Origin of the sequence: Rhodococcus sp. AH-ZY2 (assembly GCF_030916465.1) — a bacterium.
GTDB classification, from domain to species: domain Bacteria; phylum Actinomycetota; class Actinomycetes; order Mycobacteriales; family Mycobacteriaceae; genus Rhodococcus; species Rhodococcus ruber.
Map to the genome: position 1 here is coordinate 2,913,233 of NZ_CP126458.1, position 57,049 is coordinate 2,970,281.

General features: G+C 71.7%; 53 protein-coding genes and 1 tRNA gene. 23 read left to right on the forward strand and 31 right to left on the reverse strand.

The features are described 5' to 3' along the window. Window positions 1-27: 27 nt before the first annotated feature. A complete protein-coding gene (locus tag QNA09_RS14455) occupies window positions 28-1,236 on the forward strand; it encodes an acyl-CoA dehydrogenase family protein (RefSeq protein ID WP_017680858.1) in 1,209 nt (402 codons plus the stop codon). 149 nt (window positions 1,237-1,385) lie between these two features. Here QNA09_RS14455 and QNA09_RS14460 read toward each other — a convergent pair whose 3' ends face one another. Further along, a complete protein-coding gene (locus QNA09_RS14460; RefSeq protein WP_237210792.1) occupies window positions 1,386-1,631 on the reverse strand; it encodes an ion transport protein in 246 nt (81 codons plus the stop codon). A 50-nt stretch (window positions 1,632-1,681) separates the two neighbouring features. Between QNA09_RS14460 and QNA09_RS14465 the strand changes: the two genes are divergently transcribed. Then, the gene (locus tag QNA09_RS14465) at window positions 1,682-3,325 is read left to right on the forward strand and encodes an acyl-CoA synthetase (RefSeq protein WP_048770764.1); all 1,644 of its coding nucleotides are present in this window, start codon (window positions 1,682-1,684) and stop codon (window positions 3,323-3,325) included. A 52-nt stretch (window positions 3,326-3,377) separates the two neighbouring features. Here QNA09_RS14465 and QNA09_RS14470 read toward each other — a convergent pair. Then, window positions 3,378-3,454 (reverse strand) — tRNA-Met (locus QNA09_RS14470). A 434-nt stretch (window positions 3,455-3,888) separates the two neighbouring features. On the opposite strand from QNA09_RS14470, the gene QNA09_RS14475 reads away from it, so the two are divergent. Beyond that, window positions 3,889-4,452, forward strand: coding sequence for a transglycosylase family protein (locus QNA09_RS14475; RefSeq protein WP_010594680.1), 564 nt, complete (start codon window positions 3,889-3,891; stop codon window positions 4,450-4,452). A gap of 68 nt (window positions 4,453-4,520) precedes the next feature. Here QNA09_RS14475 and QNA09_RS14480 read toward each other — a convergent pair whose 3' ends face one another. Further along, window positions 4,521-7,517 (reverse strand): UPF0182 family protein, encoded by a 2,997-nt coding sequence (locus tag QNA09_RS14480; protein ID WP_029540056.1) that lies wholly within the window; start codon window positions 7,515-7,517, stop codon window positions 4,521-4,523. 156 nt (window positions 7,518-7,673) lie between these two features. On the opposite strand from QNA09_RS14480, the gene QNA09_RS14485 reads away from it, so the two are divergent. Beyond that, the gene (locus QNA09_RS14485) at window positions 7,674-8,279 is read left to right on the forward strand and encodes a PPA1309 family protein (protein ID WP_010594682.1); all 606 of its coding nucleotides are present in this window, start codon (window positions 7,674-7,676) and stop codon (window positions 8,277-8,279) included. 14 nt (window positions 8,280-8,293) lie between these two features. Here the strand turns inward: QNA09_RS14485 and QNA09_RS14490 are convergent, their stop codons facing one another. Then, entirely contained in the window at window positions 8,294-9,319 is a 1,026-nt protein-coding gene (locus tag QNA09_RS14490) for a PDZ domain-containing protein (protein WP_017680863.1), read from the reverse strand. Window positions 9,320-9,407: 88 nt separating this feature from the next. On the opposite strand from QNA09_RS14490, the gene QNA09_RS14495 reads away from it, so the two are divergent. From QNA09_RS14495 to QNA09_RS14505, 3 genes are all read left to right on the forward strand, one after another. Further along, a complete protein-coding gene (locus tag QNA09_RS14495) occupies window positions 9,408-10,904 on the forward strand; it encodes a zinc-dependent metalloprotease (RefSeq protein WP_119699874.1) in 1,497 nt (498 codons plus the stop codon). Between the two features lie 94 nt (window positions 10,905-10,998). Continuing rightward, window positions 10,999-11,847, forward strand: coding sequence for a hypothetical protein (locus QNA09_RS14500; RefSeq protein WP_010594686.1), 849 nt, complete (start codon window positions 10,999-11,001; stop codon window positions 11,845-11,847). A gap of 47 nt (window positions 11,848-11,894) precedes the next feature. Next, a complete protein-coding gene (locus QNA09_RS14505; RefSeq protein WP_010594687.1) occupies window positions 11,895-13,226 on the forward strand; it encodes an AarF/ABC1/UbiB kinase family protein in 1,332 nt (443 codons plus the stop codon). Window positions 13,227-13,242: 16 nt separating this feature from the next. Here QNA09_RS14505 and QNA09_RS14510 read toward each other — a convergent pair whose 3' ends face one another. Together QNA09_RS14510 and QNA09_RS14515 are read right to left on the reverse strand one after the other, a co-directional pair. After that, window positions 13,243-13,521, reverse strand: coding sequence for a WhiB family transcriptional regulator (locus QNA09_RS14510; protein WP_010594688.1), 279 nt, complete (start codon window positions 13,519-13,521; stop codon window positions 13,243-13,245). A gap of 385 nt (window positions 13,522-13,906) precedes the next feature. Continuing rightward, entirely contained in the window at window positions 13,907-16,039 is a 2,133-nt protein-coding gene (locus QNA09_RS14515) for an ATP-dependent DNA helicase UvrD2 (protein WP_308071960.1), read from the reverse strand. 114 nt (window positions 16,040-16,153) lie between these two features. On the opposite strand from QNA09_RS14515, the gene QNA09_RS14520 reads away from it, so the two are divergent. Then, a complete protein-coding gene (locus QNA09_RS14520; protein WP_026137488.1) occupies window positions 16,154-16,408 on the forward strand; it encodes a mycoredoxin in 255 nt (84 codons plus the stop codon). Here QNA09_RS14520 and QNA09_RS14525 read toward each other — a convergent pair. Then, window positions 16,386-17,315: an SDR family NAD(P)-dependent oxidoreductase gene (locus QNA09_RS14525; RefSeq protein ID WP_308071961.1), complete on the reverse strand. Its 930-nt coding sequence runs from the start codon at window positions 17,313-17,315 to the stop codon at window positions 16,386-16,388. The genes QNA09_RS14520 and QNA09_RS14525 overlap by 23 nt on opposite strands. Window positions 17,316-17,420: 105 nt before the next feature. Between QNA09_RS14525 and QNA09_RS14530 the strand changes: the two genes are divergently transcribed. Next, the gene (locus QNA09_RS14530) at window positions 17,421-18,032 is read left to right on the forward strand and encodes a TetR/AcrR family transcriptional regulator (RefSeq protein WP_017679543.1); all 612 of its coding nucleotides are present in this window, start codon (window positions 17,421-17,423) and stop codon (window positions 18,030-18,032) included. A 5-nt stretch (window positions 18,033-18,037) separates the two neighbouring features. Here the strand turns inward: QNA09_RS14530 and nudC are convergent, their stop codons facing one another. Next, entirely contained in the window at window positions 18,038-18,940 is a 903-nt protein-coding gene (nudC, locus tag QNA09_RS14535) for an NAD(+) diphosphatase (RefSeq protein ID WP_017679544.1), read from the reverse strand. 26 nt (window positions 18,941-18,966) lie between these two features. Then, the gene (locus tag QNA09_RS14540; protein WP_010594695.1) at window positions 18,967-20,034 is read right to left on the reverse strand and encodes a TrkA family potassium uptake protein; all 1,068 of its coding nucleotides are present in this window, start codon (window positions 20,032-20,034) and stop codon (window positions 18,967-18,969) included. A gap of 103 nt (window positions 20,035-20,137) precedes the next feature. Between QNA09_RS14540 and QNA09_RS14545 the strand changes: the two genes are divergently transcribed. Beyond that, window positions 20,138-20,530, forward strand: coding sequence for a MauE/DoxX family redox-associated membrane protein (locus tag QNA09_RS14545; RefSeq protein WP_064066110.1), 393 nt, complete (start codon window positions 20,138-20,140; stop codon window positions 20,528-20,530). Here QNA09_RS14545 and QNA09_RS14550 read toward each other — a convergent pair. The 3 genes from QNA09_RS14550 to QNA09_RS14560 all read right to left on the reverse strand — a co-directional run bounded on the left by QNA09_RS14550 (window position 20,477) and on the right by QNA09_RS14560 (window position 27,780). Next, a complete protein-coding gene (locus tag QNA09_RS14550) occupies window positions 20,477-23,905 on the reverse strand; it encodes an ATP-dependent DNA helicase (RefSeq protein WP_237210791.1) in 3,429 nt (1,142 codons plus the stop codon). The two genes, QNA09_RS14545 and QNA09_RS14550, sit on opposite strands and share 54 nt — an antisense overlap. Further along, window positions 23,902-27,228 carry an ATP-dependent DNA helicase gene (locus QNA09_RS14555; RefSeq protein WP_119699875.1) on the reverse strand — a complete coding sequence of 1,109 codons (3,327 nt, stop codon included), beginning with the start codon at window positions 27,226-27,228 and terminating at the stop codon, window positions 23,902-23,904. Before QNA09_RS14555 ends, QNA09_RS14550 begins: the two co-directional genes overlap by 4 nt. Before the next feature lie 141 nt (window positions 27,229-27,369). Further along, complete coding sequence (locus QNA09_RS14560; protein WP_119699876.1) at window positions 27,370-27,780, reverse strand: PaaI family thioesterase; 411 nt, start codon at window positions 27,778-27,780, stop codon at window positions 27,370-27,372. A 52-nt stretch (window positions 27,781-27,832) separates the two neighbouring features. On the opposite strand from QNA09_RS14560, the gene QNA09_RS14565 reads away from it, so the two are divergent. The 3 genes from QNA09_RS14565 to QNA09_RS14575 are packed head-to-tail and all read left to right on the forward strand — an operon-like array spanning window position 27,833 to window position 29,454. Beyond that, the gene (locus QNA09_RS14565; protein WP_208643848.1) at window positions 27,833-28,384 is read left to right on the forward strand and encodes a helix-turn-helix domain-containing protein; all 552 of its coding nucleotides are present in this window, start codon (window positions 27,833-27,835) and stop codon (window positions 28,382-28,384) included. Beyond that, a complete protein-coding gene (locus QNA09_RS14570) occupies window positions 28,381-29,157 on the forward strand; it encodes an alpha/beta fold hydrolase (RefSeq protein WP_010594704.1) in 777 nt (258 codons plus the stop codon). The genes QNA09_RS14565 and QNA09_RS14570 overlap by 4 nt, the downstream gene beginning before the upstream one ends. Continuing rightward, window positions 29,158-29,454, forward strand: coding sequence for an MGMT family protein (locus QNA09_RS14575; protein ID WP_010594705.1), 297 nt, complete (start codon window positions 29,158-29,160; stop codon window positions 29,452-29,454). It abuts the gene before it with no gap. 6 nt (window positions 29,455-29,460) lie between these two features. Here the strand turns inward: QNA09_RS14575 and QNA09_RS14580 are convergent, their stop codons facing one another. Next, window positions 29,461-29,880, reverse strand: coding sequence for a hypothetical protein (locus QNA09_RS14580; RefSeq protein WP_048770756.1), 420 nt, complete (start codon window positions 29,878-29,880; stop codon window positions 29,461-29,463). Window positions 29,881-29,886: 6 nt separating this feature from the next. Here QNA09_RS14580 and QNA09_RS14585 point away from each other — a divergent pair, with 6 nt between their 5' ends. Beyond that, on the forward strand, window positions 29,887-31,623 hold the full coding sequence (locus QNA09_RS14585) for an NTP transferase domain-containing protein (RefSeq protein ID WP_048771110.1): 1,737 nt from the start codon (window positions 29,887-29,889) through the stop codon (window positions 31,621-31,623). Between the two features lie 10 nt (window positions 31,624-31,633). On the opposite strand, the gene QNA09_RS14590 is transcribed toward QNA09_RS14585, so the two are convergent. The 7 genes from QNA09_RS14590 to QNA09_RS14620 all read right to left on the reverse strand — a co-directional run bounded on the left by QNA09_RS14590 (window position 31,634) and on the right by QNA09_RS14620 (window position 41,139). Further along, the gene (locus QNA09_RS14590) at window positions 31,634-33,223 is read right to left on the reverse strand and encodes an FUSC family protein (protein ID WP_119700318.1); all 1,590 of its coding nucleotides are present in this window, start codon (window positions 33,221-33,223) and stop codon (window positions 31,634-31,636) included. Between the two features lie 65 nt (window positions 33,224-33,288). Continuing rightward, entirely contained in the window at window positions 33,289-33,993 is a 705-nt protein-coding gene (locus tag QNA09_RS14595; RefSeq protein WP_010594709.1) for a sirohydrochlorin chelatase, read from the reverse strand. Between the two features lie 45 nt (window positions 33,994-34,038). Beyond that, the gene (locus QNA09_RS14600) at window positions 34,039-35,250 is read right to left on the reverse strand and encodes a uroporphyrinogen-III synthase (protein ID WP_119699878.1); all 1,212 of its coding nucleotides are present in this window, start codon (window positions 35,248-35,250) and stop codon (window positions 34,039-34,041) included. Beyond that, window positions 35,247-35,669, reverse strand: a complete 423-nt coding sequence (gene nirD / locus QNA09_RS14605) for a nitrite reductase small subunit NirD (RefSeq protein WP_017679554.1) — start codon at window positions 35,667-35,669, stop codon at window positions 35,247-35,249. Before nirD ends, QNA09_RS14600 begins: the two co-directional genes overlap by 4 nt. Before the next feature lie 56 nt (window positions 35,670-35,725). After that, window positions 35,726-38,239, reverse strand: a complete 2,514-nt coding sequence (nirB, locus tag QNA09_RS14610; protein WP_119699879.1) for a nitrite reductase large subunit NirB — start codon at window positions 38,237-38,239, stop codon at window positions 35,726-35,728. A 44-nt stretch (window positions 38,240-38,283) separates the two neighbouring features. After that, window positions 38,284-39,747, reverse strand: coding sequence for an MFS transporter (locus tag QNA09_RS14615; protein ID WP_010594713.1), 1,464 nt, complete (start codon window positions 39,745-39,747; stop codon window positions 38,284-38,286). A gap of 96 nt (window positions 39,748-39,843) precedes the next feature. After that, entirely contained in the window at window positions 39,844-41,139 is a 1,296-nt protein-coding gene (locus QNA09_RS14620) for an MFS transporter (RefSeq protein WP_119699880.1), read from the reverse strand. Window positions 41,140-41,194: 55 nt separating this feature from the next. Between QNA09_RS14620 and QNA09_RS14625 the strand changes: the two genes are divergently transcribed. Continuing rightward, window positions 41,195-41,860, forward strand: coding sequence for a FadR/GntR family transcriptional regulator (locus tag QNA09_RS14625; RefSeq protein ID WP_059174414.1), 666 nt, complete (start codon window positions 41,195-41,197; stop codon window positions 41,858-41,860). Window positions 41,861-41,872: 12 nt separating this feature from the next. Here QNA09_RS14625 and QNA09_RS14630 read toward each other — a convergent pair whose 3' ends face one another. The 3 genes from QNA09_RS14630 to QNA09_RS14640 form a co-directional block, all read right to left on the reverse strand. Continuing rightward, window positions 41,873-42,727, reverse strand: coding sequence for a TIGR02569 family protein (locus tag QNA09_RS14630; RefSeq protein ID WP_010594716.1), 855 nt, complete (start codon window positions 42,725-42,727; stop codon window positions 41,873-41,875). Between the two features lie 93 nt (window positions 42,728-42,820). Next, a complete protein-coding gene (gene moeZ / locus QNA09_RS14635) occupies window positions 42,821-44,023 on the reverse strand; it encodes an adenylyltransferase/sulfurtransferase MoeZ (protein WP_372446878.1) in 1,203 nt (400 codons plus the stop codon). A gap of 49 nt (window positions 44,024-44,072) precedes the next feature. Beyond that, window positions 44,073-45,071 carry a DUF3152 domain-containing protein gene (locus QNA09_RS14640; RefSeq protein WP_372446902.1) on the reverse strand — a complete coding sequence of 333 codons (999 nt, stop codon included), beginning with the start codon at window positions 45,069-45,071 and terminating at the stop codon, window positions 44,073-44,075. A gap of 274 nt (window positions 45,072-45,345) precedes the next feature. Between QNA09_RS14640 and QNA09_RS14645 the strand changes: the two genes are divergently transcribed. Continuing rightward, window positions 45,346-46,023, forward strand: coding sequence for a TetR/AcrR family transcriptional regulator (locus QNA09_RS14645; protein ID WP_017679558.1), 678 nt, complete (start codon window positions 45,346-45,348; stop codon window positions 46,021-46,023). 85 nt (window positions 46,024-46,108) lie between these two features. Here the strand turns inward: QNA09_RS14645 and QNA09_RS14650 are convergent, their stop codons facing one another. Continuing rightward, window positions 46,109-46,339 carry a DUF3107 domain-containing protein gene (locus tag QNA09_RS14650; protein ID WP_003939138.1) on the reverse strand — a complete coding sequence of 77 codons (231 nt, stop codon included), beginning with the start codon at window positions 46,337-46,339 and terminating at the stop codon, window positions 46,109-46,111. A 46-nt stretch (window positions 46,340-46,385) separates the two neighbouring features. Further along, window positions 46,386-47,084 (reverse strand): ferritin-like fold-containing protein, encoded by a 699-nt coding sequence (locus QNA09_RS14655; RefSeq protein WP_026137492.1) that lies wholly within the window; start codon window positions 47,082-47,084, stop codon window positions 46,386-46,388. Window positions 47,085-47,296: 212 nt separating this feature from the next. Between QNA09_RS14655 and QNA09_RS14660 the strand changes: the two genes are divergently transcribed. Further along, window positions 47,297-48,913 (forward strand): DEAD/DEAH box helicase, encoded by a 1,617-nt coding sequence (locus QNA09_RS14660; protein WP_017679560.1) that lies wholly within the window; start codon window positions 47,297-47,299, stop codon window positions 48,911-48,913. 9 nt (window positions 48,914-48,922) lie between these two features. Continuing rightward, on the forward strand, window positions 48,923-50,140 hold the full coding sequence (locus QNA09_RS14665) for a hypothetical protein (RefSeq protein ID WP_010594722.1): 1,218 nt from the start codon (window positions 48,923-48,925) through the stop codon (window positions 50,138-50,140). A gap of 18 nt (window positions 50,141-50,158) precedes the next feature. On the opposite strand, the gene QNA09_RS14670 is transcribed toward QNA09_RS14665, so the two are convergent. After that, on the reverse strand, window positions 50,159-50,947 hold the full coding sequence (locus QNA09_RS14670; protein WP_102031961.1) for a ParA family protein: 789 nt from the start codon (window positions 50,945-50,947) through the stop codon (window positions 50,159-50,161). A gap of 93 nt (window positions 50,948-51,040) precedes the next feature. Between QNA09_RS14670 and QNA09_RS14675 the strand changes: the two genes are divergently transcribed. Next, window positions 51,041-51,541 carry a GNAT family N-acetyltransferase gene (locus QNA09_RS14675; RefSeq protein ID WP_010594724.1) on the forward strand — a complete coding sequence of 167 codons (501 nt, stop codon included), beginning with the start codon at window positions 51,041-51,043 and terminating at the stop codon, window positions 51,539-51,541. On the opposite strand, the gene QNA09_RS14680 is transcribed toward QNA09_RS14675, so the two are convergent. Further along, a complete protein-coding gene (locus QNA09_RS14680) occupies window positions 51,511-51,939 on the reverse strand; it encodes a hypothetical protein (protein WP_010594725.1) in 429 nt (142 codons plus the stop codon). The genes QNA09_RS14675 and QNA09_RS14680 overlap by 31 nt on opposite strands. 47 nt (window positions 51,940-51,986) lie before the next feature. On the opposite strand from QNA09_RS14680, the gene QNA09_RS14685 reads away from it, so the two are divergent. Together QNA09_RS14685 and QNA09_RS14690 are read left to right on the forward strand one after the other, a co-directional pair. Then, window positions 51,987-52,937 (forward strand): diacylglycerol kinase family protein, encoded by a 951-nt coding sequence (locus QNA09_RS14685; RefSeq protein ID WP_010594726.1) that lies wholly within the window; start codon window positions 51,987-51,989, stop codon window positions 52,935-52,937. Between the two features lie 224 nt (window positions 52,938-53,161). Then, a complete protein-coding gene (locus tag QNA09_RS14690; protein WP_003939130.1) occupies window positions 53,162-53,416 on the forward strand; it encodes a WhiB family transcriptional regulator in 255 nt (84 codons plus the stop codon). A 102-nt stretch (window positions 53,417-53,518) separates the two neighbouring features. Here the strand turns inward: QNA09_RS14690 and QNA09_RS14695 are convergent, their stop codons facing one another. Together QNA09_RS14695 and QNA09_RS14700 are read right to left on the reverse strand one after the other, a co-directional pair. Continuing rightward, entirely contained in the window at window positions 53,519-54,997 is a 1,479-nt protein-coding gene (locus tag QNA09_RS14695) for a sensor histidine kinase (RefSeq protein WP_040272462.1), read from the reverse strand. A gap of 17 nt (window positions 54,998-55,014) precedes the next feature. Next, window positions 55,015-55,230 (reverse strand): biotin/lipoyl-binding carrier protein, encoded by a 216-nt coding sequence (locus QNA09_RS14700; protein ID WP_003939128.1) that lies wholly within the window; start codon window positions 55,228-55,230, stop codon window positions 55,015-55,017. Window positions 55,231-55,326: 96 nt separating this feature from the next. On the opposite strand from QNA09_RS14700, the gene QNA09_RS29190 reads away from it, so the two are divergent. Beyond that, a complete protein-coding gene (locus QNA09_RS29190; RefSeq protein ID WP_022597109.1) occupies window positions 55,327-55,401 on the forward strand; it encodes a 50S ribosomal protein bL37 in 75 nt (24 codons plus the stop codon). A 66-nt stretch (window positions 55,402-55,467) separates the two neighbouring features. Here QNA09_RS29190 and rsrA read toward each other — a convergent pair whose 3' ends face one another. Continuing rightward, on the reverse strand, window positions 55,468-55,749 hold the full coding sequence (rsrA, locus tag QNA09_RS14705; protein WP_010594728.1) for a mycothiol system anti-sigma-R factor: 282 nt from the start codon (window positions 55,747-55,749) through the stop codon (window positions 55,468-55,470). After that, window positions 55,746-56,375, reverse strand: a complete 630-nt coding sequence (locus QNA09_RS14710; RefSeq protein WP_010594729.1) for a sigma-70 family RNA polymerase sigma factor — start codon at window positions 56,373-56,375, stop codon at window positions 55,746-55,748. The genes rsrA and QNA09_RS14710 overlap by 4 nt, the downstream gene beginning before the upstream one ends. Before the next feature lie 160 nt (window positions 56,376-56,535). On the opposite strand from QNA09_RS14710, the gene ybaK reads away from it, so the two are divergent. Beyond that, a complete protein-coding gene (gene ybaK, locus QNA09_RS14715) occupies window positions 56,536-57,033 on the forward strand; it encodes a Cys-tRNA(Pro) deacylase (protein ID WP_010594730.1) in 498 nt (165 codons plus the stop codon). Window positions 57,034-57,049: the final 16 nt, after the last annotated feature.

Below are 57,049 nucleotides of genomic sequence, written 5' to 3' on the forward strand. Positions count from 1 at the left end.
GCGTCCCCTCACACCTAGGAACCCGCGATGATCAATCTCGAACTTCCCAAGAGGCTCAAGGCGTCGGCGAACCAGGCCCACCAGGTCGCCGCGCAGATCTTCCGTCCCGTCTCACGCAAGTACGACCTCGCCGAGCACGTGTACCCCGTCGAACTGGACACGATGGCGGCGATGGTCGAGGGCCTCAACGACTCCGGCCAGGGCGCCTCGGGCGCGGCGCTCGGCCGCGGCGACGAGCCCAAGAAGCAGGCCGGCAACGTCAACGGCGGCAACATGGCGTCGCTGCTCAACGTGATCGAAACCTGCTGGGGCGACGTCGGTCTGACTCTCTCGATCCCCTATCAGGGCCTCGGCAACTCGGCGATCGCCGCCGTCGCCACCGACGAACAGCTCGAGCGCTTCGGCAAGGTGTGGGCGTCGATGGCCATCACCGAGCCCAGCTTCGGCTCCGACTCCGCCGCCGTGACCACCACCGCCGTCCTCGACGGCGACGAGTGGGTCCTCAACGGCGAGAAGATCTTCGTCACCGCCGGCGAACGCTCCACCCACGTGGTCGTGTGGGCGAGCGTCGACCGGTCGAAGGGGCGCGCGGCGATCAAGTCGTTCGTCGTCCCGCGGGACGCCCCCGGCCTCAGCGTGGCCCGCCTCGAGCACAAGCTCGGCATCAAGGCCTCCGACACGGCCGTCCTCGTGCTCGACAACTGCCGGATTCCGAAGGACAACCTGCTCGGCAGCCCCGAGGTGAACGTCGAGAAGGGGTTCGCGGGGGTCATGCAGACCTTCGACAACACCCGTCCGATCGTCGCCGGCATGGCCATCGGCGTCGCCCGCGCGGCGCTCGAGGAATTGCGCGGCATCCTCGCCGAGGCCGGTGTCGAGGTGTCCTACGACGTCCCGGCCTGCAACCAGCACGCTGCGGCCGCCGAATTCCTCGCGCTCGAGGCCGACTGGGAGGCGGCCTACCTGCAGGCGCTGCGGGCCGCGTGGATGGCCGACAACAAGCAACCCAACTCGCTGGAGGCGTCGATCTCCAAGGCCAAGGCCGGCCGCACCGGCACCGCGGTCACCCTCAAGGCAGTCGAGCTGGCGGGTACCTACGGCTACTCCGAACGTCCACTGCTCGAGAAGTGGGCGCGCGACTCGAAGATCCTCGACATCTTCGAGGGCACGCAGCAGATCCAGCAGCTCATCATCGCGCGACGGCTGCTGGGCCTGTCGAGCGCCGAACTGAAGTAGCCGGTCACAGACCACTTCTCCGAGGGGTCGGGCCCCCGCCGTACTCACCGACGGCGGGGGCCCTCTCACGCTCCGGACCGGACCGCTACCCGCGCGGCCGGGCGGGATCACCCTCGCGCGCGACGGAGCTCGTCGCGGAGCGCGACCACCTAGGCCGTCGGCGCGGCCACCTGTGCCCGAGTCGCCGCCTGGCTCGCCTCGTCCTGCTCCCCCACCCGCTCGACCAGCCAGGACGCCGGCGTGGCCGCCACGACACCGAGCAGGGCGATGACCGCGATCACCGGGGTGGCCGCGATCAGCCGTCCGACGGCTGCGACCGGCACTGCTCGGGCGGGAATCCCCCGGCCCTGACACCCCCGGTAGATCGGACGAATGTCCACTTCTGTGAAGTGCATCACCACTAGGGTTGCGGTGACGAATCCGGCACGAGCTCGAAGGGGACAGCATGCCCGGGCAGGACATCAAGGACAGGATCACCGGGGCCGTCGGGGAGGTGACCGACACACTGGGTGCCGTGCGGGTACTCGCGCGCTCCGGCCTGCTGCACTTCCCCCGGGTCGACCACGGAATCGGCACCCTCGTCGCCGTGAGCCGCTACGGCCCGTTCGCCGGACCGGTGCATGCCCACGCCGCGCGCGGCTACGACGCCGTCGCCCTCGTCGACGAGCGTGGCCGGTTGAGCTACGAGGAGCTCGAGGGACAGTCGAATGCGCTCGTACGGGCGCTGCAGGCCGACGGGGTCGCGGCGGGGGACGTGATGGGCCTGATGGCCCGCAATCACCGTGGACTCGTTCTCACCATGCTCGCGGCCGCCAAACTCGGCGCGAAGCTGGTCATGATGAATACCGGGTTCGCTCCGCGCCAGCTCGCGGACGTCGCGGAACGTGAAGGTGTCGGCACGTTCGTCTACGACGCCGAGTTCGCGGCGGTGGCCGCAGCCCTGCCGCCGGATGTGCGGACGTACAGCTCGTGGCCCGAGGGTGAGGAGCCGGGACCACCCGGCATCGAGTCCGTGCTCGCACAGTTCGATCGGTCCGCCGTTCCCGCGCCGAGCACACTCGGTGGTTTCGTGCTGCTCACCAGCGGCACGACCGGCACGCCCAAGGGTGCCCCGCGCGAGCGCACGTCGCCGCTCGCCTCGGCGCAGTTCCTGGACCGGGTACCGCTACGGCCGGGACAGACGATGCTGATGGCGGCGCCGGCGTTCCACGGGACCGGCATCTCACAGTTCGGACTCGCGCTGGCGCTGGGTCAGACCGTGGTGATGGAGCGGCGGTTCGACCCGCTCGAGACGGTTCGCCTGATCGAACGGCACCGGGCGAACGTGCTCGTCGTCGTGCCGACGATGCTGCAGCGGATCCTGGACCTCGGGGGCGAGGCGATCGGCCGGTTCGACACGTCGAGCCTGCAGATCATCTTCTCCGCCGGCTCGGCGCTGTCGCCGGACGTGTGCCGGCGCACCCGCGAGTACTTCGGCGACGTCCTGCACAACCTGTACGGGTCGACCGAATGCGCGGTGGCCACCGTCGCCACGCCCGAGGACATCCGCCGGGCACCGGGCACGGCCGGACGGCCCCCGGTGACGTGCCGGGTGGAGCTGTACGACGAGGAAGGCAACCGCATCACCGAGCCCGGCAAGGTGGGCCGGATCTTCGTCGCGAGCGGGCTGAGCTTCGACGGTTACACGGACGGCCGGGACAAGGAGCGCATCAACGGACTGCTCTCGACGGGCGACGTCGGGCACTTCGACGAGGAGGGACTGCTGTTCGTCGACGGCCGGGACGACGACATGATCGTCTCCGGTGGCGAGAACGTGTACCCGCTGGAGGTGGAGAACCTTCTCGTCGAAAGGGACGACGTGTTCGACGCCGCGGTGGTCGGGGTGGAGGATCCGGACTTCGGTCACCGGCTGCGCGCCTTCGTGGTGCCGGCCGAGGGCTCCGCGCGCGACGCCGAGGAGATCAAAGAGTACGTCAAGGCGAACCTGGCGCGTTACAAGGTCCCGCGTGACGTCGTCTTCCTCGACGAACTGCCGCGCAATGCGACGGGGAAGCTGTTGCGACGCGTACTCGTCGACATGAAGCCCTGATCTCATGCGGAAGGGCCCGGCACCGGATGAACCGGTGCCGGGCCCTTCGGCGTGGTAGCGGGGACAGGATTTGAACCTGCGACCTCTGGGTTATGAGCCCAGCGAGCTACCGAGCTGCTCCACCCCGCGTTGCAGGAACGAAGTTACACGGCTCGGTGAACGGAATGCAAATCGCCTGGGCGAAGGCCTTTTTCGGGCGTCGTCGCGTGTCCTGGACCACACTCGGCACATGTTCCTCCTCACATAACGGAGGTGTAACGATCGCGTGACGGGAAGGTCGACATGCCGCGGTGACCTGCGCAGAAGCGGGTCGCTCGTCCCATCTGATGGACACCCGGGGCACGGTTGCGGCCGGTAGCCCGGGTCGCGACGCATCGGTACGGTCGGTCGCGGCTCGACACCACCGAGCCGACGCCGTCCCGCCGCCGCCGAGCTGCCCCGCGGGATCCGGTACGACGAAACCTTCGGGGGGCAGCGACGCGACCCGGCCGACTGTCCGCACCGCCACGACCGAGCGGTGCCCGGGGTCCGGCGTCGGCGAGCGCGGAGAGGATTCATCCCGCATGACCACTTTCTTCAGCAAGCGTGGCCTCGGCACGGCCGTTGTCACCGGCGCCCTCGTGGCGGTGCCGTTCGGCCTCGCCACCGGCACCGCCTCCGCTGCCCCGCACAACTGGGACGCGGTGGCGGAGTGCGAGAGCGGCGGCAACTGGTCGATCGACACCGGCAACGGCTACTACGGCGGTCTGCAGTTCTCGCAGAGCACCTGGGCGGCCAACGGCGGCACCGGCAGCCCGCACACCGCTTCGAAGGCCGAGCAGATCCGCGTCGCGGAGAACACGCTGCAGACCCAGGGCCCGGGCGCGTGGCCGGTCTGCGGTCAGTACCTGACCACCGGGAGCGAGGCCGCGCCCGCGCCCGAAGCACCCGCAACCCCGGCACCCGCAACTCCGGCACCCGCGACCCCGGCACCCGCAGCACCGGCACCCGCAGCACCGGCACCCGAGGCCGCGCCGGTCGACCAGGCCGTGGAGCAGGCGCTCGGTGTCGCCGGCGAGTTCGCCGCGCAGCACGGCTTCGCTGCGCAGTTCGACCAGGTGGTCGGCGTCGCACTGCCCGGACGCTGATTCGTCCCCCGAACGACGGGGCCCCGCGCACGATGTGCGCGGGGCCCCGCTTCGGTCGCGGCAGGAGATCAGCCGCCGGTGGACTGGTACGCCTCCACGGCCGCCTGCACTCGTTCGAGCGCCCGACCGTACGCTGCGAAGTCGCCGGTGCTCTGCGCCGCGCTGAGCTCGGCGAGCGCCGCGTCGAGTTCGGCGACTGCCGCCGTCCGATCCGCCGGCGCCGGAGCGGGCGCGGGGTTCGGCGCCGGAGCGGGCGCCGGTGCCGCCGCCTGGCCGTCCTGCGGTGTCCCCTCTGCCCCCTCAACCGGTGCCGGGGGTGTCGACTCGCCACCCGGTGCGGTGGCCGCACTGCCGACGCCGCCGCCGAAGACCTGGTCCAGTGCCGCGGCGAGGGTGGGGGCATAGCCGATCCGCACCCCACCGGCGGGCCCGGGCTCGCGATAGCTGACGATCACCCGGGACAGCTGCGGGAAGGTGGAGGTGTTTCCGCTCGCCGAGTTGCGTTCCGTGTACATCGGCTGGACGTACAGGATGCCGCCCTCGGCGATCGGCAGCGTCAGCAGATTGCCGTACTGGATCCGGTTGGACCGCTCGAGCAGAGTGCGCTCCGACGCGACGCGCGTGTCGGAGATCATCGCGTTCTGCGTCTGTGCGGGACCGAAGGTCTGGGTGTCGGTCGGCAATCGGAGGATCGTGAACTTGCCGTAGTTGTCGGGGTCCGAGTTCACCGAGATGTACGCGGACAGGAACTGCCGGTTGAAGCCCACCATCGCGGAGGTGAGCCGGAACGACGGGCGGGCCGTCTCCTCGTCACCGATCAGCACGTAGTAGGGCGGCTGATTGGCCGTCGTCTCGACCGTCGGGTCGCTCGGCACCGACCAGAACGCGTTGTTGGTGAAGAACTCGCGCGGGTCGTCGACGTGGTACTTCGCGAGCATCTCGCGCTGCACCTTGAACAGGTCCTCCGGGTACCGGAAGTGCGAGCGGAGCTCGTCGGAGATCTGGTCCTGCGGGGTCACCGCATCGGGGAAGACACCCATCCACGCCTTCAGGACCGGGTCCTGGTCGTCGACCTGGTAGAGGGTCACGGTGCCGTCGTACGCGTCGACTGTCGCCTTCACCGAGTTCCGGATGTAGGAGACCTCCTTGCGGGGCAGCAGCCGGCCGGTGTTCTGGTCGACGCTGTCCTCGACGAGACCTTCGAGGGAACTGCGCTGCGCGTACGGGTAGTTGTCGAGCGTGGTGTAGGCGTCGACGACCCACACGATGCGGCCGTCGACCGCCGCGGGATATGCGTCGCCGTCGGCGGTGAGCCAGGGCGCGACCTTCGTCACCCGGTCCCGCGGATCGCGGTTGAACAGCAGCTTCGACTCGCTGCCGATCGCACTCGAGAAGAGGATGTTGCGTTCGGCGTACTTCGAGGCGAACGCGAGGCGGTTGAACCAGTTGCCGATCGACACGCCACCCGAGCCGGTGTAGGTGTACTGCGCGGTGTCGGTGTCGTACTCCCGCGGGGCCTCGCCCTCGGCGGCACCGACGATCGCGTAGTCGGGCTCCTCCTGCGCGATGACCTCACCGAAGTAGATCCGCGGCTGCTCGACCGGGATCACCTGGTTGCCGGACTCGAGCGACGCGATGTCGCTGACCATGTACACCGGGTAGCCGCTGTTGCTGTTGGCGGCCTCCTCCGCGGACTCGCTCGCGGCGGCGTTCACCCGGTTGGCGGGGGCGGCGACCAGGCCGTTGCCGTGGGTGTACACCGTGTGCCTGTTGATCCAGTCGGTCTGGTTGCCCGTCAGGCTCGACGGCGACAGTTCGCGGGCGGCGACGATGTAGTCCTCGCGCTGCCCGTCGATCTCGTACCGGTCGATGTCCAGCGACGGCGGGAACCCGTAGAAGTTCTTCAGCTGCTGCTGCTGGGTGAAGGTGCGCGGCAGCACGTTGGGGTCGAGCAGACGGGTGTTGGCGATCGTCGTCACGTCCGCCGGCACGTTGCGCGGCGACGTGCTGCCCACGCCGGGGTAGTCCTGGTACTCCACGGTCTCGTCCGTGATGCCGTAGGCCTGACGGGTCGCCGCGATGTTGCGCTCGATGTACTCGGCCTCCTTGACGGCGGCGTTCGGCCGGACGGAGAACTGCTCGACCACCAGCGGCCACACGGCCCCGACGAGGATCGACGAGAGCACCAGCAGCGCGGTCGCCATCGCCGGGATACGCAGGTCGCGCAGCACGATCGCCGCGAAGAACGCCACCGCGCAGATGACGGCGATCGCCATCAGGATCAGCTTGGCGGGCAGCACGGCGTTGATGTCGGTGAATCCCGCGCCGGTGAACGTGGGCTCCTTGCGCCCGCTCCACAGCAGTGCGTACCGGTCGAGCCAGTACGCGACCGCCTTGAACGCGACGAAGATGCCGGCCAGTACGGCCAGCTGGATGCGGGCGGCGCGGGTGAGGCTGCCACCGCGGCCGGCGAGCCGGATGCCGCCGAAGATGTAGTGGGTGACCAGACTGGCGAAGAGCGCCAGGATGACGGCCACGAACATCCAGTTCAGCAGGAAGCGGTAGAAGGGCAGGTCGAAGGCGTAGAAGCCGACGTCCAGCCCGAACTGCGGGTCCGTGGTGCCGAACGAGCCGCCGTTGAAGAACATCTGCACGGTCACCCAGCTCGCCTGCGCGATCAGGCCGGACAGCAGCCCGAGCACGATCGGGATGCCGAGGCCGAACGTGCGCAGCCGGGACATCACCGTGGTGCGGTACCGCGAGATGGGGTCGTTGGGCCCGGATGCGGGCACGAACACGGGGCGCGATCGGTACGCCAGGAGCATGGCGAGCCACACCACGGCGCCCACGAACAGGCCCACGACGACGAACAGGACGATCCGGGTCAGCAGCACCTTCACGTACACGTCACGGAAGTCGACCTCACCGAACCACAGCCAGTTGGTGTAGGCGTCCACCAGTCGGGGACCGACCAGCAGCAGCACCGCGGCCACCACGGCCAGGCTCAGCAGAATCTTGCTGCGTTTCGACAGCGAAGGTACTCCGGTGGGGGGCCTCATGCCCACGTGCCACACTCCCAATTCTCCGGCGACGCGGATGCGCCGCAGCTGTTCACCTCGACTGTCACCCACGGCACTCGCGGTGACCGTTTCGCCCCACTCTACGGAATGAGGCGGCCACCACGCCGCGGCGGCGACGAGACCTGGCGACGGTGCAAGGATATGTCCGTGAGCGACAGTTATCCCGTCCCGTCCGAAGACGCCCTGCGCCGGTGCGTCGGTGAGATCGTCGACTTCGTCGACGCCGGTGGCTGGGGGCAGCCACCCCAGATGTTCGCGCTGGTGCCGACGGCCCTGCTGGCGGCGTCGGAACCGACGCTGCTCGACCAGCTCGACGCGGGCCACGAGTACACCCCGGTGGAGCAGGACGCCTTCCCGGACGACGTCGAGGGCGGCAGCCCCGCCCTCGACGAGTTCCTCGCCACCACCAGCTGGCCCGAATCGGTCGCCGGCTGTGCCCTGGTGCAGGAGATCGTGGTGCTGCCGCCGAGCGCGGAGTCGGATCTGGACGACGCGCTGGTCCCGCTGCTGGCGGATCCCCACGCCGCCGACGAGGCCGCCCGCGTCGCGGCGCACGGCCATCCGGAGCGGCGGGATGCGCGACTGATCGCGGCGGTGCTGCGGGACGGCCCGTCGCTGTCGCTGCTGCAGTTGCGGCCCACCGACGAGGACGACCCGTTCGCCGGGATCGAGCTGCGAACCTACGACAACCTCGCCCCCAACGTGGTGGCGGCGCTGTACGCGACCCTCGAACCGGGCGACGACTAGCGCCGGTCCCGCGTCTACCCGCAGCTCGGCGCGTCGCCCCCGCCGGCGAGCGAGCCGAGCGCACCGATCGCGCCCTCGAGGGTCTCGACCTCGACCAGCCGCATGCCGTCGGGAGCAGCGCTGCGCGCCTCGGCGCAGTTGTCGGCGGGCACGAGGAACACCGTCGCGCCGTCCTCCGACGCCGCGACGAGCTTGTGGGTGATGCCGCCGATCGGGCCGACGGCCCCGTCGGAATCGATGGTCCCGGTCCCCGCGACGACCGCGCCGCCGCTGAGCTCGCCGGGGCTGAGCTTGTCGACCACCGCAAGGCTGAAGATCAGCCCTGCCGACGGCCCGCCGACGTCGGCGAGGTTGAACGTCACGTCGAACGGCACGTCCGGCACCTCCTCGGGGCTGATGCCGAGGAAACCCTTCTCCGGATCGTCGGGGCGGGCGCCCACGGTCACCGCGACGGTCTGCTCGACACCGTCCCGCACGATCCCGATGTCGACCGGCGTATCGGGGGCGACGGCGGCGACGGCGCGCTGCACGCTGCCGGCGGTGGTCACCGGCTCCCCCGCGACGCTGACGAGCCGGTCGCCCTCGCGCAGCACCCCGGCGGACGGCCCGGACTCGCCGACCCGGGCGACGCGCAGGACGACGGGCAGATCGAGATGATGCAGGGCGGCGAGTTCTGCGCTGCGTTCGGACTGCTCGAACTGGGCGGCGTCCGCCTCCTTGACCTGCTCCCGGGTCGCGGTGGGTGGGTAGATCTGTTCGCGCGGGGCGATCCCGTACCGGCTGCCGAGCCACGCCGCGAGGGCCTGCGCCACGGTCAGGCGGTCACTGACACCGACCGTGGTCATCACGAGCTCGCCGGTGGTCGGGTCGGTGTCGGTGCCCTCGATGGCGACGACCGCCTTGCCGTCGACCTCGCCGAGGGTGTCGAACGTCGGGCCGGGGCCGAGCGCCACGTAGGGCACCTTCACATTCAGCGCCACCGTCACCAGCAGCAGCGCGGGGAACAGCACCGCCAGGATCGTCACGAGCCGTCGATTCACCCGGCCAGGGTATCCGGAGCGGCGGTGTTCGCGGTCAGCGTGATCGCGGGGGCCACCGCTGCGCGGTGGGCCTTGTACCGTTGACGACATGAGCGACACGCCTTTCGGATTCTCGAATCCCGACGACGACCCGGACCGCAGGAAGGATTCCGGTTCCGGCGCCGAGGGATCCGGTGCCGAGGGTGCCGGCTCGGCAGGGGGCGGGTCCCAGGGCGGCACTCCCGGCGGTTTTCCCTTCGGTTTCGGTGCGCCCGGCGCAGGCGGTGCCCCGTTCGGGGCCGGTGGCGACAACCCGTTCGGAGCGCAGGGCTTCGACCCGGCGGCGCTCGGGCAGATGCTGACGCAGTTCGGGCAGATGCTCAGCGGCATGGGCAGCGCGATGGGGTCCGGTGGTTCGGGACCCGTCAACTACGAGGTGGCCGCCAAGCTCGCCCGCCAGCAGATCGGCTCCGTGACCCCCGTCTCGTCCGGGTCCGCGGACGCCGTCCGCGACGCCGCGCACTTGGCAGAGCTGTGGCTCGACGGCGCGACGACGTTGCCCGCCGGCGCGACCCGCACCGTCGCGTGGACGCCCGTGGACTGGCTCGACAACACGCTCGGAACGTGGAAGCGCCTGTGCGATCCCGTGGCCGAGCAGGTCAACGGCATGTGGGTCCAGGGCCTGCCGGAGGAGGCCCGGGCGATGGCCGGGCCGATGCTCGGGATGTTCTCCCAGATGGGTGGCCTGGCGTTCGGCTCCCAGCTCGGCCAGGCCCTCGGACAGCTGGCCAAGGAGGTCCTGGCCTCGACCGACATCGGTCTTCCCCTCGGGCCCGAGGGCACCGCCGCGCTGATGCCCGCCGCGATCGATGCCTTCGGTGAGGGGCTCGAGCAGCCGGCGCAGGAGGTTCTCGTCTTCCTGGCCGCGCGTGAGGCGGCACACCAGCGGCTCTACAGCCACGTGCCGTGGCTGCGATCACGCCTGCTGTCCACCGTCGAGGACTACGCGCGCGGCATCCGGATGGACTTCTCCGCGATCGAGGACCTCGCGCAGGGCATCGACCCCGCGGCGCTGACGGACCCGTCGAAGATCGAGGAACTGCTCAGGGGCGCGGCGTTCGAGCCGCAGACCACTCCCGAGCAGAAGCAGGCCCTCGAGCGCCTCGAGACGTTGCTCGCCCTGGTCGAGGGCTGGGTGGAGACCGTGGTCGCCGATGCCCTCGGCGACCGGTTGCCGGGGGTGGCCGCGTTGAGCGAGACGCTGCGCCGTCGCCGTGCGAGCGGTGGGCCCGCGGAGCAGACCTTCGCCACACTCGTCGGTCTCGAGCTGCGGCCGCGGAAACTGCGCGAGGCCGCCGTCCTGTGGCGCCGCCTCACCGCCGATGCCGGGACGGAGGCACGGGACAAGGTGTGGGCCCATCCGGACCTGCTGCCGGACTCGTCGGACCTGGACAACCCGGCCGCTTTCCTCGATCGGATCCTCGGCGGCGAAACGACCACGTTCGACGATCCGATCGCACAGCTGCGCGAGACCGAGGCACGCGAGCGTGCCGAGCGGGAGAAGGGCGACTCCGGCGAGTCCACCGATCCCGACGAATCCGCCTGAGCGCGCTTCGACGCTGGTAGATCGCGGTTTCCCCCTGTGGACAACCGGCCTCGGGCACCCGGGGCGCGGCCCGGGGTGCCGCAGACTGGCGGGCATGACCACGGCCATGCACCAGCCCGGACCTGCGCTCGATCCTGCCCTCGAAGTGCTCCGTCGCCCGGACGGCTCGGTCCAACTCGGGTGGGGTCCCGATACCGCCGCCGTCCTCTCCCCCGGCGCAGGGCTCGACGCATTCGCCCTGTCGACGGTGCTGAGCCTGCTCGACGGGCGTTCGTCGCGCGCGGAGATTCTGGCCCGCACGGCGCAGGCCGGGCTGGCGGACGATGCCGTCACCGTCCTGCTCGACGAGTTGACCACCGTCGGCGCGGTCCGGGACCCGGGCGGGACCGTACCGGTGGCTCCCCGGGTGCGGGTGCACGGGCGCGGGCCCCTCGCGGATACGCTGGTCACCCAACTGACGGTCTCGGGCACCCGGCTGAGCCGGTCCGCCGCCTACACCGGCGACAGTGACGTCGCTCGATGGGACGTGCAGTGCGTGCTGCTCGCCGACGCACTGGTCCCCGATCCCCGGCTCGTCCGGGAGCTGATGCGGCACCGCGTGCCGCACCTGACCGTGCTGCTGCGCGACGGCCGTGGCATCGTCGGGCCGTTCGTCGTCCCGGGGCGCACGAGCTGTCTGCGCTGCGCGGATCTCACCCGCACCGACCTCGACCCGCACTGGCCGCAGCTCGCGGCTCAACTGTGCGACCGCGTCGGCTGTGCGGAGCCCCCCGTGGTGCTGGCGACCGCGGCTCTCGCCCTCGCCGAGCTCGACGCGATTCTCACGACCGTGGCGCCCGCGACACTGGACCGGACCCTCGAGGTGGACCTGCGCAGTCACCGGCTCGCGTCGCGGCGCTGGTACCGGCACCCGGATTGCGGGTGCGCCGGCCCGCCGGCGTGACGCGGGGTCGACCCACGGCGCCCCGCGCCGGGGGGACGGCGTCAGGCATGATGGTGGGCGTGGCCGAAATCCCCCGGAGAAGCAGTTCCCGCACCGCCAAGCTCGCCAGCATCCCCCTCGGGATCGCAGGTCGTGCCGCGGTGGGGTTCGGCCGGCGTCTGGCCGGCGGGGACCGCGAGGAGATCGACGCCGAGCTCGCGGCGAAGGCTGCCGAACAGCTGTTCACGGTGCTCGGTGAGCTCAAGGGCGGAGCCATGAAGGTCGGCCAGGCGCTGAGCGTGATGGAAGCCGCGGTGCCGGAGGAGTTCGCCGAACCGTACCGGGAGGCGCTGACGAAGCTGCAGTCGGCTGCTCCGCCGCTGCCGGCCAAGACGGTCCACCGTGTCCTCGATCAGCAGCTCGGTGCCGGCTGGCGGGAACGGTTCGCCTCGTTCGACGACGTTCCCACCGCGTCGGCGAGCATCGGCCAGGTCCACCGGGCGACGTGGGCGGACGGCCGCGAGGTCGCGGTGAAGGTCCAGTACCCGGGCGCCGACGAGGCGCTGCGCGCCGATCTGCGGACCCTGTCCCGGTTCGCGGGTCTGTTCGCGACGGTGATGCCGGGCACCGACGTGCGCGCGGTGCTCGACGAGCTGACCGCGCGCACCGAGGAGGAGCTCGACTACCGGATCGAGGCCGACAATCAGCGGGCCTTCGCCAAAGTGTTCGGCGACGATCCCCGGTTCGTCGTGCCGCGGGTGGTCGCCAGTTCCCCGAAGGTCTTCGTCACCGAATGGCTCACGGCGACACCGCTGTCCACGATCATCGCGGAGGGTACCCGCGAGCAGCGCAACCGGGCGGGGGCGCTGCTCGCCGAGTTCCACTTCGCCTCCCCGGCACAGGTGGGCCTGCTGCACTGCGACCCCCATCCGGGCAATTTCATGTTGCTCGACGACGGCCGGCTCGGCGTCATCGACTTCGGGGCCACGGCCGCGATGCCGAACGGGTTGCCCCCGGTGCTGGGCCGGATGGTGCGGCTGGCCCTCGAGGAACGTTTCGACGAGCTGACCACACTGCTCTACGAGAACCGGTTCGTCCTGCCGGGCAGGGAGGTCACCGAGCAGGAGATCGCGGACTACCTGCGCCCGTTCACCGACCCGATCCACACGGAGTCCTTCCACTTCACCCGGGCGTGGCTGCAGAAGGCGGCGGGCACCGCCACCGACTTCTCCGGATCCAACTTCCGGACCGCGCGGGCTCTGAACCTGCCGCCGGAGTACGCGAACATCGTCCGCGTACTCCTCGGCTCGGTCGGCATCTGCGCTCAGCTGGACGCGCACGCGCCGTACATGCGGATCCTGTCGGAGTGGCTGCCGGGCTTCACCGACCCGGTGGACTGACGTCCCGGCAGCCCGGTCAGGCGCACACCAGTTCCTTGCGGGGACGCCCCCGCGGGCGCTTGCGGGCGACGACGGCGCCCCGTTCGAAGATCTCGCCGCCCCACACACCCCACGGCTCGGCCCGGTCGAGTGCCGCGGCGAGGCAGTGGGCTCGAATCGGGCACCGGCCGCACAGCGCCTTGGCCCGCTCCAACTCGGTCGGTGATTCGGCGAACCACAGGTCCGGATCGTCGCCGCGGCAGGGCAACTCGCGCACGCGCGTCGTTCGGTCGACGTCGAGCGTTGCGGTTTGCACGATGGATGTCTCCTCTGTCTGGTTTCGGATGCGATGAGCGAACCGGGCAGAAGACGAAGAAGGCCACGGTCCGCTGGGCGGTGTCCGTGGCCGGAAGGCGAATCGAAGATTACCGGGGCTGACCTCGGTGGCTTCGGGACACGGACGAAAGGGCGGCTGCTCGCACGCGGGCGACGCGCGGAGTGCACGCACCGGCGGCGACGGGGGCGCCGGCGACGGGGACGGCGACCACCACTGCAGCTGCATCGAAGCCGAGCATTGGGGCCACCTCCTGACGTCGTCCGCGCACGGGCCTTTCCCGTGACATCGACCTCCAGCCTAGAAACTCGGCCGTCGATCGCACAACCCATTTTCTACCTGCGGTTTTGCCGCATCCGCGGAGCCGCTAGAGATCGAGGGTGTCGGAGGCGCGTTCACCACGCACGACAGCGAGCACGTCCGCTCCGAACTGCTCGAGTTTCTTCGCCCCGATACCGGGGATGGCGACGAGGGCGCGGTCGTCGCCCGGCCGCTGCTCGGCGATGGCGATGAGCGTGTTGTCGCTGAACACCACGTAGGCGGGGACCTTCATCTCCTTGGACCGTTCCCGGCGCCAGTCCTTCAATGCCACCAGCAGCGATTCGTCCAGGTTCGACGGGCAACCCTCGCAGCGTCCGAGCATGGTCGCGGACGATCCCATGAGGGGCTTGCCGCACACGCGGCACTGCGGCCGCTTACGCTTCGGCGACGGGGGAGCCGCAATCCGTGAGGCCGGCGAATCGTCGGGGATCAGGCCGTGCAGGAACCGTGATCGCCGCCGCGACCGGCGACCGCCCTCGGTGCGCGAAAGCGCCCACGACAGGTGCAGGTGCACGCGCGCCCGGGTGACGCCGACATACAGCAGCCGGCGCTCCTCCTCGATGCCTGCCTCGTCGGGCGGTGTCGAACTGTCACCGACGACGTGCACGATGGGCAGGGTCCCGTCGGTGAGACCGACGAGGAAGACCGCGTCCCATTCCAGGCCCTTGGCCGCGTGCAGCGACGCGAGTGTCACGCCCTGCACCGTCGGAGGGTGCCGTGCCTCCGCCCGCGCCGCGAGGTCGCGCAACAGTCCGTCGAGATCGAGGTCGGGCTCGTGCCCGAGGAGTTCCTCGGTGAGCTGCACGAGCGCCCGCAGCGATTCCCAGCGTTCGCGGGCCTGCGCACCGGCAGGTTCGGTCTCGCTCAGCCCGAGCGGGGCGAGCACCGCTCGCACCAGCGTGACCAGGGCGGCGCCGCGATCGGCGCCCTCGGGCAGGTCGTCTCGGGCCTGCGCCTGCCGCAGCGCCCCGACCGCTTGCCGCACCTCCGCCCGGGTGAAGAAGCCCTCGCCGCCGCGGACCTGGTACGGGATACCGGCTTCGGTGAACGCGTGTTCGTAGGCCTCCGACTGCGCGTTGATGCGGTAGAGCACGGCGATCTCGGCGGCCGGTACCCCCGAACCCAGCAGCTTGGCGATCGCCTTGGCGACGGCCTGCGCCTCGGCGGGCTCGTCGTCGTATTCGGCGAACGCCGGCTCCGGTCCGGGCGGGCGCTGGCCGACGAGCTGGAGCCGGGTCCCGGCGATGCGGCCGCGCGCCGCGCCGATGACCTGGTTGGCGAGGGCCACGACCTGCGGGGTGGACCGGTAGTCACGTTCGAGCCGGACCACCGTCGCGTCCGGGAACCGGCGGGAGAAGTCGAGCAGGTACTGCGGGGTGGCACCGGTGAACGAGTAGATCGTCTGGTTCGCGTCGCCGACGACGGTGAGGTCGTCGCGGTCGCCGAGCCACGCGTCGAGCACCCGCTGCTGCAGGGGCGTGACGTCCTGGTACTCGTCGACGACGAAACAGCGGTAGCGGTCGCGGAACTCCTCGGCGACGGCGCTGTGCTCCTCGAGCGCGGCGGCCGTGTGCAGCAGCAGGTCGTCGAAGTCGAGGTAGATGCCGTCGTCGCGCACCTTGAGCGACTCGTAGCCGGCGTAGACGGCAGCGACCCGCGCGGCGTCGGCGGGGGGCTCACGCCGGGCGCGGGCCACCACGGCCGGATAGTCCTCCGGCGCGACGAGCGATCCTTTCGCCCACTCGATCTCCGAGAGCAGGTCGCGCACGGTGTCCGTGTCGGTGGCGAACCCGGCCCGGTGCGCGGCCTGGGAGACGACCGCGAACTTGCGGTCGAGCAGCTGCCACGGCGTGTCGCCGACCACCTGCGGCCAGAAGTAACGCAGCTGCCGCAGCGCGGCGGCATGGAAGGTGCGCGCCTGCACCTGCGGACCCGTACCGCCCACGCCGAGTTCGCGCAGGCGGCCGCGCATCTCTCCGGCGGCGCGCGCGGTGAACGTGACAGCGAGGACCTGGCCCGCCGCGACGTGTCCGTGGGACACCAGGTGCGCGATGCGGCGGGTGATGGTCCGGGTCTTTCCGGTACCTGCGCCGGCGAGGACACACACCGGGCCCCGCGGCGCGAGGACCGCCGCGGCCTGCTGGGGATCGAGTCCCTCCACCGATGTCTCTGCGCGCATGGGCTCCATCATGGCAGGACGGGGTGACAGGCATCCGGCCCACACCGACTGTGGCGGAGAACACATTTGACCGCAGGACGGAACAGCGGACAGACGGTGGTTGTTGTGCGCACCGTGACTACGACCGACGCTCCCGCCCTGACGCTCTACACCACCGACTGGTGCGGCTACTGCCGTCGCCTCAAGCGCCAGCTCGACGAGCACGGCATCGGCTACGCCGAGATCGACATCGAAGCCGACCCGTCGGCCGCCGAGTTCGTCGGCAGCGTCAACAACGGAAACCACGTCGTTCCCACCGTGCAGTTCGCCGACGGCAGCACCGCGACCAATCCCCCGCTGTCCGCGGTCAAGCAGGCGCTCGGCCTCTAGCGGACGGCACCGCATCCGCCGGGGGCACCGAGGACCTCAGGTGGTGTATCCCGGCGGGGCCGGCACGGCATGTTCGGCCGCCCGGCTGACCTTCTCCCATGCCGCCCAGTCCCGGATGCGGTCCTGCGCGAGTCCGACCGCGGCGTCGTAGACGACGCTGCCGAGGATCAACCGTCTCGGTGGATCGTCGCTGTCCACGACTGCCCGGACCGCAGCCGCGGCGAGCGGCCCGGACCGCAGCCGCGGCGAGCGCCGGCTCGCTGTCGACGCCGTCGGCGTCCGACGTCGCCGCCAGCTCGGCGCGCAGCGCCGCATAGTCGTCGAGCGGCGCAGTGGCGGGCATGTCCTTGTACAGGTCCGTCCAGTATCCGCCGGGTTCGACGATCGTCACGGCGACCCCGAAGTGTGCGGCCTCCGCAGCGACCGCCTCGCTCAGTCCCTCCAGTGCGAACTTGCTCGCGCTGTACAACCCGGTGGTCGGAAATGCCGCGATCCCCGCAACACTGGAGATCTGCAGCAGCCGGCCTGGTGGGCGTCGGCGCAGCGCCGGCAACACCGCCTGCGTGACCCACAGCGCTCCGAAGAAGTTGGTCTCCATCTGGGCGCGTGCCTGCTCCTCTGTGAACTCCTCGACGAAGCCGGTCCACATCGTCCCGGCGTTGTTGACGACGACATCGAGGCGCCCGAAGTGGTCGACGACCCGCTCGACCGCCGCGAACACCGCCGACCGGTCGGTCACGTCGACGTCGACGGTGAGCACCCGCTCGTCGTCCCGGTACTCGGGCGCTGCGGTCGCGGTGCGGGCGAGGGCGGCCACCCGGTCTCCCGCGGCGAGCGCCTCCCGGGTGAACGCTCGGCCCAGCCCGCGGCTCGCCCCCGTGACCAGCCATATCCGCTGCTCGACCATGTCGGCACCTCCTCGAATACTAGACGAGACGGATCGTCTCGCCGTGCCAGTATGGGACCACCGCCCCTCTCAGTCAAGACGGTCCGTCTCGTCTCGGTTTGGCCTATGCTGTGTTCCATGCCTCCGAGAATCACCCGCCGCAGCGACGCCGCCCGGACAGCGATCCTGACCGCCGCGGTGGAGTTGGTCGGTGAGGTGGGCTACGGCAAGTCGAGCATCGAGGCGATCGCTGCCCGAGCCGGCGTCGGGAAACAAACCATCTACCGGTGGTGGCCGTCGAAGGGATCGGTGCTGCTCGACGCCTACCTCGACGCAAACGTGGGCGGCGAACCGGAGGACCCGCAGGGCCTACCGAACACGGGCGATCTCGTCGCCGACATCAAGGCGGTGCTGCGCGCCACCGTCGACGAACTGAACGATCCCCGGTTCGAACGGCCGTTGCGCGCGCTGACCGTCGCCGTCCTCGAGGACGAGTCCCTGGCCGCCGAATACTCCCGTCGCCTCGACGAGCCGACGCGGCGGTTGAAGAAGGAGCGGCTGTGCGCGGCGCAGCGACAGGGTCAGCTGTCCCCCGAAGTGGATCTCGACGCCGTCGTCGACACCCTCTTCGCCCCCGTCGCCCAGCGCTGGCTGCTGCGCTCCGGTCCGCTGACCTACGAGTACACCGATCACCTCGTCGAGACCGTGCTCACCGGTCTGCTGTGGCCCCGGTCCTGACCGGTTCAGCTCCCCCGGACCCAGCCCTCCAGCATGCCCCGAGCGATCGAGATCGATCCGGGCAGCAACAACGGGGCGTCGGCCGGGGAGGCCCAGTCTCCGAGCGCCAGCGCGGCCCGCACCTCGTCGCGGGTGAACCAGCGGGCCTCGGCGATCTCGCCGTCGAGGAAGGCCAGCGGACGGTCCGGATCGGCGACGGCCGAGAACCCGATCATCACCGAGCGCGGGAACGGCCACGGCTGGCTACCGAGATATCGCACTTCGCGCACGTCGACGCCGACCTCCTCGCGGATCTCCCGCACGACGCAGGACTCGAGCGACTCCCCCGCCTCGACGAACCCGGCGAGCACGGAGAACCGTCGCTCCGGCCACACCGGCTGTCGCGCCAGCAGGACCCGGTCCGCGCCGTCGTGCACGAGACAGATGATCGCCGGGTCGGTCCGCGGGAACTCCTCGTGACCGGTGCTGGTACTGATCCTCGACCAGCCGGACAGGGTCGGCTCGGTCGGCGCTCCGTCCAGCGAACTGAAACCCGCGCTGTCGTGCCAGTTGAGCAGGGCCACCGCGGTCACCATCAGACCCGCGTCGGCGTCGTCGAGCCGCTCCCCCACCCGGCGCAGATCGGCGACCGTTCCGGTCTGCGCGAGCACCCGGATCGCCCACACGTGCCGGTCGCCGCGCACACCGAGGAACACCGCGCCCGGAACCGGCTCGGGTCCCAGCTCCACCGCCGCGGCGAACACCAGTGCGTCGCCGTCCACCGGCACCTGCCCGTGACGATCGACCCGTAGCAGAAGGGCCTGCGACCAACCGTCGTGCAGGGCCGCGGCGTCGCCCCGCAGCTCCTCGGCGCGGTCGACGACCGCGCGGGAGAGCAGGGGGGTGTCGGACAGCTGGAAACGGCTCACGCCTGCACCCTAGCGGCGGCGCGGGCTCAGCCCGACACCCGCCGGATGTAGAGCAGCTTGTCGTCCGCCTCCACGGCGTCGACCTCGGGGGACCCCACGCGCAGCAGGCGACCGTCGCGCACGACGCCGAGCACGATGTCGGACAGGTGCCGGGGCGAGCCGCCCACTTCGTTCGGCTCGACGTCCCGTTCGGCGATCGCGAATCCCGCCTCCGGGGTGAGCAGATCCTCGATCATCTCCACGACGCTCGGGGTCGTGGTGGCGATGCCGAGCAACCGGCCCGCGGTCTCCGACGAGATGACCACCGAGTCCGCGCCGGATTGGCGCAGCAGATGCGTGTTCTCCGATTCGCGGATGGCCGCGACGATCTTTGCCCTCGGAGCGATCTCGCGCGCGCTGAGCGTGACGAGCACCGCGGTGTCGTCCCGGTTGGCGGCGACGATGATCGCTGCTGCGTGCTGAACCCCGGCCAGGCGCAGCACATCCGATTTCGTCGCCGAACCCTGCACGGTCACCAGGCCCTGTCCCGCGGCGGTTTCGAGCACCACCGGATCCGTGTCGACGACGACGATCTCCGAGGGCGGAACCCCGTCGCCCAGCATCGCATCCACCGCGGTGCGGCCCTTGGTGCCGTATCCGACGACGACGGTGTGATTACGCACGCGGCGCCTCCAACGCTGAATCTTGAACGCCTGGCGCGAACTCTCGGTCAGCGCCGAGAGCGTCGTACCGACCAGGACGATGAGGAAGAAAATCCGGAGCGGCGTGACGACCAGGACATTGATCAGTCTCGCCTCGGGGGTGAACGGGGTGATGTCGCCGTACCCGGTGGTCGACAGCGAGACGGTTGCATAGTAGATGCAGTCCAGCAGCGACAGCGGGTCACCCTGGGCGTCGCGATAGCCGTCCCGGTCCAGGTAGACCACCAGCACGGCGAACATCAATGCCGCCACCGCATATCCGACGCGACGGGTGATGGCCCGGCTCGGACTCGTCTGCAACTGCGGCACCCGCAGGATGCCCACCAGCGCGAAGTCCGGGCGCTCGGTGAGCACGTCGGAACGGCTGAAGCGGCCGCGTAACCTACCCGGCATGGCGGCACTCCCGCGGTGTTCTCTGCTCCGGCGACACGGTCACCGACGTTCTCGTTGCTGACATCGGCTCGCAGCCTACGCGTCGGCCGCTAGTGTGGCGCGCATGTCCACCCACCCGTCCCAGCGCGCGGCGCTGCGGCTGTCCGCGCTCCTCCTCGGCGCGGGCGCGGCGCATTTCGCCTCCCCTCGCCCCTTCGACCGGATCGTGCCGACGGCGCTGCCGGGCTCGCCGCGCACGTACACGTACGCATCCGGGATCGCCGAGCTGACCGTGGGGACGGCACTTGCGATTCCGCGGACCCGCCGGCTCGGCGGGACGTTGGCCGCGGCGCTGCTGATCGCGGTGTTCCCGGCCAACGTGCAGATGGCCGTGACGTGGCTGCGGAGTGAGCGGCTCTCCCCGGCCGCGAAGGCGGTCGCGGTGGCCCGGCTGCCCCTGCAACTACCCCTGATCTCCCAGGCGCTCACGGCCCGGCGCAACGCCCCGCGCCGCTGACGCCGGTCGCTCTCGTTCGCCGGCCGACGGACGGTCCGCGCCGGCACTGCGCACCAGCCGGTCCAGCCGTTCGGCTCCGGGCAGGTCCTCGGGTGCGATGGTCCGTCCCGTGCGCACGTAGTGGAAGGCGGCCCGGACCTTGCCGAGCGGCGGCTCGGCCGGCCGGCCGGTCGCGCGGAACGTGCGGGCTGCCATCAGCTGCGCCCAGGCCAGGCGGTACGCGGCCAGCTGCATCGCCACCGCCTCGAGCCGGTCCTCGTCGGGCTCGGCACCGGTCTTCCAGTCGATGACCGTCCAGCCGCCGTCCGGATCCTCGAACACCGCGTCGATCCGGCCGCGGATCACCACCCCGGCCAGCGAGGTCTCGAACGGGACCTCCACCTCCACCGGGTTGCGCTGGGCCCACTGCGACCGCAGGAATGCCTCTTGGAGCCGGTCGAGTTCGGTTTCGTCGCCGCCGGCGTCGTCCGCGCCGGGCAGCTCGTCGAGATCGAGCAGCCGTGTGGCGCCGTACCGGCGTTCGAGCCAGGCATGGAAAGCCGTGCCGCGCCGCGCGAGCGGGTTCGGCCGGAACGGCAAGGGGCGGCGCAGTCGCGCGGCCAGCGCGGCCGGGTCCGCAGCCAGATCCACCAACTGGCTGACCGACATCTGCGCGGGCAACGTCACCTCGGCACGCTGCTCGGCACGACGGGCCCGTTCGGCGAGGAGCGCGTCGACGTCCGCGGCCCAGTCGTCGGGGTCGTCGTCCGGGTTCGCCGGAGGCGCGGGTTCGGGCTCCTCGAGTGCCGCGAGGACCAGGGCCGCGCCCTGCTCGACGAAGGGGCGCCGGAGCCCGAGGGGATCGCGGGGCCACACGGCCGTGTGCGGATCCGCGGTCATCGGGTTCTCGGTGCCGGCCTCCGGCGCCGGGGCCCAGATCTCGACGCGACCGAGTCCGGGTCGCTCCGCCACCAGCTCGTGCAGTTCGGACAGGAACGGGGACGGTCCCTTCGGCTCCGTTCCGGACTCGGCCCAGTGATGGCCGGAGACGAACAGGGCTCGTTCCGTGCGGGTGAGCGCGACGTAGAACAGACGCCGGTCCTCGTCCATCTTCCGGTGCTTGAGGGCGTCCTTGTGCGTGTCGATGCGGTCCTCGAGCGACTTGCGGTCGTAGACGTCCTCGAGATCGAGGACGGGGACACCTTCGCTGTTCTCGTCCGGCAGTGCCCGGTCGCCACGTAGCGACGGCGGCAGTTCCCCGAGGGCGCCGAGCCAGGTGCTGCCCGCCGTCGACGAGGGGAACACCCCCGCCGTCAGGTGCGGAACCGCCACCACCTCCCATTCGAGGCCCTTGGCCGAGTGCACGGTGAGCACCTGCACCCGCTCGGTGGCGACCTGCACCTCGCCCGGGGCGAGTCCGCCCTCGATCTCCTCCGCCGCGGAGAGATAGGCGAGCAGGCCGGTCAACGTCGCCGAACCGCGGCTCGCGTACCCGGCGACCACGTCGGCGAAGGCGTCGAGGTTCTCCCGGCCGACTCCGCCGTCGCTGCCGGCCCTGGCCTGCGCCTCGATGCCGATGCCCAGGACCCGTTCCACCTCCGCGACGAGTTCCGTCAGCGGCTGGCCCAGCCGCTCCCGCAGGGACGCCAGTTCCTTGCCGAGCGCGACGATGCGCGCGTACCCGAACTCCGAATAGCGGTGCGGTGGACCGGGATCGGAGAGTGCGTCGGCGATCCCCGCCTGCTCGGACTGCTCGCCCGGCAGGGCGCTGTCGAGCGCCTCGGCCAGGGCGGCCGAGTCGGTGACCGAGCCGCCGACGCCGAACCGGCCCCCGATGGCGAGTTCACCGGCCCGTCGCCAGAGCGCCTGCAGGTCGGCGGCGCCGAGCTGCCAGCGGGCCCCGGTCAACACCCGCACGGCCGCGCTGCCAGCCGTCGGGTCCGCGGCCAGCCGCAGCATGGCGATCACGTCCGCGACCTCGGGGGTGTGCAACAGGCCGCCGAGACCGACGACTTCGACGGGCAGCCCGCGGGCGCGCAGTGCCTCGGCGATCGGTGCGGCGTCGGCGTTGCGGCGCACCAGCACCGCCGCGGTGGGCGGCGGCGCCTCGGACTCCCGGGCGGCCGCGTACTCGGCGGCGATCCGCTCCGCCACCCATTCCCGTTCGGCCTCGACGTCGGTGTGCAGGGCGAGCCGGACGTCACCGGTGACCGGCTCGGGCTTGGCGCGCAGCATGCTCACCTGGACACCCTTGTGCCGCAACGGCTCCGACGCCGAGTTCGCCAGCTCCAGGGCCTCGGGGGGGTTGCGCCAGCTGGTGAGCAGCTCGAGCCGCGGTGCGGGGCTGCCGTCCGCCAGCGGAAAGTCCGTCGAGAACCGGGGCAGATTCGCCGCGGACGCGCCACGCCATCCGTAGATCGACTGCATCGGGTCGCCCACCGCGGTCACGGCGGGCATGGGGTCCTCGGTCCTGCCGGACGGCGAACCGCCGAACAGCGACGACAGCAGGACGCGCTGGGCGTGGCCGGTGTCCTGGTACTCGTCGAGCAGCACCACGCGGAACCGGGCCCGCTCGGCACGGCCCACCTCCGGGTGGTCGCGCGCCATCCGGGCCGCGAGCGACATCTGGCTGCCGAAGTCCAGCGCGCCCTCGCGGCGCAGCGTCTGAGCCAACCGCTCGACCAGGGGCAGCAGTTCGATCCGCGACTGCTGCACGTCGAGAATGTTCAGCAGGGTCTTCGCCGGGCCCCCACGTTGCTTGGGGCCCGCGGGCAGCGTGTGCACGAGTTTGTCCAGCTCGGTGTGCGCGACGCGCAGGTCGTCCGGCTCGACGAGGTGCTCGGCGAGCTGTCCCGCCAGCGCCAGCACGCACTCGGTGACCGACGCGGGATTGCGGTCGGTGTCGAGGTCGCCGTCCCAGGCGCTGACCACGCGATACGCGAGTTGCCACAGTTCGGTCTCGGACAGCAGCGTCGCCGACGGTTCGATGGGCAACAGCAGCCCGTGCTCACCGAGCAGTCGCCCGGCGTACGAGTGATAGGTGCCCACCTCCGGCTCCCCGGCGAGAATGCGGGCCCGTAGCCCGCCGGTGGGGTCGAGGTCGCGCACCAGCGGCGAACCGGCGAGCTTCGCGAGCCGCCGGCGGATCCGGGTGGTGAGCTGCTGGGCGGCCTTGCGCGTGAATGTCAGGCCCAGCACCTGTTCCGGGTCGACGAAACCGTTCGCGACGAGCCAGACGACCCGCGCCGCCATCGTCTCGGTCTTGCCGGCCCCGGCGCCGGCGACGACGAGCGTGGGCCGCAGCGGCGCCTCGATCACCGCGGCCTGCTCGTCGGTCGGCGGGAACTGCCCGAGCGCGGCTGCCAACTCGGCCGCGGTCACCGTCGGTGGTGTCACTGTCCCGTCACCTGCCTGCCCTCGTCGTGCGCCGGGCAGCTCGACAGGACCGGGCAGTGCCGGCACCCGTCGTTGACCCGGGCCAGGAACTGCGGTCCCCGGGTGGCCGCGGCTGCTTCGTGGATCACGTCACGCCAACGGTCGAGCGTCTCGGCGTCCAGCGGAGGCTGCACCCGCTGGGTGGCGCCCTCCTTGTTGTGAGGTTTGGCGACGAACACCAACCGTGCCCCGCCGGGTTCGGCGGCGGGCTGCCCGTCGATCGCGCCGGCCGCGGCGGCGACCTGGTAGGCCGCCAGCTGCGCGTGCTCCTGCGCCGCTTCCTTGGTGACGGGATGGCGCGCGGTCTTGACGTCGATGATCACCGGCCGCCCCTCGGGGTCCCGCTCGAGCCGGTCGATCCGGCCACGCAACCGCACCCGCGGCTCGTCGTCGGTCCGGGGTTCGAGGATGCCGTCGACGGCGATCTCGACACCGACCTCGGTGAGCTCGCCACGGGTACCGCGCAGCCACGCCGAGAACGTGTCCAGCATGGCGCGGGTGCGCTCGAGCTCGCGACGGGCGTACCACTGCGAGCCGAGATCGACCGAGTCCCAAGCCCGTTCGAGCGCCCGCTCCACCTGGTCCGGCGGGATCCGTCCGGCGAGCGCCTGGACCAGCGTGTGCACCAGGCTCCCCGCGACAGCGTGGGTGTTGTCGCCGTCGGAGCCACCGTGCCGCTCGAACATCCACCGCAGCGGGCACGTGGTGAGCTGTTCGACCGTCGACGGCGACAGCGGCACCGCGTCGGCCCCGGGGTCCCACAGTTCCTGCTGCGTGCTGGGTTCGGCGGTGCCGTACCACTGGTCCGGATGTGCGCCGCGCACCCGGGCCCGGGCGAGCCGCGCGAGCTGTGCCGCTGCCCGGCGTTGCCGCTGAGGGTCGTCGCGGGCCACCACGGGATCGCACACGACGCTGCGCAGCTCGGCGACGAGGGTGGGCAGCGCGAGCACGCGGGTGCGGATCTCCTCCGGCAGTACCGAGACGTCCTCCCCCGGCTCGTCGACCTCGTCGTCCGAGGCCGCGCCCACCAACTCGTCGACGAACCGGGACCGCACCATGTCGGTGTCGCCGCCGACCGATTCCACGGCGGTGACGAGGAGGGTGCGCCGCGCGCGACTGCACGCGACGAGGAACAGGCGGCGCTCGTCGGCCAGCAGCGGGGCGGTGCGGGAGAGCCGCGTCGTGCCGTCGCCACCGTCGTCGGCCCCGGAGACCGCGTCGATCAGCGTCTCGATCCCGAGCAGGGTGCCGCGGGCCCGCAGGCTCGGCCAAAGGCCCTCCTGCACGCCTGCGACCGCGACGACGTCCCACTCGCGGCCGGCCGCCGAGTGCGCACTGACGACGGTCACCGCCTCTGCCTGCGCGACGAGGCGGGCGCGGACGGAACCCGGGATCTCCTGCTCGGTGAGGTAGTCGACGAATCCGGCGAGCTGGGCGCGCGGCAGCCGGTCGACGTAGTCGGCGGCGGCGTCGAACAGCGCCACGATGCCGTCGAGGTCGCGATCCGCCTGCGCGCCGACGGGTCCACCGCGTTCGGATGCCGCGGACCACTTGCGTTCGAGGCCGGTGGCCTGCCACGCCTCCCACAGCACGTCCTCGATCCCGCCGCCGCGGCGCGCGGCCTCCCGTGCCTTGCGCAGCACGGACTGCGCCTTCTTCAGCGGCGCCGCCTCGACGTCGGTGAGGCCGTGCACGAGCCGTTCGGCGTCCTCGCTCTCGTCGTCGACGAGCAGCAGCCGCAGCAGTTCGGCCGAGTCACGGTCGCCCCCGGCGGCGAGTTCGACCCGGCGCAGGCCCCGGCGCAGGCGGCGCAGCGCGACCGGTTCGGCTCCGCCGACGGGACCGGACAGCAGGGCGAGCGCCTCCTCACCACCGAACGGCAGCCCGGACAGCGCCCGCAGCACGAGCAGCAGCCCGGCGACCCCGTGCTGGCGGGCCAGCGGAAGCTCGGATGCAACTGTGGTCACCGGCACCCCGGCCGCCAGCAGGGCCCGCCGCAGCGGAGCGAGCGAACGCGGCACCGACCGCACCACGACGGCCATGCGGGACCACGGCACCCCGTCGACGAGGTGGGCGCGGCGCAGCGTGTCTGCGACGAGCGCGGCCTCCTTCGCCGGCGTCGGCAGCACCCGGACCCGCACGGTTCCCGGATCGTCCGAGGGGACGGCGGGTGCGCCGCGGTGCGGCGGGAGACCGGAGAGCCGCCGGGTGATCCGGCCGACGAGTTCTGCCACCTCCGGGGCGGCGCGATGGTTGGTTCCGAGCACCACGCGGCGGCTCGGGTCGTCGTCGGCGAGCGAGGCGAGAAAGGCCGGGTCGGCACCGCGGAAGGTGAAGACCGCCTGGTCCGGGTCACCGGCGATGGTGGTGGTGCGGGTGCCGAGGCCGACGACGCGCACCAACTGCGCGGCCTGCGGATCGAGATGTTGCGCGTCGTCGACGAGCAGGTGCCGGATCCGGGAGCGTTCCCGCGCGAGCAGGTCCGGATCGGTGACGAATGCGGCGAGGGCGGCACCGACGAGTTCGGCGGCGTCGAGGGCGGGCGCGGTGGCCTCGGGGGCCTCCATGCCCACGGCACCGCGCAGCAGCATGATCTGCTCGTACCGGGCGGCGAACTCGCCGACGGCGACCCATTCCGGTCGCGATCGCTGCTGCCCGAGCTCGATCAGGTCCTCCGGGCCTAGACCGCGTTCGTTGGCGCGCAGCATCAGGTCCCGCAGCTCCACTGCGAAACCGGTCATGCCGAGCGCGGGCCGCAGCCGCTCGGGCCACATTCCTGCGCCGTCGTCGAGATCTCCGCGCAACAATTCGCGCAGGACGGCGTCCTGCTCGGCTCCGGTGATCAGGCGCGGCGGCGGGTTGCCGTGTGTGGACGCCTGCAGCCGCAGCACCGCGAACGCGTACGAGTGGACGGTGCGCACCAGTGGCTCCCGCGTGGCGCGGGGACCGCCGCCAGCCACCCCCGCGCGGAGCAACCCGGCGGTGATCGCCTCGCGGACCTCGGTGGCGGCGCGTCGCGAATGGGTGAGCACCAGCACCGATTCCGGGTCGGTGCCGGCGACGATCCGGGCGACGGCCAGGTCCACGAGCAGCGCCGTCTTTCCCGTCCCGGGACCGCCCAGCACCTGCCACGGCCGCCACTGCGGCAGGGGCGGCGAGTCCGCGAACAGCCGCTGCACGTCCTCGGGCCATCGGCGCTGCGGGGGTGCCTCGTCCGGCCTCGGCACCAGACGCACCTCGACCTGCTGCGGCCGGGCGTCGGGGCGAAGGTCGGCGTCGGTCATGCGGCCATTCCAGCAGACGGGTCCGACACGCCGCGAGCGGCGAAGACGGCACCGCCGCGAGCGGCGAAGACGGCACCGCCGCGAGCGGTGAATCCAGCACAACCGCGAGCGGCGACCATGAAACCGACCGCGAGCGGCGAGTCAGCCGGGCAGAGGAACGTTCTGCAGCCGGACCTGACCGCGCGCCAGGGTCCTGCCGCTCTCGCTGCCGGTGACGGTGACGAGCCACAGCTGCTGGACGCGGCCCTGCTGAAGTGGTTCGGCGACGACGTCGACGCGCTCACCCGTGCTCGAGCGCAGGAAGTCGGTGCTGTTGTGGACCCCGACCGCGAACTGGCCGCGGTCCTGGACAGCGGCGCTGGCTCCGACGCTGGCCGCGGATTCGACGGCGGTGGTGTAGACACCGCCGTGCACGACACCCCACGGAGTGTGATGGTCCCGCCCCAGATCGATGTGCCCGGTGACCCGGGTGCCGGAGACCTCGTCGAGCACGAGGCCCGCGGCCTGCAGGAAGGCGCTGTCGCCGGGGAGATCGGTACCGGTGGTGTCCATGGCGCCACGCTAACTTCTGAAATTGCAGTGAGCAAGGGGCTAGCCTCGGGGCATGCGCTGGTTGGAGACGGACACGACGAACTGTTCCGTGCAGCGGACATTGGACGTGATCGGCGAGAAGTGGACCCTGCTCGTCCTGCGGGAGGCGTTCAACGGCGTGCGCCGGTTCGACGACATGCGGCGGCACATCGGGATGTCCGAGCCGATCCTGGCCGACCGCCTGCGCAAACTGGTGGCAGCGGGAATTCTGCGCCCGGCGCCGTACCGGGAGGCCGGACACCGCACCCGCAACGAGTACCGGCTCACCGACAAGGGCATGGACCTCTTCCCCGTCCTCGTCGCACTGCTCCAGTGGGGCGACCGCTACTGCGCCGACGAGGACGGACCCCCCGTGGTGGTTCGTGACCGGGTGAGCGGCCGCCCCGTCGCCGCGGTGGTCGTTCCCGCCGGCACGGCCGGTCTGACCGCCCGCGAGACCGAATCCACCCCCGGTCCGGGAGCCCGGCCCGTCCCTGCCGATCGGCCGGCACGGCCGCACCGGCCCCGTGCGAGCGCATCGGCTGCCCCTGGAGCCGGCCGCGGCCCTGACACAATCGACGGGTGAACGAACTGCACACCCACCTGTTCGGTCCCGTCGACGGTCCGCAGCTGCTCGCCCTGCACGGCCTCACCGGTCACGGCCGGCGCTGGGAGCACCTCGCGTCGCAGCACCTCCCCCATGCACGGGTGCTCGCGCCGGACCTGCGCGGACACGGCCGCTCCCCGTGGACGCCGCCGTGGAACTTCGAGACACACGTACGGGACCTGCTCACCGTCCTCGACGCCCACGCCTCGGGTCCGGTGCTGGTGGTCGGCCATTCGTTCGGCGGTGCCCTGGCCGTGCATCTGGCCGCGGCTGCGCCCGAGCGGGTGCGCGGTCTGGTGCTGCTGGATCCGGCGATCGGGCTGCCGCCGGAACGCATGCTCGAGATCGCGGAGCTGACGGTGCAGCACCCCGACTACACGGACGCGGCCGAGGCCCGTGCCGACAAGACGAACGGTTCCTGGGGTGAGGTCGATCCCGCGCTGCTCGACGCCGAACTCGCCGAGCACCTGGTCACCCTCGATTCCGGCCGGGTCAACTGGCGGCTGTGCGTTCCCGCGCTCGTGGCGTCGTGGAGCGAGCTGGCACGCGAGTTCGTCCTGCCCCCGGCCCACCTGCCCACGATCGTCGCGCGGGCCGCGAAGGTGCAGCCGCCGTACGTCACCGACGAGTTCCGGGCCGCCCTCGCCGACCGGCTCGGCACGAACCTCACGACACTCGACCTCGACTGCGACCACATGATCGAACAGGCACGACCGCAGGAGACGGCGGCCCTCGTCCGGAAGCTGCTGTAGGTGCCGGCGACGAGCGAGGCCGACGTCGAACGCGTCCGGGAACTGGTCGCGGCGGTCCCCGAAGGCCGCGTGACCACCTACGGCGACGTCGCGGCGGCGGCCGGACTGTCCAGCCCGCGCACCGTGGGCTGGATCATGCGGACCGACAGCGCGGACCTGCCGTGGCACCGGGTGGTCCCGGCCTCCGGGAGGCCCGCCGCGCACCTGGCCCACCGGCAGCTCGCCAGGCTGGGCCGGGAGGGAGTGCCGATCCGCGACGGCCGGGTCGATCTCGCGGCGGCGCGACACCGGTTCTGAACCGGCTCACACCTGGTGCCGCTGCACGCGGCTCCAGGACGGCCGCGCCGAGCCCGGCCGGCACGTCGACCGCGGCGAGTAGGTCCGCGACCGCTTGGGTGAACGGCCGGCGCTGATGGTCGTCGAACGCACGACCGGCGCCGAATCGGGTGCCCGGCGGCAGGACGAGTCCTGCCGTTCCGCCGCGGCGACGAGACGGGTGGAGCCGAGGCCGTCCCGCAGCCGGCAGCACAGCGACACCCCCGCGGGCGGTGCGAACCGCGCCGCCCGGGCAGGCGCCGCAGCAGGACCTCCCGCACGCGTGCACCGGCCGCCGCGCACCCCGCCGACGCGGGGGCCGGTGTGGGATCGGCGGGCCGCCGCGCAGTCGTCACACGCCGGACTGACCCGGCCCGGCACGCCGCGCCGGCCGGCGTCGGGCAGCATGACCTCATGAGTTCGCTGACCGACGTGGAGGCCGTCATCGTCGCGGGTGGGCGCGCGACCCGCATGGGCGGTGTCGACAAGCCCGCGCTCGTCGTCGGGGGACGGCGACTGCTCGACATCGCCTTGACCGCGGTGGGCGGGTGCCGGCGGATCGCCGTCGTCGGACCACGACGCGACGATCTCGACCCCGCGGTGATTCAGGTACAGGAAGAGCCCGCCGGGGCCGGGCCGGTTGCCGCGCTCGCCGCCGCGGGCGTCCACGAGCCGGTGGTGCTGACCCTCGCCGCGGACCTGCCGTTCCTCACCGCGGACACGGTCGCCGCACTCGTCGAGGCCCTGCGCGGAGCCCCGGGATCCGACGCGGCGTTCGCGGTCGACGACTCGGGGCGGATCCAGTTCCTGCTCGCCGCGTGGCGTGGTCCCGCGCTCTCCGGCCACCTCGCCGCGCTGGGGGCGGATCCGGCCAATCAACCGATGAAGGCCCTGCTGCCGGAGCGATACGTCACGGTCCCGGTGGCGGGGACCGCGGACTGCGACACACCGCAGGAGCTCGCGCAGGCCCGGGCCGCCCGTTCCGGGCTGATCGCGGCCGACCCCGAGGCCGCGCGCGCGGCGCTCCGGAAGTCGCTGCCGCGGTTGCCGGTCCGCACCCGCGCGCCGCACGAGGCGGAGGGCGCCACCCTCGCCGCACCGCTCGTCGCCGCCGAGGCGCTGCCGAGAGCCGCGGTGTCGGCGATGGACGGATACGCCGTCGCCGGCGACGGACCGTGGCTGCTGCGCGCCGAGGTCCACCGGGCCGGCGCGACCGAGCCGTTCACCCTGCAGAACGGCCAGGCGGCGCGCATCGCCACCGGCGCCTACCTGCCGCCCGGCGCCACGACGGTCGTGCGCGACGAACACGTCGAGGTGACCGACGGCACCGTCACCCGGATACCCGATGCCCCGGTGCGCGACGACGCGCGCCGTCGCGGGGAGGACTGGGCGCCCGGCGTCGAACTCGCCGCGGCGGGCGTCGCCCTGGGCCCGGCGGTGATCTCCGCGGCGCTGAGCGGCGAGGTGACCGCCGTACAGGTCCGCGGACCCGTGCGGGTCCACGTGGTCGTCACCGGCGACGAGATCCGCCGCGACGGGCCGCTGCGCGAGGGCCAGACCCGAGATTCGCTCGGTCCCGTCCTGCCGCGGTTCGTGCAGTGGTGCGGGGCCGCCGTCGCCGGGGAGGCGCACCTGCGCGACACCGGCGACGGGTTCGACCGGCTGTTCGGCGAGACCACCGGCGTCGACGCGATCGTCGTCGCCGGGGCGACCGGCGGCGGGGCCGCGGACCAGTTGCGATCTGCGCTGGCGCGGGCCGGCGCGTCGATCGTCGTCGAACGGGTCCGGTGCAAGCCGGGCGGGTCCCAGGTGACAGCCGTGCTGCCGGACGGCCGAGTGGTGCTCGGCCTGCCGGGCAATCCGGTCGCGGCCGTCGCGACGCTGCTGGTGATGCTGCCCGCTGTCGTCGACGGTCTGACGGGCCGCCGGCCGCAGGCACCGTGGACCGCACCGCTGGCGAACGCCTCGCAGGTGAGCGGTGACGTCACCCGGCTGCTGCCGGCCCGACAGACCGGCAACGGATCGTGGGTGTGCGACAACGCGGTCCGCACCGCGCACCTGGCGGGACTGATCGGACGGCGCGCGATCGCGCTCGTGCCACCCGGCGCGGAGAACGGCGATCCGGTGGAGCTGGTGCCGCTGCCGCAGTGACCGGCACCGGTCAGCCCGGATGCGTGAGGACCCGGTATCCGGTCTCGTGGAGTCGCCGGTGCTCCGGCCACCGGTCGCGCGTCCAGGCGGGTTCGGAGTGGGCCGCGACGATCGCTGCGGTCGTCGCGGCGTGCAGATCGAACTCCAGGTCGCGGCACAGTTCCGGCAGCGCGGTCCGCTCCCCCGCCGCGCGCGCCTGCACGATGGTGGCGACCGTCTCGGCGACCCGCGCGTCGGCGAAGCGCAGCACGCGGCGATGCGCGGACGGCAACACGAACCACAGCACCGCGACGGCGGCGAGCACGCCGATCACCGTTTCGAGCAACCGGTCGCGAGCCACCACGGTGAAGTCGTGCGGCACCCCACCGCCCCCGAGCAGCAGCGCGAGCGGCGTGATGAACACCATCGCCACCCCGTAGTTGCGGACGAGGTATTCCTCGGTTCCGGCCAGCAGCACCGCCACCACCACGACGACCCCCACCGCCGTCGGCGCCGCCCACACGACCGCGGCCAGCACGCCGAGGCCCACGACGGTACCGGCGAACCGGTGCAGACCCCGGTAGCTGCCCAGCACCCGGTCGGGTCCCTGATGCAGCACCATCGCCGCCGTGATCACCGCCCAGTCCGGTCGTCCGACACCGCCCGCGAGTGCCAGTGCGCCCGCGACGGGACCGGCCACGGCAAGGCGCACGACGATGGTCCAGGATCGGCTGCCGGGCCGAGCTGCCCGGGCGAGCCGGTATCGCGCCGACGGGCGCGGCAGTGGCGGTTGCGGTCGCAGGTCGTCGGTCTCGGAGGCGGCGCCCTCGTCGGTGCCCGCGACGAGGGTCGCGAGCCGCAGGTGCGCCGCTCGGAGCGCCCCGGTCAGTGGATGGTCACCGTCGCCGATCCGCCCGTCGTGCAGGCACATCCATGCGGCGTGCAGTGCCCGGACCGCCTCGTGCCGCGGGCCGAGCGCCGCCGGGGCGCGCAGGCAGGTGTCGACGGCCGACACGGCCGCCGCCACCGCGACACGCTCGGGCGTGCGGGGCCGGACCACCACGCCGGACATCGACACGACAACCGCCGTGCCCGCACCCACCGCCGTCCACGACACGACCGCGCCGACCGGCACACCGGCACTCGGCAGCGCCGCGGCGATCTCCAGGGTCAGCAGCGGCAGGAACGCACCGGGGGCACCGAACCGCAACGCGTCGACCAGGAAGGCACCCACGGCGACGACGGCCGTCATGACCGCCACGAGCAGGAGCCACGTCCACGACGCCCCCGACTGCACGAGCACACCGACCCCGGCACCCACACCGGCCAGCACGACGAGTGCCGCCGCGACGAACAGCACCACCTTCCACCGCGCCCGGTAGGCGCGACCCTCGCCGTACACGACGGCGAACGCCCCGAGGGCGACGGTCGCGGCGACGGGTCCGTGACCGAACGCAAGACCGGCGAGGCCGGGCAGCGCCACCGCGACGGCGGCGCGCAGCGCGCCGGGCCAGCGCCGGCCTCGCCTGGGCACGCCGAGCAGGAGCGTCCGGGCCGGCCCCGGTGCCGGGAGCGGCGGGCACGCCGCGTCACTCCGGGACCCGGCTCCCGGCTCTACCATCGCTTCGGACACGGGGATCGACGATACGGGGCGCAGCTCTCATCGCCCGCGCCGTGTCGGCAAGCTCACCTGCGCAGCGGCTCCGCGGTGAGCAGCGCCGTGGCCGCGGACCGGTACCGGTCGGCCACCAGGCGCACGATCGAGTCGTGCACTCCGAGCGGTGCCGCCACGCCGTCGGCGCCCGCGTCGGCGAGACGCGCGTGGAACAGGCCGTCGGCGAGCAGGTACGACGCGACGAACACCCGGCCCGCACCCGCGGCGCGCAGTTCGGCGACGACGTCCGGCACGCGTGGAGATCCCGTGGCGACGTACCCGACGCGCACGGCGACGCGCGCGAGGGCCGACAACATGCCCGCGGCCCGGCGCACGTCGCCGACGGCGCGCGGGTCGGAGGAGCCCGCCGCGGCGAGCACCACCGCGTCCCCTGGTCGCCAGCCGGCCGCGGCGAGGCGCTGCAGCTGCACCCGGGCGAGCACGGGATCGGGTCCCAGCGCGCGGGTGACCGCCACGGCGCGATGCCCACTGTCGGTGACCTCCCGGGGTACGTCGGCGTGCACGTGGTAGCCGGAGGCGAGGAAGGCGGGCACCAGCACGGTGGGTCGCCCGGAGCGGCGCAGCACCTCCGACGGCGAAGGTCCGAGGACGTCGACGAAGGCGACGCGGGTCGTGCCCACCTCGTGGGAGACGGCGTCGGCGAGGGCCGCAATCGTCTCGACGCCGCGCGGATTGCGCGTGCCGTGGGCGACGAGCAGCAGAGCCGGGTCGGTCATGGTCACAACTCCTGGTCGGGAACGGGTCGGCCGGGGACGATGCCTCTAGCCGATCGGGTAGTCCTTGTCGGCGCCGCCGACGGGGTAGTCCTTGTCGGCGCCGCCGACGGGGTAGTCCTTGTCGGCGCCGCCGGTGGGGTCCACCGCGAGCCGGTAGCCGCGCTTGACGACGGTCTGCACGATCGCGGGGGCGCCGAGCGCGGACCGCAGCCGCGCCACCGCCGTTTCCACGGCATGGGTGTCGCCTCCGCCCCCGGGCAGCGCGGCGAGCAGTTCCTCACGGGAGACGACCCGGCCGGGGCGGGCGGCCAGGGTTCGCATCAACGCCATCGCGGCGGGCGCCAGGCAGCGGATCTCCCCGTCGACCACGACGCACCGGCCGCGGACGCTGAGCACGTGCCCGCCCGCCTCGATGCGGTGGGCGCGCCGCGGCAGCTCCTCGGCGAGGTGCCGGGCGAGGGATCCGAGCCGTGCCCGGCCCGGCGCCGAGACCGGCACCTCCAGCTCGACCAGCGGCGCGGCCGTCACGGGACCCACGCACACCGCGGTGACGCCGGTGCGCAGGGCGCGCAGCATCGCCTCGAGCATGCCGGTGGCCTTGGAACGCAGCAGCAGCGACGCGACGGCCGGGGCGCTGGTGAAGCTCACCGCGTCGATGCTGTGGTCGGCGATCTGCTCGATGAGCCGGTCCATCGCGGTGGGATCGTCGGGCGGGGTCCACCGGTACACCGGGACCGCCACCACGTCGGCACCGGCGTCGCGCAGCACCTCGCACAGATCCGCACCGGGCTCCCACTCGGTCCGGGCGCCGTGCAGCTGCACCGCGATCCGCACCCCCTCCACGCCCTCCGCCAGCAGGTGCTCGAGCACCTCGGCGGAGGACTCGGACGCCGGGGACCACTCCTCCCGCAGGTCGGCCGCGCGGATCGCGCCGGTGACCTTCGGCCCGCGGGCGAGGATGCGGCTGCCGCCCAGGGCCTCGCCGAGCTGCTCGGCGAGGCCCCAGCCGTCCGCGGCCCCCATCCAGCCGCGGAAGCCGATCGCCGTGGTGGCCACGGTGATGTCCGGCGGGGTGTCGAGGATGTCGCGCGTCACTCGCTCGAGCTCGGCGTCGTCCGTGAGCGGGATGATGCGGATGGCGGGTGCATGGACGATCTCCGCGCCGCGCCGGGTCAGCAGGGTGGCGAACTCGTCGGCGCGGCGCGCGGCGGTGATGCCGATCGTGAAGCCGTGCAGCGGCGCGGTGTCCTCGCTCACGAACGCTCGCCGTAACCGCGGTGCACGGGCACGAGACTGTGGATCTGGACGACTCCGGCCCACACCCGCACGTCGTACACGGGCAGGCGGACCGACGGGTCGTCGAGGCAGCGTCCGTCGTCCAGCGAGAAGACCTGCTTGAGCAGCGGGGACGCGACGGTCGGCTCCCCGCTGCGGTCGCCGACGATCCCGCGCGACATCACCGCGGCCCGGCCGAACGGGTCGAAGTTGCCCACCGCCCGCAACGTGCCGTCGTCGAGCAGGAACAGTGCGACCTGCTCCCCGCCGCGCAGCAGCACGGCGACGCCGCGACCGGGGATGAGGTGGCTGAGCGGGCAGGCCGACGTCCATTCCAGACGCCCGTCGTACACGGTGGCGCGCGACGCGCGTTCGGCAGTGTGCGTCTCGATGACGGTCATGAATGTCCTCCTTGGAACTACGGACGGAATTCTCCGGGGCCGGTGTTTCTCGGGGGTTAACCCGAGATTCCCTCGCGGTAAGAGGGCATTCCGACCAGTACCGGCACCTTCCGCTTGCCCGAGTCGTCGAACCGCACGGTCGGGTCGGCAACGTCGGGGGCGTTGACGAACGACACGAACCGGGACAGCTTCTCGGGATCTTCCAGGACGCCCGCCCACTCGTCCCGGTATCCGGCGACGTGTCTGGCCATCGCCGCCTCGAGCTCGCCGGCGATGCCGAGACTGTCCTCGCACACGACCGCCTTCAGGTGCTCGAGACCGCCGTCGAGGGCCTCGAGCCAGGGCGCGGTGCGCTGCAGCCGGTCGGCGGTGCGCACGTAGAACATCAGGAACCGGTCGATGTACTTCACGAGCGTCTCGTCGTCGAGACCGCCGGCGAGCAGCTGCGCATGCTTGGGCGACTGGCCGCCGTTGCCGCACACGTACAGGTTCCAGCCGCTCTCGGTCGCGATCACCCCGACGTCCTTGCCGCGCGCCTCGGCGCACTCGCGTGCGCAGCCGGAGACACCGAACTTGAGCTTGTGCGGGGAGCGCAACCCGCGGTAGCGCAGCTCGAGGTCGACGGCCATGCCGACCGAGTCCTGCACGCCGTACCGGCACCAGGTCGATCCCACACAGCTCTTCACGGTGCGCAACGACTTGCCGTAGGCCTGGCCGGACTCCATGCCGGCGTCGACGAGTCGCTTCCAGATGAGCGGCAGCTGCTCGACCCGCGCGCCGAACAGGTCGATGCGCTGTCCTCCGGTCATCTTGACGTACAGCCCGAAGTCGCGGGCGACCTCGCCGATGACGATGAGCTGCTCGGGGGTGCACTCCCCGCCGGGCATCCGCGGCACCACCGAGTAGGTGCCGTTCTTCTGGATGTTGGCCAGGAAGTGGTCGTTGGTGTCCTGCAGCGCCGCCTGCTGCCGGCCCAGGATGTGATCCGAGTCGGTCGAGGCGAGGATCGAGGCGACGACGGGTTTGCAGATGTCGCAGCCGGTCCCCCGGCCGTACTTGGCGATCAGTGCCGAGAACGTGCGGGTGTCGGTGGCCTGCACGATCTGGAACAGCTCGGCCCGGGACTGATCGAAGTGCTCGCACAGCGCCTTCGACATGACCACGCCGGACGCCGCGAGGAGCTGCTTGACGGTGGGCAGGCACCCGCCGCACGTGGTGCCGGCGCCCGTGCACGCCTTGACCTGGGCGATGTCGCACGCGCCGTCGGCGATGGCGCCGCAGATCGCCCCCTTGGTGACCCCGTTGCACGAGCACACCTCGGCGTCGTCGGGCAGCGACCCGGCGCCCGGCTTCTCCCCCGCCGGCGAGATCAGCGCCGCAGGGTCGCCGGGCAGCTCCCGGCCGACGAGCGGCCGCAGCGACCCGTACGCGGAGGCGTCGCCGACGAGGATGCCGCCGAGCAGTGTCTTCGCGTCGTCCGAGACGACCAGCTTGGCGTAGGTGCCCTTGGCCGCGTCCGACAGCACGACCTCGAGGGCGCCCGGGGTGGCGGCGTGCGCGTCGCCGAAGCTTGCGACGTCGACCCCGAGCAGCTTGAGTTTGGTCGACAGGTCGGCCCCCGGGAACTCGGCGCCGCCGCCGAGGAGCCGATCGGCCACGACCTCTGCCGTGCTGTAGCCGGGCGCGACGAGGCCGTAGCAGGTGCCGTCGACGGCGGCACACTCGCCGACGGCGTAGATCGCGTCGTCGGTCGTGCTGCGGCAGCCGAGGTCGGTGCGGACGCCGCCGCGGGGGCCCAGCTCGAGCCCCGCGTCGCGGGCCAGCTCGTCGCGGGGGCGCACCCCGGCCGAGAACACGAGCAGCGCGGCGTCGATCACCGATCCGTCGGACAGTTCCACCCGCAACCCGTCGGGACCGTCGGTGATCCCGGCGGTGCCGACGCCCGTGTGCACCGTCAGGCCGAGGTCGGTGACGAGGCGGGCGAGGAGCGCACCGCCGCCCTCGTCGACCTGCAGTGGCATGAGCCGCGGCGCGAACTCGACGACGTGCGGTGTCAGGCCGAGCATCCGCAGCGCGTTGGCCGCCTCCAGCCCGAGGAGTCCACCACCGACGACGACGCCGACCGCACCCGGCGCGGCCTGCTGCGCGCCGGCCCGGATGCCGTCGAGGTCGTCGAGGGTGCGGTAGACGAAGCACCCGGCCAGATCCTTGCCGGGAATCGGCGGGACGAAGGGGTACGAGCCGGTGGCCAGGACGAGCGCGTCGTACCCGATCACCTCGCCGGCGTCGGTGGTGACGGTGCGCCCGGCCCGGTCGATCGCCGCGGCCCGGGTGCCGATCCTCAGGTCGACCAGGTCGTCACCCTCGTACTCGTTGCCGGCGAGGGCGAGTTCTCTCGAATCCCAGGAACCGACGTACGAGGACAGTCCCACGCGGTCGTAGGCGGGCAGCGGCTCTTCGCACAGGACCGTCACCGACCAGAGGTCGTTCTCGTCACGGGTGCGCAGCGCCTCGACGAATCGGTGGCCCACCATGCCGTGCCCGACGACGACGACAGACTTGTGGCTCATACCGTTTCCTTCTTCCTTGGTGTGCGGGTGGGGCCGGGGCGCCCTCAGGCGCGGACGGCCACGGTGGTGACGTCGCGCTCGGCGGGCGTCTGCCCGGTGGGGGCGCTGGGGCGGCGCAGGAACACGGCCCAGGTGACGACGATGCAGACCAGGTAGAAGGCGAGGAACACCCAGAACGCCATGGTCGCCGACTTGGCTTCGCTGCTGTAGGAGGCGCGCAGCACCAGGTTGATCCCGACGCCGCCGAGACCGCCGATGGCGCCGGCGAAACCGATCAGGGCGCCGGACATGCTGCGCGCCCAGGCGGCCTTCCCGGCCCTGTCGAGCGAGTCGAGGCTCTGCGCCTTGGCTTCGAAGACGGACGGGATCATCTTGTAGACGGAGCCGTTGCCGATACCCGAGAGCAGGAACAGGGCGATGAACCCGAGGACGAAGGTCACCATGATTCCGCCGGTGGCGGCGCCGGCGGTGGCGTCGTCGAGGGTGCCGGCGGTGACGAGCAGTCCGGCCGCGAGGGCCATTGCCGCGAACGTGTACAGCGTGATCCGGCCGCCCCCGATGCGGTCGGCCAGCTTGCCGCCGAGCGGCCGGGCGATCGATCCGAGCAGCGGACCGACGAACGCGATCTGTGCGGCGTGCAGGGCCGCCTCGGCGGCGGTCGCGCCCCCGGCGAGGAAGTTGATCTGCAGTACCTGGCCGAACGCGAAGCTGAAACCGATGAAGGAGCCGAAGGTGCCGATGTAGAGGAAGCTCAGGATCCACGAGTCGCGGTAGCGCAGGGATTCCCCCATCGCTCGCAGGTCGGCGCGCTGATCACCGAGGTTGTCCATGAACAGGGCCGCGCCGAGCGCGGCGAAGGCACACAGCACCAGGTAGACGGCACACACGATCCACGGTTCGGTGTTGCCGACGGTGGCGATGACGAGCAGGCCGACGAGCTGCACCACCGGCACGCCGATGTTGCCGCCGCCCGCGTTCAGGCCCAGCGCCCAACCCTTGAGCCGTTGCGGGTAGAAGGCGTTGATGTTGGTCATCGACGACGCGAAGTTGCCGCCGCCGAGGCCGGCGATCGCGGCCACCACCAGGAAGGTGGTGTAGGAGAAGCCGGGGTTGAGCATGAGGTACAGGGTCGCGACGGTGGGGATCAGCAGCACCAGCGCGCTGAACACGGTCCAGTTGCGACCGCCGAACCGGGCTGTGGCGACCGTGTAGGGGATGCGCAGCAGCGAACCGACCAGGGTAGGCACGGCGACGAGGAAGAACTTGCCGGCGGCATCGATGCCGTAGACGTCGGTCGGCATGAACAGCACCATCACGGACCAGATGGACCAGACGGAGAAGCCGACGTGCTCGGCCAGGACGGACCAGATCAGGTTCCGCTTCGCGATCTCCTTGCCGCCGGCGTCCCATGCCGCCGTGTCCTCGGCGTCCCAGTGTTCGATGCGGTGCTTGCGGGCGAACTTCGCACGCAGGCCTTCGGTCGGTGATATTCCGGTCGTTGCGGCCACCCCATGCCCCTTCCTCGGGTCGGTATCGATGGACCCAAGGTAGGAAACGGGTGTTGCCGCGGTGCTGCCCTCGGTGACTGCCGCGTCAAGAGATGCTCACCTGCGGCAGGAGGTCTCCGTGAGGTCGTCGCCGCGGGGGTGCGCGGGGTGCGGATCGGCGCCGGAGCCGCCCCAGGTGTCCTCGACGTACCGCTGCCGGCAGGCCACCCGGCCGGCGATCAGGACCACGAACGCGGCGCCGCCGAGGAACACGAACGGTGCCGTCCAGCCACCGGTGATCTCGCGCAGCACCCCGACCAGGACCGGTCCGACGCAGGCGACGGTGTACCCGAGGCCCTGGGTGAACCCGGACAGCGCCGCCGACGCCGCATGGGTGCGGGTGCGCAGGTTGATCAGGGTCAGTGCCATGGGGAAGGTGGTCGGCCCGACGCCGATCGCCAGCACCCACAGGGCGGTGGCCGTCAGCGGTGCGAGCAGCAGGCCGGTGAACCCTACGGCGTAGCTCGCCACGCACACGAGGACGAGCGGGAAGGGATCCCGCATGCGGGCGCACGCGGCGGGGGCGACGAACGAGGCCGCCAGGCCGACGAAGGAGAACAGCGCGGTCATCGCGCCCCCGAGTGCCTCGCTGCCCCCGGCGTCGAGCAGTACGGCGGGAATCCAGGTGAACATCGAGTAGGTGATCAGGGAGGTCATGCCGAACATGCCGGCCATGCCCCATGCGACGGGCGAGCGCCACACCCGGCCGGGTGCAGGGGCGGAAGGGGGCGCGTCGCGGGTGCCCGGCTTCGCACCCCGGGCCCGGTGGAGTACGCCGATCCACGGAATCGCCGCGGCGAACGCCCACGCCGCCCACAGACCGATCGACCAGCGCCACCCCGCGGCTTCCGCGACGGGGACCGCGGCCAGGGCGGGCAACACGGTGCCGATCTGGACGCCGACGATGTAGACGGTGCTCACGACGGCGAGCCGGTCGGAGAAGTACCGCTTGACCAGCGGCGGGATCACCACGTTGCCGACGCCCATTCCGGCGAGGGCGAGCGCCGAGAACGCGAGCAGTGTCCACGTCTCGTGAGTCAGCGCGCGGGCCGCCATGCCGACTCCGGCGGCCAGCATCGCGATCAGGGCCGTGGTCTCGAGCCCCGCTCGCCGTGCGATGACCGGGGTGAGGAGACCGAACGCCGCGAACATCGCGGTCGGCACCATCCCGAAGACACCCACCACGGCAGGCGCGAAGCCGAGTTCGGCGCGGATCTGTTCGGCGAGGGGACTGAACGAGGTCACGGCGAGGCGCAGCGTGAGGGCGGACATCACGATCGCGACGAAGACGAGGAGACGTCCCCGCAGCAGGGACGTGGATCCGGCATCGGTGACAACCACGGAGCGAATCATAGGATGACCCGATGTATATCGTCGAAGGTGTTTTCCGGATGCAGGAAGGAGCCCCATGCGCACCGTGCGACGCACCGGTCTCGTCGCCCAGGTCACCGAGCAGTTACGCGGCCACATCCGCACCGGCGCCTGGGCAGTGGGCACCCGCATCCCGACCGAACCCATCCTGGCCGAGCTGACCGGCACGGGCCGCAACACCGTGCGCGAGGCCGTCCAGGCACTCGTGCATTCGGGGCTGCTCGAGCGACGGCAGGGATCGGGCACCTACGTCGTCGCCACCTCGGAGGTGGGCAGCGCACTCGGCACCTACTTCGCCGACGCCCACGAACAGGACGTGCTCGAACTGCGGCAGGCGCTCGACGTCACCGCCGCGGCGCTCGCCGCGCAGCGCCGCACCCGGGCGGACGCAGAACACCTGACCGAACTGTTCGACGCGCGGATGCGCGCGTGGGCGGACCCGCGTTCGGCCGCCGCCCTCGCCGCCGACGTCGCCCTGCACCGCGCGATCGTCGCGGCCAGCCACAACGCCGTGTACCTCGAGTTCTACGACTCGCTGATACCCGTCATCGAGGAGACGATCCGCCGTCGCGTCGAAGAGACCGGCGCAGGCTTCCACGACGAGCACCGCGAACTGGTGCTCGCCGTCGTCGCAGGAGACCCGGGTCGCGCCGCGGCCGCCGCCCTCGCGATGTTCGGGGAGCTGCGCGGCAGTGACGCCTAGAGGAGGCGAGACCTAGAGGAGCAGACGCACCAGATCCGAGGTGTGTGCCAGCCCCGGGAACGCCTCCTCCGTCGAGCGCGGATGCAGGGCGTGCACGGCGAGCCGGAACATCACCGCGCGCAGCAGCATCTGCGGCCACTCCGGCAGGTCCTCCCAGCGGCCGATGAGCTCGTCGTCGGCGCCGCCCCACGACAGCGCATCGACGACGGCGACGCCGGCCGCCCACGACGCGGGTCGCCAGTAGGGGGTGATGTCGGTCAGGCCGGGTGCGGCGCTGCCGGCGAAGAGCACGGTGCCGAACAGGTCGCCGTGCACGAGCTGATCGGGCAGGTGGACCGGCTTGCGCAACGTCGCGAGCTGGTTGATCAGATCGATGCTCTTGCGTCCGTCGGGCGTGACGGTGTCGGGGGCGCCGGCGGCGCGGGCGGTGCGCAGCGGTACCGCCTCCCAGGCCGCGCGGTCGGCGGCGACGAACACGTCGACGTCCTCCCACGGCGCCACGGGCGGCTGCATGAGGAAGCGCGGTCGCTCGAGTTGGGCGGTGGCGGCGTGCAGCCGGAGCGACAGCGCCACCACCTCGTCGTGCCGTGGTTCGGAGGTGCCCACGATGTACGTGTCGGCGCGCCAGCCGGAGACGACGTAGCGGCCGTCGGTGGAGCGAACCGGCCGCGCCAGTCGGACCCCGTCGACGTCGAGGTTCTCGCGCACCTTCGCCGACCACGCTGCCCGGGCGTGGTCGGCGACCGGCGAGAGCACGACGTCGCCGCAGCGCCAGCCACCGTCCCAGTCCGCCCCGAGCGGGACCGGTTCGACGTCGCGTAGGCCGAAGGTCGAGCGCACGTGCTGCGGGGGTTCGAGGGGACTCACGGGGCACACCGTACAGTCGGCGCCGCCGCCTTCAGGGAAGGCACTCCGTTACCCGGGGACAGCATTCCCGCATCGTTATCTCACCGTGTTCCCTCAGTACACGGGCAGTGACGGGTCCACCTGCTGAGCCCACGCGAGCACGCCGCCCTGCAGGTGCGTGGCGTCCGAGAAACCGGCCTTCTTCAGCACGGCGAGCGCTTCGGCCGAGCGGATCCCGGTCTTGCAGTGCAGCACGATCGGCTTGTGCTGCGGCAGCTCCGCCAGCGCCTCTCCGGAGAGGATGCGGTCCTTCGGGATCAGCCGCGCCCCGTCGATGTGGACGATGTCCCACTCGACCGGCTCGCGCACGTCGATCAGTTCGATCTCCCGGTCCGACTCGAGCAGCCGGTGCAGTTCGGTCGGGGTGATCGTCGACTCGGCCACGGCCTCGGCGGCGTCGTCCGGCACGACACCGCAGAAGGACTCGTAGTCGACCAACTCCGTCACCGGCACCCGGCCCGGATCACGGCGCAACGTCACCGTCCGGTAACTCATCGCGAGAGCGTCGTAGATCATCAGCCGTCCGAGCAGCGACTCGCCGATGCCGGTGATCAGCTTGATCGCCTCGGTGGCCATGATCGACCCGACGGACGCACAGAGCACCCCGAGGACACCGCCCTCCGCACAGGACGGGACCATGCCCGGCGGAGGCGCCTCCGGGTACAGGTCCCGGTAGTTCAGTCCCCGCCCGCCCGGCGCGGCCTCCCAGAACACCGACACCTGTCCCTCGAACCGGAAGATCGACCCCCATACGTACGGCTTGCCGGCGAGGATCGCCGCATCGTTGACGAGGTAGCGGGTCGCGAAGTTGTCGGTGCCGTCGAGAATCACGTCGTACTGCTCGAACAGCTCGACGGCGTTGCTGCGGTCGAGCCGGACCGGGTGCAGGCGCACCGCCACGTTCTCGTTGATCCCCCGGATCGTGTCGCGGGCGCTCTCCCCCTTGGGCCGGCCCACGTCGGCGACCCCGTGGATCACCTGCCGCTGCAGGTTGGACGATTCGACGTCGTCGAACTCGACGATGCCGAGGGTGCCGACCCCGGCCGCGGCGAGGTAGAGCAGCACCGGGGAACCGAGGCCGCCGGCACCGATGCACAGCACCCGCGCGTTCTTCAGCCGTCGCTGCCCCGTCACCCCCACCCCGGGGATGATCAGGTGCCGGCTGTAACGGGCCACCTCCTCGCGGGTCAGGTCCGCGGCGGGTTCCACCAGAGGTGGCAGTGCACCGGATTCCACCAGGGATGGCAGTGACGTCACGACAGCTCCTCGGCCGGTTCGATCGGGCGGTTCCCCGATTGTCCCATCCTCATGCTCGCGGATACGGCCACGGATTGAACCTGCACGTCAGCCCGTCGCGGGGGACGACGCCCTCGGGGTCGAGCCCGGCGATGTCGTCGTTGGCCGTGCCGAACGACTGCTGCATCATGATCGGCGCCAAGCCTCCGTCGCTCCCGCACCCTTCGTGGGCGGCGAAGCCGATGGCGTGCCCGATCTCGTGGTTGATCAGGTACTGGCGGTAGGAGCCGATGTCCCCCTGAAACGCGACGGCGCCCCGCACCCAGCGGGGCTCGTTGAGCAGGACCCGGCCCACGCCGGGGTTGAAGCACGAGACCTCGAGTTCGATGTCGTACCCGCAGCCCTGCCGGATCGTCATCTGGGAGGTCAGCGACACCCGGAAGTCGGGCTCACCCTGATCGACGCGCCGGAATGCGAACGCCGGGTCCTGGATCCAGCTCTTCGGGTTGGCCAGGGTCTCGTCGACCATCCGCGCGAATGCGGCGTCGCCGCCGTAGCCGGTGGTGTCGACGCCGTCCTCGATCTCCACTGTGTAGGTGTAGACGCGGCCGGTGCCGACCTGATCGCCGGTCCCCGGCACGACCCGCCAGGTGCCGGTTCCGGCCGCCGTGAACGGCCCACCCTCCGGGAGCGCACCGGACGGCAGATCGGCGGGGAACGTGCCGTCGGCGACCGGCGCGGGCACACCCACCACGCCGCCGGATTCGGCTACCGCGTCCCCGGCCGCCGCGGGCTCGGGTCGATCGCCACCGGCGCGCAGGGCGTCCACCCCGACGATCACCGTGAGGATCGCGAGGACGGGAACGGCGTAGGCCCGCCATCCGTAGGTCGCGACGAAGCGCCCGAGCCGGCTCTGCCGGCGCACCCCGCGATCCGGGCGCGGCGGACGCGGGCGGGTGCTCTCCCCCGAAACGGGATCCCACTGGGCTCGCAGGGGCTGGTGGGAAGGGGCGCGGGTGCGGCGCCACTCGGACGGCCGGTCCTCGGGTGTCCGGTGCGGACTGCGCACCGGGCGGCGCGGTGTGTCCGCCACGTCGGCTCCTGCTCGCTCGGTCACGGCTGCCAGAATCTCACACGGTCGTCGCCGGACGTGCCGGGTCGCGAAGCGCGGCTCGCGACCGCCCCCGCGCCGCTGTGGCGCCGCGCACAGTAGCCCCTCGGCTGGGATACTCGTGGGTAGGGGTGCGCCGCACCTCGAGGGCCCCCGGCCTGTAACGTGCAGAGACGATTGCACGTCGTAGTGGTAGGTATCACTTCGACGAATATCTCGGATTGGGAGCGACATGACCGAACTCGCAGCCCGGACATCGTCCGGCCGCGCCACCAGCTCGGGCAACGGCACCGGCACTCGACGCGGCGCCCGGATGCCGCGGGACGAGCGCCGGGTCCAGCTCCTCGCTGCAGCCAGCGAAGTCTTCGTCACCCGCGGGTACCACGCGGCCGGCATGGACGAGATCGCCGAGTGCGCCGGGGTCAGCAAGCCGGTGCTGTACCAGCACTTCCCCGGCAAGCTCGAACTGTACTGCGCGGTACTGCAGAGCTATGTCGACAGCCTGATCTCCGGTGTCCGCCAGGCCCTGCGGTCGACCACCGACAACAGGCAGCGCGTCCGCGCTGCGGTGCAGGCGTTCTTCGACTTCGTCGACAACGACTCGCAGGGTTTCCGGCTCGTGTTCGAGTCGGATCTGATGGGCGAGCCGCAGGTGGCGAACCGCGTGGAGCAGGCCACCGAGGCGTGCGTCGACGCGGTGTTCGACCTGGTGAGCCACGACTCCGGGCTCGACCCGTACCGGGCGCGCATCCTGGCGGTCGGCCTCGTCGGCACCAGCCAGTTCACGGCCCGCTACTGGCTCGAGGCCGCCCGGCCGATCCCGAAGGAAGACGCCGTCGACACCACGGTCGCGCTCGCCTGGGGTGGTCTGTCGCACGTGCCGCTGCAGCCGGAGCTGCGCCGGCGATGAGCGACGGCGCCGACCGAGGGTCGCGCCCGCAACGACGGAAGGGCCGGGGCAGTCGCCCCGGCCCTTCCGTCGTGATGCCGTCGTTCTAGCTCGCCGCGAACCCGACCTTGCGGATGTCGGCGGGGCCGATCTCGACGTAGGTGACCCGCGATGCCTGCACGATGAGCTTGCGGCCCTTCTCGTCGACGAGCGTCAGGACGCCGTCCTTGTCGCCGGCCAGGGCTTGCGTCACGAGCGACTCGACCTCGTCGGGCGTCTGCTCGCTGACCACGGTGAGCTCGCGGGGACTGTCCGCAACACCGATCTTGACCTCCACGGTCGACCTCCGAACTCTCAGGGCTCTACAGCTGTCCCCGCCCAGATTAGTGCAGTCCCAGCACTGCCATCCGGTCGGCGTGCTCGAGCTGCATCCGGTCGAACAACGCCGCGATGTCGGCGAGATCACCGGTAGCGGCGATCACCAGATCGGTGAGATCCTCCCGCTGGGCCATCACGTACTGGGCCTGGGTGATGGCCTCGCCCAGCAGCCGCCGCCCCCACAGCATCAGCCGGTCCTTGTCGGCGGCGCTGTGCCGCACCGCCTCGCGGACCTCGTGCACCACGAATTCCGAGTGCCCGGTCTCGGCGAGCACCTCTCGTACGACCTCGGCCACCTCGGGGGCGAGGGTACCGGCGATCTCGCGGTAGAAGTCGGCGGCGATGCCGTCGCCGACATATGCCTTGACCAGCGACTCGTGCCAGTTCGACGGGTTCGTGGACGCGTGGTAGGCGTCGAGGGCACGCCGGTAGGGCTCCATCGCCGCGTAGATTTCGACACCGCGCGCGGTCAGGGCGGCGTGCAGCGTCTCGAAGTGGCTCATCTCCGCCGCCGCCATGCTTGCGAACGCCACCCGCCCCTGCAGGCTCGGCGACATCCGCGCATCGTCGGCAAGGCGATAGAAGGCCGAGATCTCACCGTAGGCGAGCACCGCGAACAGCTCGGCGACGCCGGGATGGTCGGCCGGCACGCGCACCGGGGCGGCGGATGGACGGGACGGTGACGGTGACGTTTCGGCTCCCATGACGACACAGCGTAGTACCCGGCCGGCGACCGCGCGGCTCACGGCACTCGCACCCGGTACAATGGTTCCGGAAGGCCGCGCCTCGAGGCGCCGACCACCGGCCCCGCGGACTTCACCGATGATGTGCGCGCACCCGATCGCAGATCGCTGCCGCGCCTCGCAGAGCCCTACCGGCCGCTGAGGCGCAGGCCCGGTCGCCTCTCCACTCGTGCGTGCGTGCCGAGACCAGGAAGGCCAGACCCCTGAGCAAGATCACTGTCGACCACGAAGACGACGCCACCGAAACCACGGTGTCGGCCCAACTCGACGCCACCCACACCCCGCCCACGTTCGCCGAACTGGGCGTGCGGGACGAGATCGTCCGCGCTCTCGCCGAGATCGGCATCGAGCGCACCTTCGCCATCCAGGAGCTGACGCTCCCCCTCGCCCTCGCCGGCGACGACCTGATCGGACAGGCACGCACCGGCATGGGCAAGACCTTCGGGTTCGGTGTCCCGCTGCTGCACCGCCTCACCACCGCCGAGTCCGGCACCACCGCCCTCGACGGCACGCCCCGCGCGCTGGTGATCGTGCCGACGCGCGAGCTGTGCCTGCAGGTCACCCAGGACCTCGAGAACGCCGCCAAGTACCTCCCCGGCTCCACCGGTGCCCTGAAGATCCTGTCCGTCTACGGCGGACGTCCGTACGAAACGCAGGTCGACGTGCTGAAGAAGGGCGTCGACGTCGTCGTCGGCACCCCGGGCCGGCTGCTCGACCTCGCCAACCAGGGTCACCTGATCCTCGGCAAGATCGGCGTGCTGGTGATGGACGAAGCGGACGAGATGCTCGACCTCGGCTTCCTCCCCGACATCGAGCGCATCCTCGGCATGGTGCCCGACCGTCGCCAGACGATGCTGTTCTCGGCCACGATGCCCGGGCCGATCATCACGCTCGCCCGCACGTTCCTCACCCGCCCGACACACATCCGCGCCGAGGAACCGGAGTCCTCCGCGGTGCACGAGCGCACCAACCAGCTCGTCTACCGCGCGCACGCGCTCGACAAGGCGGAACTGGTGGCGCGCGTGCTGCAGGCCGAGGGTCGTGGCGCCACCATGATCTTCACCCGTACCAAGCGCACCGCGCAGAAGGTCGCCGACGAGCTCGCCGAGCGCGGCTTCGCCGTCGGGGCCGTGCACGGTGACCTGGGGCAGATCGCTCGTGAGAAGGCGCTGGACAAGTTCCGCAAGGGCAAGATCGACGTGCTGGTCGCCACGGACGTGGCCGCGCGCGGCATCGACATCGACGACGTCACCCATGTCGTGAACTACCAGTGCCCCGAGGACGAGAAGACCTACGTCCACCGCATCGGCCGCACCGGCCGGGCGGGGCGCACCGGTATCGCCGTCACCCTCGTCGACTGGGACGACATTCCGCGCTGGCAGCTCATCGACAAGGCCCTCGATCTGGGCATGCCCGATCCGGTCGAGACCTACTCGAGCTCGCCGCACCTGTTCGAGGAGCTGGGCATCCCCGACGGCACGACCGGAACCGTCCGCAAGACGCCGACCGAGCGGCCCGCCCGCGAGGAGGGCTCCGAGGATGCGGCACGACCCAAGCGCACCCGGGTCCGCCGGCGCACGCGCGGCGGCCGGCCGGAGACCGGCGGCGCCGAGCACTCCGGCACCGGTCCCGAGACGGCGGGCGCGAGTTCCGCCTCGGGGCAGAGCGAGGAGTCCGGGAGCGGAACAGCGCCCGCACGGCGGCGCCGTCGGCGGCGCCGCGGCGGTTCCGCCGCGACCGGCGACACCGTCGCGAACAGCGAAACGGTCACGGCTTCGGCTGCCCAGTAGCCGCTCGCGATGATCGCACCGGAGCGCAGAACCCGGGCGGATCTGATCGCAGCACTCGTGCTCGCCGTCGCGGTCGTCGCGGCGGCGAGCGTCGTCTGGTTGCGCTCGGATGCGCGTGGCACCGTGTCCGTCACGACCGACGCGGCACCGGAGCCGCCACCGTCCGCGACCGTCGTGCCGTCGACCCTGACGGAGGCGTGGCGCGCCCCCAGCGGCGCGACGTCCCGTCCGATCGCGGTCGGCGCCGTCGTGGTCACCGGGGACGGCGGCACCGTCACCGGCCGCGCCCTCGACTCGGGCGCCGAACTGTGGCGCTACGACCGCGACATACCGCTGTGCGGTGTGGTCGAGGACTGGCGCACCGCCGTCGCGGTCTACCGCGACCGGCGGGGATGCAGCCAGGTCACCCAGCTCCTTCCCGACTCGGGAATGCGCGGCGCGCAACGTTCGAGCGACGCCGACGACGCGGTGACCCTCACCGCTGCCGACACCCACGTGATCTCCCGGGGCGACACTCGTCTCGAACTGTGGCGGTCCGATCTCGTGCGGACACTCGAGTACGGACGCGTGGACGCGCCCGTCGTGCCGGGGGCCCAGCCCCGCAGCGGATGCACGCTGAACTCGGCCGCGGCGAGCAACAGCCGGCTTGCGGTGGTCGAACGCTGCCCCGGTGAGGAAGCCGACCGCCTGACGCTGCTCGAGACGACCCCCGAGGCCGATTCGCAGCCGGCGGAGATCGCCTCGTCGGTGCTACCGGAACTGGGACCGGACGACGGCGGTACGCGGGTCGTCGCGGTGACCGGCGAGCGCACGGTGCTGTATCTGCCGCCCACCGCGTCCTCCGGGCCCGTGCTCGCCGTGTACGACGCCGCGGGCACGGTCACCGCGCGGCACCCGCTGTCGGCCGCGGCGACACCGGAGGCGGTGTTCCCCGCGACGGCCCAGGGTTCGATCCTCACGTGGTGGTCGGGCACGCAGACCGTCGCCCTCGGCGGCGACGACCTGGTGCCGCAGTGGACGGTGCCGGGAACGACGGGCACCGGCAGTGCCATGGCCGGAGCGCTGCTGCTTCCGGTGCGCGACGCCCTCGCCGTGGTCGATCCGGCCACCGGGACGGAACGGCAGCGCATTCCGGTCGCGCGCGACGGGACCGGTGTCGTGAACGTCGCGGTCGCCGGGAGTGCGGTGCTCGAGCAGCGGGGGCCGCAGGTCGTGGTGCTGCGGTGAGCCCGGCCGGGCCACCGGTCACGACGTGAAGGTGACCAGCTCCTTGCCGTCGCGCCAATGGGCGAGCAGGTTCTCGGCCAGCACGCGGTAGGCCTCGGCGCCCTTGTTCTTCCGGCCGGCCAGCACCGAGGCTCCGGACGCCGACGCCTCCGCGAAGCGGACGGTGCGCGGGATCGGCGGCGCGAGCACCGGCATGTCGTACCGGTCGGCGACGTCGGCGAGCACGTCACGGCTGTGCGTCGTGCGGGCGTCGTAGAGGGTCGGCAGCGCACCGAGCAGCTCGAGGTCGGGGTTGGTGATCTGTTTGACCTCGGCGACGGTGCGCAGCAGCTGCCCGACGCCGCGGTGCGCGAGGGTCTCGCACTGCAGGGGCACGAGCACGGACTGCGCCGCGGTCAGGCCGTTGAGCGTGAGCACGCCCAGCGACGGCGGGCAGTCGATCACGACGACGTCGAAGCTGTCGAGCAGGGGCGCCAGCGCCCGGCGAAGGGTGAACTCGCGCCCCGGCCGCATCAGCAGCAGCGCCTCGGCGCCGGCGAGGTCGATCGTCGCGGGCAGCAACGTGAACCCCTCGCCGGTATCGAGCAGGACCTCCTTGGCCTCCGCCGCCCCCACCAGCACGTCGTGCACCGACCGTTCGAGCCGGTCGGGGTTGTGCCCGAGCGAGAACGTCAGGCAGCCCTGCGGGTCCAGGTCGACGACGAGCACCCGCTGCCCCAGCCCGGCCAGGGCGGCCGCCAGAGACGCGACGGTGGTCGTCTTCGCGACGCCACCCTTCTGATTTGCCACCGCAAGTACCGTTGTCACGGGTCGATCCTCGCTGAAAACTCGCCCGAACGCGAGAATCGACCGCGATATCCGCCCTCCGGCGGGTCGCCGAACCTCACGAAAGGCCCGATCGTGATCCGCCGCGCCCGTCCCGCCGACGTCGACGCTCTCACCGCCCTCGTCTACGAACTGGCCGAGTACGAGAAGGCTCGCCACGAGTGCACCGTCGTGCCCGAGCAGCTGCACACGGCGTTGTTCGGGGCCGATGCCGCCGCGTTCGCCCACGTGGCCGAGGACGCGCACGGAACGGTGGTGGGCATGGCGTTGTGGTTCCGCAACTTCTCCACCTGGGACGGGGTGCACGGCATCTATCTCGAGGACCTGTACGTCCGGCCCGAGCACCGGGGGCAGGGACACGGCCGCGCCCTGCTCGCGGCGCTGGCCCGCGAGTGCGTCGACCGCGGCTACAGCCGCCTGAGCTGGTCGGTGCTGGACTGGAACACGCCGTCGATCGGGTTCTACCGTTCGCTCGGCGCGGTCCCGCAGGACGAGTGGACCACCTTCCGTCTCAGCGGGCAGGCGCTCACCGCGCTCGGCGGGGGTCAGGCCGCGTCGTCGGCATCCGGCGCGTAGTCCTGGGCCAGCCAGCGCGTCGTCGGCGGGCTGAACAGCAGCACCAGCGCCGGCACCACGATCAGGGTCAACAGGATGCCGAGCACGACCTGGTGGGAATCGGTCAGCAGCGACCAGGCCACCGGCAGCAACAGCAGCTGCGCGACGATCGCCACGGCCCGTCCCCAGCGCTGTCCGCGTAACAGCGCGATCCCGGCCGCGAGCACGCCACCGAACAGGATTCCCAGCCACAGCGCGAGGCCGTAGCCGTTTCCGACCGTCTGGTCGTGCCCGCCCGTCAGCGCCCGGACCACGGACACCACAGCGAAACCGATCGCGATCACGCCTTCGAGGACGACGAGACCACCCGCCGCTCGAACGGTGGACGGGACGGTGCTGCGTGGCGACTCGGTGGACACCCGGCCAGCGTAGTGGACCCGTGCGAGACCACTTAGGCTGATGCTCCGTGCGCGCACTGCTGATCGTGAACCCCAACGCGACGACCACCACTCCGGCCGGTCGCGACCGGTTGGCCCGCGCGCTCGCCGATCGGGTCTCCCTCACCGTCGCCCACACCACCCATCGGGGGCACGCCGCCGAACTGGCCCGCTCGGCGCACGCCGACGGAATGGACGTCGTCGTCGCGCACGGCGGCGACGGCACCGTCAACGAGATCGTCAACGGCCTGCTCGGTACCCCGTCCGAGCGGGTTGCCGACCCCACGCTCCCGCTGCTCGCGGTCGTCCCCGGCGGGTCGGCCAACGTCTTCGCCCGTTCGCTGGGTGTGGACGCCGATCCGGTGAAGGCGACCGCGCAACTGCTCGATCTGCTGGCCCGGCGCACGACCCGCCGGATCGGTCTCGGCCACTGCGACGGCCGGTGGTTCGTCTTCAATGCGGGGCTCGGACTCGACGCACAGGTGTGCGAGGCCGTCGACCTGAGCCGGCTGGGCGGGCGGAAGGTCACGACCGCCCGATACGTCGTGCATTCGATCACGCAGTTCTTCAAGTCCAAGGGTGCCGAGCCCGCGCTGACGCTGACGCTGCCCGGACGGCCGCCGATCCCGGGCGTGTACTACGCGTTCGTCTCCAATTCGAGCCCGTGGACCTATCTGGACAAGCGCCCGGTGCACACCAATCCGGGCACCTCGTTCGACACCGGGCTCGGTGTCTTCGCGATGACGACGACGGCGGTGTTCGCAAGCTTGCGGGTGGTCCGCCAGTTGCTCGCGCGCCACGGGAATCCGAACTCCCGCCGCTTGGTGCGGGTCGACGACGTCGCACGGGTGCGAGCGGAATCGAGCCGGCCGATCGGCCTGCAGGTGGACGGGGACTACCTCGGTCTTCGCACCGAGGTGGAGTTCGTGTCGGTTCCGGCCGTGCTCGAGGTCGTGGCACCCACCCCGTCCGTGGAGTGACCCGGGTTACATTTTTGTGTTCCGCGGTGTACAAAGGAAGTTCGAGTCCCGGAACGGGCCACAGCCGGCGTGAGCTTCCCCACGGTCGTGTCGATTCCTATTGACTTCACGCTGGTTCGTGAAAGCATTCACAAGTAACCGCGCGGAAACACTTGCCGACGCACGCATGAACTTGCCACCACGATCAGCCGGTGCGACGAGCACTATCGAAGGAGAGTAGAAGCATGGACTGGCGCCACAAGGCCATCTGCCGCGACGAGGATCCCGAGCTGTTCTTCCCCGTCGGTAACAGCGGCCCGGCCCTCGCGCAGATCGCCGACGCCAAGCTCGTGTGCAACCGCTGCCCCGTCACCGCCGAGTGCCTCTCGTGGGCCCTCGAGTCCGGTCAGGACGCGGGCGTGTGGGGCGGCATGAGCGAGGACGAGCGTCGTGCCCTCAAGCGCCGCAACGCCCGCACCCGGGCGCGCTCCGCGGTCTGACACGGCCCACCGCCACAGATCTCCGGGAAGGCCCGGCACCGCTTCGGTGCCGGGCCTTCCTGCCTCCGCGGGCCTGGTTCCCGCCGGACTCCCCACGGGGGCTCAGCCGAGCGCCACCCGGCCCAGCGGAACCCGCAGCCGCGCATCCGTTCCCGTCGTCGCGCCCCGCTCGAGCCGCAACGTGCCGCCGAGTTCGGCGGCGACGAGCGTGCGGACGATCTGCAGGCCCAACCGGTCCGAGCTCTCGAGGTCGAATCCCTCCGGCAGTCCCTTGCCCTCGTCGTGGACCACCACGTCGAGCCAGCGGGCCGACCGCTCGGCCCGCAGCGTCACGGTGCCGGCCGCACCCGGATCGAAGGCATGCTCGACCGAGTTCTGCACGAGTTCGGTGAGCACCATCACCAGCGGTGTCGCCCGCTCGGCGGGGAATACCCCCAGGCTGCCCTCCCGGCGCACCCGGACCTGACTGCCCACGGCCGCGACGTCGACGACGATGGGGATCAGCCGGTCGACGACGTCGTCGAGATCGACCTCCTCGTCCACCGACATCGACAGCGCCTCGTGCACGAGCGCGATCGACGTCACCCGGCGCACCGCCTCGGCCAGCGCCTGCCGGGCCTCGGTGTTGCCGGTGCGTCGCGCCTGCAGCCGCAGCAGGGCCGCGACCGTCTGCAGGTTGTTCTTCACCCGGTGGTGGATCTCCCGGATCGTGGCATCCTTGCTCAGCAACGCCCGATCGCGCCGCTTGACCTCGGTGACGTCGCGGATGACCACCGCCGCACCCTCGAGCCGGCCGCCGGGCGCGAGCACCAGCGCACGCAGCAGCACGGTGGCCCCGCGTGCCTCGATCTCCATGGGCCGTCCCAGCTTGCCGCGCACCGCACCCCGCAGGTAGCTCTCGACGTCCTCGCTCTCGAACGGATCGGTCACCAGCGCGCGTGTCGTCTCGATCAGGTTCTGGCCGAGCAGGTCGGAGTTCAACCCCATCCGGTGGTAGGCGGACAGGGCATTCGGGCTCGCATACACCACCCGGCCGGACCGGTCGAGGCGGATGAAGCCGTCGCCCGCGCGGGGGCTCGACTTGGTGTCCGAACGCAATTCCGTGGTCGGGAAGGTGCCCTCGCAGATCATCGTGAACAGGGCGTCGGCGCACTCGAGGTACGCGGTCTCGAGGGCGCTCTTGGTGCGCCTGGCCACGGTGGCCGCGTCGCGGCTCAGAACGGCGATGACCTGCCCGTCCCAGCGGACCGGCACCGCCTGCCGGCGCAGCGGCGCGACGTGGCTGGGCCGCGCGTCCGCAGAGACGACCACTCCGGTCTCGAGGGCCCGCAACACGTGCGGGTGTTCCCGCTCGGACACCACCGAACCCACCATGTCCTCGGGCAGCACGGTCGATGCGGTGGTGGGGCGGCACTGCGCCACGCACACCACCCCACTCGGCTCGGCGCTCACCCACAACAGGACGTCCGCGAAGGACAGGTCCGCGAGCAACTGCCATTCGCCGACGACTCGCTGCAGGTGGTCGACCGCACCGCCCGGCAGGTCGGTGTGCTCGGCGAGAAGAGCGCTGAGGGTGGACACGGGCGGCACGTGCGGACTCAGGAGATGACCGCGATGAGGTCGCCCTGCTGCACGACGTCGCCGACGACCACGTCCAGTGAGGTCACGGTGCCCGACGTCTCGGCGAGCACCGGAATCTCCATCTTCATGGACTCCAGGATCACCAGCGTGTCGCCCTCGGCGACGACGTCCCCTTCCTGCACCACCACCTCGAACACGGTGGAGACCATCTCGGCGCGCACGTCTTCGGCCATCGGGCACCTCATTCCACGAAGAAGACGGTGGCCCTGCTTTCAGGGCCACCGGACCACACGTGAAACACTGTAATGAACCAGAAAGGAGATCGGACCATGGGTAAGCGAGGCCGCAAGAAGCGCAGTCGCAAGGGTAACGCCGCCAACCACGGCAAGCGTCCCAACGCCTGAGGCGCGCACACACGCGTGAGGGGGCCGGAAGCAGCTGCTTCCGGCCCCCTCACGCGTGTCGGGTGGTCAATCCCGGACGTCGGTGCGCGTCACGACGACGGTCCGCCGGATCTCGACCAGCAGCCGCTCCCGCAGGCCCTCCGGGGCGTGCTCGCCGCCGCACTTGCGGCTGAGCAGGGACTTGAGCTGGGATTCGAGCCCGTACGCCTCGAGGCAGGACCCGCAGTCGTCGAGATGGCGCTGCAGACGCTCACGCGACCGGTCGTCGCACTCGCTGTCGAGCAGCAGATAGACGTCCGCGATCACTGCGGAACAGTCGAGCTGATCGAAGTCGGCCGACTCGCTCACCTCGAGACCTCCTTGTTGTCCACGCCGTGTCCGACAGCAGCGTCCACGGCCCCGCTCCGGTTGAATCCTCGCTCCCGCGCGACATCGGCCAGCAGGCCGCGCAGCTGCTTGCGGCCGCGGTGCAGCCGTGACATGACCGTGCCGATGGGCGTGCCCATGATCTCCGCGATCTCCTTGTACGGGAAACCCTCGACGTCGGCGTAGTACACCGCCATCCGGAACTCCTCGGGCAGCTCCTGCAACGCGGCCTTGATGTCGTCGTCGGGAAGCGCGTCGAGCGCCTCGACCTCGGCCGACCGCAGACCGGTGGAGCTGTGCTCGGCCGTCGCCGCCAGCTGCCAGTCGGTGATCTCCTCGGTGGGGTACTGAGCGGGCTGGCGCTGCTTCTTGCGGTAGGAGTTGATGTAGGTGTTCGTCAGGATGCGGTACAGCCACGCCTTGAGATTGGTCCCCTCCTTGAACGAGGAGAAGGCGGAGAACGCCTTGATATACGTCTCCTGAACCAGATCCTCCGCGTCCGCGGGGTTGCGGGTCATCCGCAGCGCCGCGCCGTAGAGCTGATCGAGCAGGGGCAATGCATCCCGCTCGAACCGTTCGGCCAGTTCCGTACCAGACTCCTCGACCACACCGATCCCTTCACTTGCCGTATCCGTGAAGGCTACCGGCCGGGACGGGCACAGCACAGGCACGCGGCACTCCTCGCTCTCGGTCACCGGCCACGCCGATCGTGGCGGCCACCCGGAATCAACACGACAGGGTGGGTGCTTGTTCCCTACATTGACGCGCATGGCCTCGACCTCCACTCCCGCGACCACGCTGCTGACACGCGAGAAAGTCACCCACCGCGTCCACGAGTACCCGCACGACCCGCGAGCCGGCTCGTTCGGTTCCGAGGCCGTCGAGCTCCTCGGGCAGCGGCTCGGGGTGGCCCCCGCCCAGATCTTCAAGACCCTCGTGATCAAGCTCTCCGACGGCAAGCTCGCGGTGGCCGTGATCCCGGTCCCGGCGACGCTGTCGCTGAAGGCGGCCGCGGCCGCCCTCGGGGGCGGCAAGGCGGTCATGGCCGAACGCAGCGACGCCGAACGCGCCACCGGCTACGTCCTCGGGGGAATCTCACCGCTGGGTCAGCGCAGCCGGCTGCGCACCGCCGTCGACGCCTCCGCGCACCAGTGGGACCGGGTCCTGTGCAGCGCCGGACGCCGCGGCCTCGAGATCGAACTCGCCCCGGCGGACCTGGTGCGGCTCACGGGAGCAGTGGTGGCGCCGATCACCGCCGGGGCCTGATGCGGGGGCGCCCGGG

Coding starts and splice junctions, on each gene's coding strand:
- QNA09_RS14530 (WP_017679543.1), top strand. CDS start 17,421: ATGCTGTGTTCCATGCCTCCGAGAATCACCCGCCGCAGCGACGCCGCC.
- QNA09_RS14595 (WP_010594709.1), bottom strand. CDS start 33,993: ATGACCGACCCGGCTCTGCTGCTCGTCGCCCACGGCACGCGCAATCCG.
- QNA09_RS14625 (WP_059174414.1), top strand. CDS start 41,195: ATGCGCACCGTGCGACGCACCGGTCTCGTCGCCCAGGTCACCGAGCAG.
- QNA09_RS14455 (WP_017680858.1), top strand. CDS start 28: ATGATCAATCTCGAACTTCCCAAGAGGCTCAAGGCGTCGGCGAACCAG.
- nirB (WP_119699879.1), bottom strand. CDS start 38,239: ATGAGCCACAAGTCTGTCGTCGTCGTCGGGCACGGCATGGTGGGCCAC.
- QNA09_RS14485 (WP_010594682.1), top strand. CDS start 7,674: ATGTCCGTGAGCGACAGTTATCCCGTCCCGTCCGAAGACGCCCTGCGC.
- nirD (WP_017679554.1), bottom strand. CDS start 35,669: ATGACCGTCATCGAGACGCACACTGCCGAACGCGCGTCGCGCGCCACC.
- QNA09_RS14565 (WP_208643848.1), top strand. CDS start 27,833: ATGCGCTGGTTGGAGACGGACACGACGAACTGTTCCGTGCAGCGGACA.
- QNA09_RS14620 (WP_119699880.1), bottom strand. CDS start 41,139: ATGATTCGCTCCGTGGTTGTCACCGATGCCGGATCCACGTCCCTGCTG.
- QNA09_RS14690 (WP_003939130.1), top strand. CDS start 53,162: ATGGACTGGCGCCACAAGGCCATCTGCCGCGACGAGGATCCCGAGCTG.
- ybaK (WP_010594730.1), top strand. CDS start 56,536: ATGGCCTCGACCTCCACTCCCGCGACCACGCTGCTGACACGCGAGAAA.
- QNA09_RS14555 (WP_119699875.1), bottom strand. CDS start 27,228: ATGACCGACGCCGACCTTCGCCCCGACGCCCGGCCGCAGCAGGTCGAG.
- QNA09_RS14655 (WP_026137492.1), bottom strand. CDS start 47,084: ATGGGAGCCGAAACGTCACCGTCACCGTCCCGTCCATCCGCCGCCCCG.
- QNA09_RS14540 (WP_010594695.1), bottom strand. CDS start 20,034: ATGCCGGGTAGGTTACGCGGCCGCTTCAGCCGTTCCGACGTGCTCACC.
- QNA09_RS14590 (WP_119700318.1), bottom strand. CDS start 33,223: ATGGTAGAGCCGGGAGCCGGGTCCCGGAGTGACGCGGCGTGCCCGCCG.
- QNA09_RS14505 (WP_010594687.1), top strand. CDS start 11,895: ATGATGGTGGGCGTGGCCGAAATCCCCCGGAGAAGCAGTTCCCGCACC.
- QNA09_RS14580 (WP_048770756.1), bottom strand. CDS start 29,880: ATGCTGCCCGACGCCGGCCGGCGCGGCGTGCCGGGCCGGGTCAGTCCG.
- QNA09_RS14465 (WP_048770764.1), top strand. CDS start 1,682: ATGCCCGGGCAGGACATCAAGGACAGGATCACCGGGGCCGTCGGGGAG.
- QNA09_RS14700 (WP_003939128.1), bottom strand. CDS start 55,230: ATGGCCGAAGACGTGCGCGCCGAGATGGTCTCCACCGTGTTCGAGGTG.
- QNA09_RS14665 (WP_010594722.1), top strand. CDS start 48,923: ATGATCGCACCGGAGCGCAGAACCCGGGCGGATCTGATCGCAGCACTC.
- QNA09_RS14500 (WP_010594686.1), top strand. CDS start 10,999: ATGACCACGGCCATGCACCAGCCCGGACCTGCGCTCGATCCTGCCCTC.
- QNA09_RS14525 (WP_308071961.1), bottom strand. CDS start 17,315: ATGGTCGAGCAGCGGATATGGCTGGTCACGGGGGCGAGCCGCGGGCTG.
- QNA09_RS14515 (WP_308071960.1), bottom strand. CDS start 16,039: ATGCGCGCAGAGACATCGGTGGAGGGACTCGATCCCCAGCAGGCCGCG.
- QNA09_RS14645 (WP_017679558.1), top strand. CDS start 45,346: ATGACCGAACTCGCAGCCCGGACATCGTCCGGCCGCGCCACCAGCTCG.
- QNA09_RS14585 (WP_048771110.1), top strand. CDS start 29,887: ATGAGTTCGCTGACCGACGTGGAGGCCGTCATCGTCGCGGGTGGGCGC.
- QNA09_RS14495 (WP_119699874.1), top strand. CDS start 9,408: ATGAGCGACACGCCTTTCGGATTCTCGAATCCCGACGACGACCCGGAC.
- QNA09_RS14475 (WP_010594680.1), top strand. CDS start 3,889: ATGACCACTTTCTTCAGCAAGCGTGGCCTCGGCACGGCCGTTGTCACC.
- QNA09_RS14545 (WP_064066110.1), top strand. CDS start 20,138: ATGTCCACCCACCCGTCCCAGCGCGCGGCGCTGCGGCTGTCCGCGCTC.
- QNA09_RS14560 (WP_119699876.1), bottom strand. CDS start 27,780: ATGGACACCACCGGTACCGATCTCCCCGGCGACAGCGCCTTCCTGCAG.
- QNA09_RS14460 (WP_237210792.1), bottom strand. CDS start 1,631: ATGCACTTCACAGAAGTGGACATTCGTCCGATCTACCGGGGGTGTCAG.